The following is a 54,168-nucleotide window of genomic DNA, read 5'->3' as shown; positions in this document are numbered from 1 at the left end:
CGCGCCTTGCCTTTGGATGCTTTACCAATAGGCATCCTTTCAGAGCCTCATAAGCATAGTCGGTCCTTATCGCGCCAAGCGCCTTTGCTGCTTCGGCGGCCACTCCCCAGAACTTGTCGTGCAGAACCGCGTCTTTCAGAGCGTCAATGACTGCATCGGATGATTTGTCCTTGAGGGCGCGGGCCGCCTCGACTCGCTCTATGACAGTGTCGCCGTCGCGGAGCTGCCTGACAAGCATCTCCTTTGGCGCCCTGATCGATATTGTTTTCAAGATCTTGAACTCGGGGTCGACAGAAAACCATTCGACTTCGCTGTCCACTGGGATCTGGAACACGCTCTCTTTTTCAGATATTTTGAAAGTGTAGCGGGTCTTTTTGCCCCTTGCAAACGCAAGATTGACGTCCAGCGCAAACTCAAAGGGATCCCCGGCTTGCACTTGCTCCACCTTTATCTTGGCAATATCACCGTCTTGGGAAAAATCGACCTTGAGCTCCGGGTGGCCTTCCCTAAAGATCCACTGGTCAAAGAATTGCTGCAGGCTCTTGCCCGTTTCAAGCTCAAAGATCTTGCGAAGGTCGTCAGTCTCTGCAGTGCTGTTGGCAAAGCGCTGGAGGTAGGTCTTGAGCGATCTTCTAAAGTACTTGTCGCCCACGTGATGCCTGAGCATGTGGAGCACGCAGCCACCTTTTTCGTACGTGTGCCTGTCAAAGAGGTCATCAGGGTGCTTGTAGACTTTTGTGACGATGGGCCGGGTGTACCTTGTCCCGGCCTCCTCGAAATAGTCGTCGGCAGTCTGCATCACGTAATATTGAAATTCGTCGTTGCCCCTGCTCGCCTCCCAGTACAGAGCCTCGCAGTAGGTCGCAAAGCCTTCGTTGAGCCAGATGTGTTGCCAGTCCCTGCACGTCACAAGGTCGCCAAACCACTGATGCGCCAGCTCGTGCGATATCAGATAGTCACTCGTAAAATCAACATGCGCCTTTTTGTCATGCAGCGTGTCAAGCGTCAGTGTCGTGCAGCTGGAATTTTCCATGCCGCCATATATAAAGTCCTGCACGGCCACCTGCGCGTATTTTTCGTACGGGTATTTGGTGCCGAGGTACTCTTCAAAGAACTTAATCATCTTGGGCGTCTGGTCAAACGTCCTTGGCGCGTCCGCCTTTCTCTCTGGTGGTACATAGTACTGCAAGCTGCCGTCCTTTATCTCGGCGTACTTGCCGACTACCACCGATGCAAGGTATGCCGGATGAGGGTTCGATTCTAACCAGTGGAAGACCTGCTTTTTGTTGCCCCGCTGCTCCACTCTTTGCAGCCTGCCGTTAGAGATCGCGGTAAACCCTGACTGGACGGTGACTGAAATCTCGCTTGAAAATTTCACCTGCGGGTGGTCTATGCAGGGGAACCAGTGCTTTGCTTGGGTGGTTTCGCCCTGCGTCCACGCCTCCAAGTGCTTGTCAGGGTAATGCTTGTCTGGCGCGACGAAATAGAACCCTTGGCGCGGCTTGGCGCTGTATGCGATCGCAAGCTCGATCTTGCTCCCCTCCTTTATTATCCTTCCAAGCTTGACTGCCAATTTATCGTCAAGGCTGCGGAATTCCAGCTTGCTTGCGGCAGAAACCGACTTGATCTGCAGCTCTGCCGCGTCAAGCTCTATCGTGTCCGTGTCGTGCAGGATCGTGATCGATAACTTCTGCTCGCAGCTGATCGAGCGCTCCTGCAGGTCAGGCTCTATTGCAAGGCGCATGTGGGTGATGGTAAACAGAAGCGACGGGGGGTAATGCGGCCTGCTGCCGGGCAGCTCGAACTTTTTGCGGGCATCGTCCTCGCCGTGAGTGGTGTGCATTGTGGGGTAAGCGCTACTCGCAGCGCTTGACAAAATAAAGGTATCCCGACACCTCATGAGACGGGTTTTCAGTTCTTATATCGCTAGCGATAGGGATATAAGCTAATGGATCGAGTTCTGTTGCGGAAACGGGAGGTTTCCTGACGTGTTGCAACGCGGGAGTTTTTGTTGCACGTCGGGAGGCAATCTCGTTTCTGCAATAGAACCATGAGAGGAGGGAGCTTTTGGCTTGAGCAAAGCCAAGCTCAAATCTTCTTTTACATATTTCTTGCAAACTGGATAGCCTCTATTTTTGCAGGTTATGTCTACATGAATATGATAAACCTTATAGTTCCAAGATGTACGAGTGATTCACTACTAATAGACCTGTGCTACACAAACAGTACACCACTTCAAAAGATATGACCGTATGGGGCGCATCGTCTTGGATAAGCTGGACGCCTGCACTAATCTTCTTTATCAAGATGAGAAAAGCCGAAGCTAAAGAGGCTTCTGGAAGCGTTTCTTGACTATAGCCCAATCAAGCACAGTCGCACCAAATGCACTGATGATTTGCGTATAGTAAATAACAGATGACTCTATGCCCCATTCAACATCGTTGGAATAAAACGCAAGCATCTGGACAAATGGTACTTCTCCAACGGATACTTCAAACAATGCTTCAGCGGCAAATATTGCAATAATGAATAGTCCAATGTTCGTATCTGCCAATATTCCACCGAACTTTGAGAGAAATCTCGATACCAACAGGACTATAACAGTCAGCCAAATGGTATATAGTCGAAAGGCAAGAGGATCAAAAAAATCGCCAGTACCTGATGATAGAGAAGCAACAGAAGCGTTCGGTATCAATGGATCAAAGACGAGGATAAGAAGAAAATATCCCACAAATAGCTGCCAGATCGGTCTATCTGCTTCTTCCTTATTCAAATTTTGTAATGCGCCATTGCGCTTAGTGGCACTTGATCTATTGTGTTTCACAAAAAGTAATGTCGTATCACCAACTATGACCGCCAGAGTTATTCCAAAGCGAGCCAGAAAATTACTAACGACTGACAAAACAGACCATCGCAACAACCGATCAGATGCTTCGATTATCGCATTTCCAATATGGTCAGGATTGAGCAAGCCATTCTTTATCCAGACACCGATTAACCAAAGCATCATTGACGCAAAGAAGCTCGGCAAGATAGTATGCCAAAGATGTGGAAGTGAGAATTATGAGAGAAGTGGCATTAGGCACAACAAGAAAGCAGGAGATATCCAGCGTTATATCTGCAAGGATTGTCACTACAGATTTACATTCAATCCAGCTTTTGAAAATGCGAAAGCGTCTGCTAGAGTAATCAGCGCAGCCATTGACCTCTATTTTAAAGGCATGTCATTTCGCAAGATATCTGAGCATTTGCAATCAGAGGGAACAGAAATCAATTATGCCAGTGTTTGCCGCTGGATAAGGAAATTCAACAAAGTGGTTCAACCTTATGTTGACAGCTTTGTTCCTAGCCAATTAAGCGGTGTTTATCACGTCAATGAATGCTTTTGCACGTCAGAAACGAAAAGAACGATGCCAATATGACGCTTGAGAACAAAGAAAATCACACCAACCGCAAATTCGATAATCATTGTTCTTGGCTATGGAACTTGATGGACAGTACAACTAGATTCTGGATATGCTCCCGAATTACACAAAAGAGGTCAATCAATGATGCTAGGTCAGTCTTTGTAGAAATGAAGCAGCGTGCCCCATTACCAAAAGCGATAATTCATGATGGTTTGGGTTCGTACAATGAAGCAATCTTCAGAGAATACTTCACTTTGAAGAATCCGCGTGTTAAGGATATTCGCAGCATATCAGTTAGAAATGAAGGTTTGAACTCTAGAGCGCCTTAACGGCACTATGAGAGATAGGGAAAAGGTCATGCGCGATATGCACTCTAAGGAATCTGCACAGAAAATAATTGAAGCTATACGGATTCATTACAACTACTGCCGCGAGCATTCCGTACTGAAGAAGACACCCGCAGAGCAAGCTGGTATCAAGTTAGATTTATCAGGCAACAGAGTCGAGTCACTTATGCGTCTTGCAGCCAAAGCAAATAACGAATCGGCCATGCTATCTATTTGATGTGTTATGATTGCATATCATCAAATCAGAAGTTCGCCTTGCTTGATGCCTCTTGGCAATGAGAGCCTGTTCGAATGCACTTGAAGTAGGCGGAATGTCTGCCCTGATACCTCTGAGCAACTGTTCAATTGTTAGTATCTGGATTTTTGGATATTTATGATTCCAAGTTTTCATTACATAAGGATCAGTTGCTTTGACTTCCTTTATCATTTCGCTTGTTGGTTCTGAAAGTGTGATGAATATTCCGATTGCTGCTCTTTGCTTTGCAACAACGGCTGTTAGCTCTCTAATGTCCTTCACGCTAACATGACCGCTTTTGACTTGAACAACTATGCTTTCTATTTTTTCATCATCTCTAAGCCATCCATCAATGCTCCCATCCGCACCTTTCTTACCTTCTCTAGGATTGTCGGCTTTTGCGCCTACCGGTCGAGCTCCAATTAATGATAGTGCCCATCACTGGAATTGATATCGATTCTTTGCTAGTTCTTTTGCTGCGCCAATATCTTTCGGTTCTCCTTCAAGATCAAACTTTGCATCAGGAAACATCGCTTTAATTCGGTTCTTGACTAGATTGATTGCAAGCCATGTGATGTCTATCCCAATCCAATGCCTTCCAAGTTTTTCTGCTGCCGTTGTTGCGGTTCCGCAGCCACAAAACGGATCTAAAACCCAATCTCCTTTATACGTTGATGTGTTTATGATTCTCTCAACTAGCTCCAATAGTTTTTGTGTCGGATAGCCAAGTCGTTCTGAGCCTTTCACGTAATCGATATCATCCCATATGTCATCTACTGGTACTCCTTCTTGCTCGTCAAGATAATGCTTGTGCCTTGGTACTCCTCCACCTTTTGGAACGACTATTCTCCCTCTTGCATCCTCTTCCATCATTCGCTCTTTTGTCTATCGCCAAACTCTCTTTATTCCCTTGAACTCATAAGTGAGGTTAGGTCTATTGATGTTCGGATTCAGTAGATTATCAAGAGTGTACAAACGACCATCAGGGTCTTTATGAGAATAGATTTTCGCCACCTTTTCAGGATCATAGTCTTTGTATATCATCTTGAATTTGGTTCTCTTTACATCCTTGGCATATACTAGTGTAGTGTGTCATGATTGCTTGCAAAGCGGGTGAATGCGTGACCCTTTGGATGTGATCTTCTCCAGATTATCTCATTGCGGAAGTTATGAGGTTCAAAGATTCCATCTAACATCAATTTCAGGTAGTGACTGGAATTTGGATCACAGTGTAGCCAGAGAGAGCCTGTAGGCTTGAGAACACAATGGAGTTCAATCAGCCTCGTTGCCATCATGATAAGCAGTCATGTCATTCTTGCCCAAGAGTCTATACATTGCTTCAGCAAGATTAGCAACCTTGACATCCACCTCGTTGCCTGTCAGGTAATCGTAGGATTGACGCGCAGCTTCATCCCAATGCCAGAAATCTGAGCCGTTGAGAGTTCGCCTGTAGTTTCCTTGAATAGGATGTTGTAATCTGCCTTGCTGTTAAAGGGTGGATCGAGGTAGATCAGGTCAACGGATTCGGCCGGTATGCGATCTCTCAATATCTGGAGATTGTCGCCATGGAATAGCTTGTTGGTATTGAATCCGCTGCTCAAGGGTCAATCGTCGAAAAATCGATTTAGCATCTTTTCTCCAAAAATCTTTGACAAAGAACTAAAAAATGGGTTCATTTTGAGATATTCACCATTTTTCGCCATCAGCCGATTTGCAACACACCCCGAAATCAGTCGCTTTTGCAACAGAATCTGCTAGATGCCGTCTAGCGACCACGGGTTCTCTACAGTTGACAAATCTTGGCTGGCGATATTCTCGCCGGCAACCTTTGCCCTGACCAGCCGCCTCACAAGCTTGCCGGTTCTGGTCTTTGGTAGCTCGGCCACTATCCTCACTTCTTCAGGCCGGGCGAACTTTCCTATCGATCCTTCCACACACCTGATGATCTCTTGCTTCAAGTTGTTGTTATTGTTGCCATTCGTGCTATGGCTGCCGTCGTCCTTTACCACGACGCACACCACTATCGCCTCGCCTTTGAGCTCGTCGGGCCTGCCGACAGCCACCGCCTCTGCGACCGCCGGATGCGACGCGGCTGCCGCCTCAACCTCTGCAGTCCCGATCCTGTGGCCCGCCACCTTTATGACGTCGTCGGCGCGCCCCCGCATGTACCACAGCCCGTCTGGATCGACAAGCACAATGTCGCCGTGATACCAGACGTCCTTGTACTTTGACCAGTAGGTGTCTATGAACCTGCCAGGGTTGTTCAAGAGCCCCCGCGTCATGGAGGGCCACGGCTTTTTGATGACTAGGTAGCCTTCGCTTGCCCTCTTGCCCGAGTCGTCAAAAACGTCTGCATCAAAGCCGGGTATCTGGCACCCGACCGTGCACTCTTTGAGCGGCATCACAGGCAGCGCGCTCAGTATCGCACCGCCGATTTCCGTGCCGCCGGACAGGTTTATGACAGGACATCGCTTCTTCCCCACGTTTTCAAAGTACCACTGCCATGCCTCGGCGTTTATCGGCTCGCCTGTCGCCGCCAGAACGCGGAGCGACGAAAAATCGTAGTTGCCGGCCTGCACGTTTTTTTTCATAAACAGCCTGATCGCCGTAGGCGCCGCGCCAAAGATGCTTACCTTGTGGTCTTCGATGAGCCTGCACCACGCATCTGCTGTGGGGTAGTCCAGCGTGTTGTCATAGACAAGCGCGGTCCCGCCAATTATCGGGCTGCCATAGACCACCCAGACCTGACCCGTTATCCAGCCAATGTCTGCATACCAGAACAGCACGTCGTCAGGCTTCATGTCAATAAGGTACGCGGTCTGCTGCGCCGCGACCACAGTAAAGCCGCCGTGCACCTGCAGCGTGCCCTTGGGCTCGCCGGTGGTGCCGGACGTATAGAGGATGAAAAGCGGATCTTCTGCGTCCATCACCTCTGTCTTGGCCCTTGGCGCACTCTTCACAAAGTCCTGGTAGTCGCGGCCGACCGTGATTATCCTTCTAACTTTTGTGCCCTGCACGGCTTTTTGCCACTGGCCTGCGAGATGGATTTCTTTGCCCCGCCGACTGACAGTGTCTGCAGTTATCAGCAATTTCGCATTTGAATCAATGAGCCTGGAGCGGAGCGCCTGCGCAGAGAACCCTGAAAAGATTGTAGTGTGGACCGCTCCCATCTTGGAGCAGGCAAAGATGGCGTAGAACGCCTCCGGGATCATTGGCATATAGATCGCGACTACATCGCCCTTTTTGATGCCCGCTCCTGCCAGCGCTCCCGCAAGCCTGCTCACCTGCTCGTCAAGCTCGCCATACGTGATCTTTTTAGATCCATGCTCGTCTGCAAAAATGTACGCCACCTTGTCAGGCTGGCTCTTTGCGTGCTTGTCGACCGCATTGGCTACAATGTTGCACTTGCCGTTTACGAACCACTTTGTCCAAGGAATGCCTGCAGACGAATCAAACGTCTTGTCGTATCTCTGGAACCAATCGATGCTGAGATCCTCATTGACTGCGTCCCAGTACCAGCCAATGTCGCTGTTGGCTTTCTCTACCAGCTGGCGCCAGCCCGAAATGCCGTGCCTGTTCATAAAGCGCGCAATGTTGCTTTTAGCCATGAGCTCTGGCAATGGGGTGAACACATACTTTTCCTCGGCAGGCAACGTGTTATTACTTGTTTGAAATGTCTTGGTTTAAAAGATGTAGGCAAGAGGCAGCTTTATAACTAAACAATAAACAGTATTGCGCCACCCAAAATCAAGCTTGTATTAGGACAATTCATCCGCTTGATTAAATAGCGTCGCATGTCAAAAGTAGATGACAGGCATTTGGGCAGCAATGGGCGGTACGCCTTGATCAGAAAAGAGCTGTTCAGAAAGGCGATACACATCTTTGGGTTCTCCATACCATTCATATCGCTTGTAGCGGGGGTTTACTATGCCGCGGCGATCATAATAGCCCTCGCCGCGGTATATTCTGTCTCTGAATACTTCCGCCTCAAGGGGCGCAGCTTTCCAGTGTTGACCGCTGTCACAAAGGCAGCGATGCGCAATGCGGCAGAAGGAGAAGAAGAAAAGCAGGACACCTTTGTCAAGGCTCCATTGTATTTTGCTGCCGGGATACTGGCGTCCCTTTTGATGTTCCCCGCGCCTTTCAACTACGCCACCATAGCGGTCATTACGCTGGGAGACGGCTTTGCGTCAATAGCCGGCAGGCTGTATGGAAAGAACAAGATCCCCTATACCTGCGGCAAGACCGTTGAAGGCAGCCTCGCGGGTTTCGTCTGCGCGTTTGCTGGCGCTGCAATTTTCATCTCTCCCGCAACGGCGCTAATAGCAGCGACAATCGGCATGGTGATCGAGCTTCTTCCGCTGCGCGTCACTGACAATCTGACAGTTCCCTTGCTGTCCGGACTGACCATATCAATAATCGGGAACCTGTGAGGTTTTTTGAGCTATCTGGCAGATATCAATATGACGATAAACATATTTTGCAAACTGCACCATTTTCGTGCGTGAAATGAGTCACAGTGCACCATTTTTCCACTGGAAGCGCAGTTCGTAAAATGTAGCATTTTTTGTGCGTAAAATGCTACACAATGTATCATTTTTTCTCCACACGCGCTCTGCTGGAAACGCGCGCACGCAGGGTACAGTCAGACAGGATGACTTGGTAAATCATTAAATGTTCGTGCCCGGTTAGCATGCTATACCTTGGTAGTGGAGGAAGTGCGCTATGACTTTGAAGAGTTTCCGCGCTATGCGGACGACTTTATCAGGGATCTTCTCAAGCTCATGATAATCTCGAAAATGAATGCGGCGGTCAAGAACCCGACATCGGCCAACCACTTCCTGCACTTGGTCTCCCAGATAGAGGGCTGCGACGCCTATGTCGTGAAATACGGCCAGCCGCTGCTCTACGCCAAGTACCACGGCATGGAGTTCACCGACCAGAAGGTGACATCGCAGTTTGTCAGGTCAAAGAACCACGTGATAGATGTCACGATGGAATCGGTGTTTGGCGACTTTGTAAAGAGGTTCGACAGCCTCGCGTCGGCCACAAAGAGCAAGGTCAAGTGGGGAGTGGTACCAAAGGAAAAGAAGGAGGACAAGCCTGATCCGCTCTTTGCACTGCTCGATTCATTTGTGGGCACGGTCGTCAGGCTCACGTCGCTTGACCCGGTCAGCGAGGACAGCCTTGTGGGCAAGAGGTTCGGGATAAGGAACGCTAGCATGGCCAGAAAGTCGCTCCATATCGAATTCCTGATAAACGGCCATCTGAACATCTTGGAGATAAACCCGGAGAAAAAGCGGAAAGAGGACAAGGCAAAGCTGCTCTTTGCCAAATCAGAGGCCGCAAAGGCTATAGTGGCTCTTATGAAACAGATTTAAATACTTAAATAATTGCTTAATTATTAAAGCTAGCATGGGTTCGCCATGGAAAGCCATTGCTGACGACAACCGCCGGCAGGTACTTTTGCTTTTGAAGGACAAAGAAAGGACACCAAGCGAGATTGCAACACATTTTGACTTTACGCTGCCCGCCCTGTCCACACACCTCAAGGTGCTCAGGGACGCCGGGCTTGTCAACGAGCGCAGGGAAGGCCAGAACAGGTACTACTCTGTCAACAGGGACGCAATGTCGGAGATGATGCGGTTCTTTGACCTCTTCTGGGACGATCGGCTAAAGAGCCTCAAAGAATACGTCGAGAACAAGGAGAGGAAAAAGAGGAAATGAGCGATATGGAACTTAGAAAAATAATCGAGATCGACGCGCCGGTCCATATAGTAGCCTTTAGTGCATTAACGGATCCAAAAGAGCTTACGCAATGATTCCCTGACACCGGGACCTTTGAACCCCGAGTAGGAGGAAAGATGCACTCTACATTTCTGGCAGAGCGCCATAAAGAAATGGGGGATAAAGACAATCATCTTTACGGCGAAGTGCTAGAGATTATTCCAAATAAAAAGCTCGTTTACACCTTCATACCTGATGAAGAATACAGGCCAGATGGCGTACGCCTCAAGCCTACTCTAGTGACCTGAAGCCTTGAAGAGGTGGGAAAAATAAGACAAAGGCCACTCTTGTCCATTCCGGATTTACCAAAGAAATGGACAAGCACTTTAAAGATGTCACGGCTGGCTGGTCTTACTTCACAGGAAGGCTTGTAGAGTATTGTAAAAATAAGAAGTGATGATGTGCACCTAAAGACACACATTTTAGTAATGTGTCTCAGTCGAGGTGCATTTCCTCATCTCGCTGAATGGGCGATCGGCGCAGGTTAGTGTCATCACTGCCTTGCAGGCAGCATAACGCAATTAAAAAGATTACTTGATCTCCCTGACCTGCTTGCCCCTTGCAGCCGGCACTATCTTCAGCCGGCCGCCGGCGAGCTCTTTCTTCAGCTGCTTGCCCTTGAACATCCTGTCAAGAAAGATCGCAAGCGCCGCGATTTCAGAATGGGGCTGGTTGCCGATAGCGATGTTATAGTCAGCAAGCTCGTACGCTTCCCGCGGCACCTTCTCCGCTCCTATTATGACCAGAATCCTCTCCTCCTTGCGCAGGCGCTCGGCAGCCTCGTCGATGTTGATGCCATACATCGTGAGATGAGCCACCTTGCCGCCCTCCTTTTTCCACGCCTTTGCAAGCCCCTTCCAGTCCTGTATGACTTGAACCTCAAACTTGCCGCCCCACCTCTTGGTGACGCCTGCAACTGTGTCGCTGACTGACTGGTCGACACCTGTCATGTATATCCTGTCTGCGCCAAACGCCCTTGCGACGAGTGCAGCGTGCGTCGTAACCCTGTCGTCGCGGACAAGCCGATGACCGATCCTCAGCACCGAGACTTTCATCCCTGCTCTTCCTTCTCCACGCGCTCTTCCTTTACTTCCGCATCCTCTCCCTTCTCCATTTCAAACAGCACCGTCCTTATCAGATTCTTTAACTGGTTGATGTTGTAGCCGGTCTTGGCCGACACCGGGATCACGCGCTTGGTGTCCAGAATGCCCAGCTGTCCGGCCTTGTCAAACGCGTCCTCGATAGTAGTCAGGTCTACTTTGTTGAGGACATGGATTATCTTTGTTGCAGGTACCTTGAACTCATTTATCACATCAAGCGAGCTATCGTATTTTCTGGCAACCTCTTCTATGGGCTCGCTGATATCTATCACCAAAAGCACTAGGCTTGCATAGGTGAGCTCGTCAAGCGTTGACTTGAAAGCGTCGATCATGTACGCGGGCAGCTTGCTGATAAAGCCAACCGTGTCATTGAGCAGTACCTTGTCGCCATGCAGGTCGATTGCGCGGGTAAACGTGGACAGCGTGATAAAGATCTGCTTATCGGTGGCCTTGGCCTCGCCCGTGAGCTTGTTGAAAAGCGTGGTCTTGCCTGCAGACGTATAGCCGGCAAGCGAAACAGTTGGCAGGCCCGCCCTTGTCCTCTGGTTCCTGTGCAGCTGGCGCCTGGTCTCCTCCTTTTCCAGCTTTTTCTTCAGAACTGCCGCCCGCTTCCTGATGTCAAGAAAATAGATGTCCGCCTCGTACTTGCCAAGCCCATAGAAACCGGGCTGCTCGCCCGCCCTTGCAAGCCTGACCTTTTCCCTTGCCCTTGCCATGTCGTAGCGCAGCTGTGCAAGCTTGATCTGGATCTGTGACTCGGTTGTGCTTGCGCGCCGCTCAAAAATCTCCAGAATAAGCCGCTCCCTGTCCACTATTTCCACCTTGCAAAGGCTGGCTAGGTTGTACATCTGGGTAGGCTTGATCACTTCGTCAAATATGATGACGTCCGGCCTGAGTTCTTCAACGAGCTCTTTGACTTCCTCTGCTTTGCCGCGCCCGATGCCAAACCTCGATCTTGTGATCTGGCGCTGAGTCACGGTGTCAACGATCTCGTAGCCAGCCGCGTCTGCAAGCGATATTGCCTCTTTTATCGCCTGATCGACAGGATACGTTATGAGGATGGCCTTTCTCTGGAATGCCATCATCTACTCCTCATTATCATCGCCGCTGCCCTCTGCGCTAACATACAGCTTGATCCCAAGGTAGCGCTCCAGCTTTTTTGCAAATAGCTCGTCCGGCTTGAGCGCACCTGTCTCGAACTTTCTCAGCAGCTGCGCCTTTTCGTTCATCTTCATACCTAGCTGCTCATGTGTGAGGCCCATCTTCATCCGGGCTTCCCTGATAAGCCTTGCAAAATCCGGGGTGAGTACTGTCGCGTCCGCAAGCCCAATCTTTTTCTGCTGCCTTATAACAGCCATCGGCTTTTTCTTCTTGGCCGCTGCCACCTGAGCAGGCGCGTATGGCTTGCCGTGCTTTGAGCACGCAATGCAAACGTTGAACACAGTGCCGTCAACTATTACCATTTTCTTCTCCATGGTTTGGCGTCCACAAAGCTCGCAATACGACATTGGGATTCACAATCACGCGTGGCCGATTTAGCCTTTTCTCAGCGTCTGCTGCACTGTCATGTTGAGCACAATCTCTGCGATGTCGCTTGCGTACTCGGCCACCCTGCGGATATTCTCTGTTATCAGCTTGATCCTGTAAAGCTCGCTGACGTCGCGGGGCTCGGACACCGCCTTCAGTATGATCTTTTCCACCTCGTCTATCTTGCGCGCCTTTTCAATCGCCCTGTCAGCCGCTTCATAGTCGCGCTTGAACATCGACAGGCAGGCGTCGTCTAGCACTTCCAGTGCAAAATAGCTCATGCCAGCTATCTTTTCCACAATGTCCTTGTTGAGCGGATGCGGGTTCTCCATGATGTCCTTGGCAATAATGACTGCGTGGTCCGCTACGCGCTCGACTGACTTGGCTATCAGCCTGTAGCCAAGGCAATTGCGCGGCTCTTCAAGCCCTATCTCCTTAAGCAGGTGCTCGTTCTTGATCGCTATCTTTAACTGCCTTACGATGTAAAAGCTGAACCTGTCAACTTCGTCGTCGGACTTGACCACTTCCTCTGCAAGCTCTACATTGTTTTCCTTGAGTGCAAGGAGCGTGTCGCGGTACATCGACTTTGCAATAAGCAGCATGCGCTTGAACGCGGCGTCCACAGACAGATCGAGTAGGTTTATCAGCACTTGAAGCGTAATGCCGGTGGCCGAGTCTGCGATTATCTCGGTACCCATGAGGACACGCCGGACAATGCTCTTGATAACCTCTCTCTGCTCCACAAGCAACCTGTCTTCTTTTGGCACGATCGTGATTACGTTAAAGCCTAGAAAATACAGCGCGATCAGCTTGCGTGCGATAAAATATGGGTTGTTATCCTTGCCTACCTCAATTGTGGCCTCCTTTTGCTCCTTTGCCATCCTCTTTGAAGCCGGCGCTATCTGCAGAACAGAGTTGCCCTGCCTTAAAATGACGACATGGTCCCCCTGCTTGAGGCCAAGGTCCTGAATCCATTTCTTTGGTAAAGACACAATGTAAGAAGAGCCGCCGGTGTATTGCAATTTTCTTGTCTCTTCGCCCTGCAACAGATTTTCGCCGTTGCTGTTGCCTTCGCTATTGTTGTTTTCCATTCAAGATGGGTTTTCCAGCTGTTCTATATATGCCTAGCCTTGACTATATAGTTGTTGGCTGCAACTGCCATTATATTTATGTGGCATATAAAACAGCAACTTTCTACTTGAATCCACTGCCTATTGACGCTAGGGAGAAGGTGTGCAGGCATATTGACGCGCTGTTTGGCGTAGGAGTTTCCGAAGCACTGCCGGCAGATGTGTCGTTCGAGTTTTCAAAGCGCACTGGTCGCATAAAGAATTTTAGCATAGGCGGCAGGCTTGCCGGCACGCTCCGCACGGACGGCGGCATTGCACTGACAATAGCCGGCGCCCAGCACTTTTTTGACAACAGCAGGAGGCAGTTCCGGGAGAGCTGCGTTGCGCCTGTGCAAGAAGCCGTGCCATTTGTAAGTGGAGGCCGGTCACTTTTCTGCAGGCACGTAGAGTGGTGCGGCTCGAACGTGCAGGTAGGCTCTGACGTGGCAGTAGTTGATGACCGCAGCAGGGTGATAGCGGTGGGAGTCGCCATCCTGCCGTCCGACCTAATGAAGTGGTACAGCAGGGGAGTGGCAGTCAAGATTCGAGAAGGATTAAAAGGTAGAATGGAGTAACCGATTGCATATGATGCGTGGCGGCAACCGCGAAATGAGGCGCATGCTGGACAAGATGGGTCTGGACATGTCGACGCTGGACAACGTCGAGGAAGTGATAATCAAAACCGACAAGAAGGAGCTCTACCTGATCAAGCCGCAGGTTATTGAAATGAAGGGCAAGGACAGCACTATCTTCCAGGTCGTTGCAAGCGATATTGAAGAAAAGCAGCGGGAGGTCCCGTCGTTCAAAGAAGAGGATGTCATCCTTGTCATGCAGCAGGCCAGCGTATCAAGAGAAAAGGCGATACAGGCCCTGACGGAGAGCAAGGGCGACATGGCCCAAGCCATTCTCAGCCTTACAACGTAGCACTTAGTTTTAATATCCCTCTACTTTTCATTTCAATGGCTTGGCAAAGGAAAAAACCGCACACGCTCAAGTTCCTCCACCAACCTCGCACTCTGCAGTTGAAGCTATTGTAAGTGCTTTATCGGAGCTTGAAGGCGACATTGACGGGCTGTATAGCCGCGTTGAAGAGATGAAGAAGCGCATAATGGCCCACTCTAACGAAGAGGTGGAGAAGCTAAAGCAGCAGGTAATTGCCATGGCAAATGAAGAGGCCAAGCAAATAGTAGACAGCGCCAGAGCAGAGGCCGAGGCCGAGTCGGAAAAGATAGGAGAAATGGGAAGGGCAAATGTTGCCAACCTGAAAAAGAACATCAATTCCTCGTTTGACGAGGCGGTCGACAGCATCGTCAGGACGGTCCTTGGCGACACAACGCCGGTAAAGGCGGCGCAACCGGCCAAGGCAAAGAAGCTTACCTCAGACGGCAAGCCTGCAGCCTAATCCACAAGCTTTAAAAGCGATTTTTGTCCACACTTTATTGTTGAAGAAACGCCCCTGACAGAGGAGCTTTTACACCGCAATATTGCAGTAGCAACCGTCCACGGCCGGTCATACTATAATATCATTTGCGCATTAAAGCTGATGGAGCTGCAATTCGACTCGTTGTCGCCAGAAGAAGCCGCTGTGTCAAAAGCCAAGGTCATCATTACGACTAGAGACGAGGCTGGCATCGTCAATAGGAAGGGCGTAGTGATGATGCTTGACACCGAGCTTGAAAAATATCCTGCAATAGCAAAAGCAAAGATCCTGCGGAGCATCATCGGCGACCAGGCAGCAGACGACCAGCTTGTCATAGGCATAGACCCAGGAAGCAGGATAGGGATATCTGCAATGTATCTCCACCAAGAAATTGCAAGCACAGTCGAGTCCTCGCCGCAGGACGCAATCGATCAGGTGTCAGCGATGCTTGGCGGCATAGAATCGCACAAGAAGGTCGTAAAAATAGGCGATGGCAACATCACGATGGCAAGGAACATAGCCCGCATGCTGAAAATGAAATTCCGCGACCACGTAAACATCGAGATTGTGGACGAGCACGGCACATCACAAAATGCCGATGCGAACAAGCGAGGAGCTCGGGACAGGTCGTCGGCACGAACAATCGCGTTCAGGTCAGGCAAGAGCTTTATTCTGAAATAACAAAGGCTTTTATCTTCATCTCTTGCGATTTTTAGTTGTGCGAAGTTAGCCCAGCCTGGTTAAGGTACGAGCTTCCCAAGCTCGGGATCGCGGGTTCAAATCCCGCACTTCGCACTCAAGTAAATCGCGACTGATATAGAGTAAGTCTATCCAAAGGTTTGCTTCTTTTTGTAGTAAAAGCTGGGCTTCTCAAGCCTTTTTATAGCTTCTGCCCAGTCTATTGAATTACTTGGGCTTGTCCATTCTACAAAAGCAGAACCGTCGCCTGCCACTCTTCAAACTTTTTCATTGCAGTTGCATGCGGCTTTGCCATAACAAAGCGTCTCATCGAATCCCGATCTTTCCAGATGAAAAGCGTCCAAAAGTGCTTCTTTGGAAAATCGGCCTTGACGGCATAATTGATCATCCCTCACTTTGCTTTGCCTGCTTTATCACCTTCGATGTCATTGACTGGAATGGAATCATGTAACGCCAGCTCTTCAATGGGAGAAAAGTAGCAGAGTGAACAAAAAACTCTTTTGCTGATCTTTGTTGGTGGAATCATCGCGCTCTTGCATCATTATCAAGTGTTTCTATATGCCAGCTTTTCTTAAATCGAAACTTGCAACCAGCTTTATGAGCCCTTGGAAGTAGCCGGCTCCAAATACCAATGTGGAGATCATCTTTTGCTCGACTCTCTATGATCAGAATCCTTGCGAAGAGTTGTTGCATGCCTCTCATTCTCTGTTTTTGTCTTTATAGCTGACAGCCCTAATGCGATTCCAAGTATTGCAAAAATTACGCCCAATGAAACCTCGATCGGTATCTTGTACAAGTCGGACATCAGCATCTTTGCCCCTATGAAGATAAGCAAAGCGACAAGGGCCGGCTTCAGGTAGTAGAACTTTTCCATCATCCCGGCGAGCAGGAAATAGAGGCTGCGGAGCCCAAGTATCGCAAAGATGTTCGATGTGATCACTATGAACGGATCGGTAGTAATAGCCAGAACTGCAGGTATCGAGTCTATGGCAAATACAAGATCAGTCATTTCTACTATTACAAGAGCTACGAGCATCGGGGTGGCATAGAGAGCACCGTTTGCCAGCCGGATCAGAAATTTATTTTCATGCAGCTGGGGCGTCAGCGGAACGAACCTCCTCAACAGCCTTACTGCAATGTTCTTTTCGATGTCGATCTTTTCCCTTTCTTTTCTCTGGAGCGCCATCCGTATCGCCGTAACAAACAGAAACGCACCAAAGACATACATCATCCAGTGAAAGCTTTCAAGGAGTGCTGCCCCAGCAATTATCAGGGGAATCCTCATGGCTATTGCGCTAATGATCCCAACAGAAAGTACCTTGTGCTGGAATTGGTGGGGGATTCCAAGGGAAGAGAAAATGATGATAAACACAAACATGTTGTCAACGCTGAGGGACTTTTCAAGCGTGTATCCAGTTACAAATTCAAGAAAGCTGCCATATCCTGACGTCGAATAAATAATCACTGCAAAAATTATGGCAAGCGATATCCATACAATAGTCCATGCCAGTGCTTGTTTGAATGTGCTCTTTTTCTTGTCTTTGCCACTCTGGTTGTTATCGCTTGCGGGCTGAGAACTTGCCTTGGCGCGCAGCATCTTTCTCAATGCACCTATAGCGCCGAGGTCTATTGCCATAGCAATGCCGACAAACAGCCCAAAGACTATCCAGAGAATGTAGCCTTCCGATATAATGCCGAATTCCAATTCTGATTACAAGGCAGCCTGCTCAAGCAAGTATTTGACTAGGATGTATACTTTGTCTTGCAAGGTAAACGCTTTTGCTAAATACTCAGAACAATATTATACGTTAGTAGATATGGTCAACAATAGTAATAATAACAGCCGCGGCGCATCATGTCCCTACTGTGCATCCAAGTTCAAAGACAACGAAGAGCTTTCAAAGCACATTGACAGGATTCACCACGGCTCTGGGCTGCTTGAAGGCGACTCAAGGAAATGGTGAGAGCTGTCATCTGCTGCTTGCTCGGCCTCCACCTAATAATGCGGTCTTGAGCTGCAAGTCAGCCCAAAGAGAAGCTTTTAATCCAATCAAAAGGTAACGGAACCTGATCTATTGTGCCGAGAGATAATAATAATGATGATTCTGACATTGGCAGGAAGGCCAAGACTGAAACTGTTACCTTTAGACTCCCATCATCCCTTATTGATGAGCTCAGGATGGACGCTGAGCTAGAAGGCGTCAGCCTTAACAGTTATGCCGCAAAGATATTCTCAAACCATGTACAGTGGGAAAGGTACGAGCGAAAAGTAGGGCTTCTCCCTATGACAGAAGCCTTTTTGAGCGAAGTCTTAAGCCAGCTCACTGACCAGCAGATAGTAAACCTTGCTCAAAAGCTAGAAAAACAAAAGTTCAGAAATATACTTGCATTTATGAAGAACAGTAACAGCGTAGAGGACTTTGTAGAGGTTATGCGTGCATGGCTAACAGTGTCGTGGATGCAGCAAAACCTCGAAGTGCGTAGCGGAAGATATCACTTCAAGATCCAGCACAGCCTTGGAGCAAAGTGGTCGCTTTATGTGAAGACCCTCATCTCTGAACTTTCACAAGATATCCTTGGCAAAAAGGCAGACATCAGCATAGTGGGCGATACCATATCATTTGTTTTTGCAAAATGATGACGGCGCCGTGCTGCTATATCATGAAAAACTATTGTTGCCGGCATTGCTAGCCCTGCAAGAGGTAGTACAATGCAAGACAAAGTGGACTTCTTTCTTAAATAAGATACTAGCTGCCCTAATTTTATGAGTGAAAACATCAAAGTAACTGAAAGCCCCCGGCATTTTATGGTGCTTGACGCGATTTCGAGGGACATTGAAGATGCTGGCAAGATTGCAAAAGTGACAAAGATCGATAAGGTAGAGGTTGAAATGATCCTGAACGACCTTGCAGTCCAGAGGCTGGTTGTTGCAGAGCAAAAGAAAGGTCTTTTTGGTAAAAAGGTCCAGGCGCGTATAACCGACACTGGAAGAAGGCTCCTTTCTTCAAAGAAGCAGGAACTGGAAGAGAAAGCTGCAGAGCTCAAGGGCATGTACAGGAACGGGGACAGGAGAGGCATGGAGTCGTTCATGGATGACAATAGGGCATGGTTGCCTATGATGCTATTCTCAGGAATAATAAGTGCAATGATTTTTGCCTCAATGATGTCGTTTATGGGAATGACAATGAACCCTGCAGAAGCGGCGATGGCTGGAGATGCTGCAAATGCAGATGCGCAAGGCGCGGCTGATGCCGGAGCAGACAGCGGAAGTGCAGACTCTGCTGGCTTTGATGCTGGCGGCGGGGGCGACTTTGGCGGAGACTTTGAATTCTAAAAGCTGGAAGCTCTAAAAGGCTTCGCACCAGCTTGACGGGCTTGAATCCTGCCCATCATTTCTATAGGTTACTTCAGGAACATGAAGGCGCACAGCCAGCCACCCATTTTGAATAGTCTGGGACTCAGCATAGCGCGGCAATAGGGAGAACGCCATTGCTATTGCATTTTTTACTGTGGCACAAATTTTTCGCAAACGATAGGTTCTCCGCCCATCTGGCAGCATTGTCTGCAGCTGCATATGCCCTCCTCATCTACATGATAAGACTCGTGGTGACCGCAATTTTGGCAGATGTAGGCGCTTGATTCATGGTGTTGAAAGGTTATGTCCTTGTTCTCTCCGTTGTATCCTTTGGTCATTTTTTGAAGTATCTTTTCCAACATTTTCACTTTAGTTCTGCGTCTGTACGAATCTTAGGTAGTTAAATGGACAGGCATAATCATCTAAATGACAAATTAGAATTGTAAATCTGAATTAAGTATCTGAAAAGCAGTACAAGATAGCTAAAAAGAAGACTACAGGATATTGCATATTTATCATACTGTCCTTATCGTTTTTCCTCTGTCTGCGCACAACAGAAAAAACAGTTGTCCTAGTGACAAGGCTGGCATGCAGGCCGGCTCACCTTTTACAAGTTTGCTAGCAGCTAACGCTCAAATACTGTTAAGCTTGCTATAAAAGCAGATGGAATCGCCGACAGCAAAAATCAGCCCCGAAGAAATAATCTATCTTGACTGGAACAATGCCCTTGAAATACTTGAAAAGGCCCACAAATCAGGCCTCTTTGTCCTGATAATCGGCCCCAAGGGCACAGGCAAGACTACTCTTGTGAGAAAGTTTGCATCTAGAATGAAAAAAGACCTCGATTCCGTCAATTTTTCGCTCCGCACAAGGGAGTCACACCTAGTAGGATCTAGGACCCTAGACAAGGGAGAGATAAGCTTTGTCGAAGGCGTGCTGGTAAAGTCGATGCGCAGTGGCACCATATTGTACCTTGACGAGCTCAATGCTGCAGAAGCAGATGTGCTTCTCCGGCTCGACGAAGCGCTCGACGACAGGCGCCAGCTCGTGCTCAAAGAAGCTGAAGGACAGGTCATAAAGGCAACCGACGACTGGTTCGTGATAGCCACCATCAACCCGTTGTCGCATGTAGGCACAAAAGAACTGCCACCGCAGCTGTTGAGCAGGTTCCCAGTCAGGATGAGGCTTGAATATCCACCGGAGGAGGTCGAGCTTGAGATAGTGCGGCGGCACGTGACAATAGACGAATCAAAGGTCAAGGACGTCAAGCACGCAATCCAGCTGGCCAAGAACCTGCGCGAAGCAGCGGCAGTTGAAGAGCTGTACTACAGCCCATCGCTGCGTGAAACGATAGCGTTTGCCAAGATGCTCAATGCCGGTCTTTCAGGCCGCAGCGCAGCCGAAGTAGTCTATGCAAACGCGTACGATCAGTGGGGGCAGGTAGAGTACCAGAAAGTGATGGATATGATAACTTCGATCTTTGGCGATAGGTAAATGGCAGCAGCCACCAAGATTGCCAGCTCTGCAATGCGAAACGATGTCCTGCTTGACATCGCAACTTTTCTATCCCGAAGGTGGTCCGGCAACGACAGGGTAGTCATTATCTTGATGCCGGACAAGGTCCCAATGGCCAAGCCGGACAAGAACCAGATAACGCTTCCGCTGCTCAACTATTACCCGGGCACCGACTTTCAGAAGTACCGACAGTGGCGCGTCGCCCTCTGGTACGAGTCAATGAGAATGAAGCATTCTACAAAGGTGCTGAGCTACGAGCATGCCTTTGGCTTTCTGCTCAACACGCTTGAGACAAAGAGGATAGAAATCTTGGGCCTGCGGGAATGGGAGGGGATGGCCGGCGAGCTGTTCTTCAATGAAGGCATTTCCTGGATGTCTCGCCAGCTGCTCAACTCGATCTATGGCCGGTACAAGATAGCGGAGGCGTTTTCACAATACTTCCTGACCGGCTACATAAAGGGTGAGCTTTTCGGAGGCGAGTTTGACAAGGTGAAAAGAGCAACTGACTATGCAAACGAGATCGTAAAGGAAGCAATAGATAACAACTATGGCACCGAATGGGTAGAGCAACACATTCCAAAGTTGATCAAGATGCTTGAGCTCGATCCGCTTGTTTCAATCCCCGTTCTGGCTCCAAGGACCCGTGTCGGCGCGTCGCTCAACCAGACAGACCTGCTCAAGCAGGTAGAAAAGGTGGTGAAGATGCGGCACAAAAAAGAAAACGTGGAGGAAAAGACCAAAGAGATCTACGAAGGCCACGATGTCCTGCACGAGTTTGAGACCCTTGTCAAGGAAAGCAAAAAGACAGAGAACAAGGGCTACGAATCCTTGGAAGATTTTGGGCTGAGCGTGCCAGACAAGATGGACGTTGACGAGACCCAGATCTATGATATCGACCTGATACAAAAGGTCAAGGCAGCCTTTAGGGAGTGGAAGACTGGGTGGGTTGAGCGGCACGATGAGACCGGCGACGAGTTTGACACGGAGAGCTATGTCGAGGCGCTGCCCAAGACCTTCATCAGTGATTTCAAATTGTCGATCAAGACCAAGGTCGCGATCCTGCTCGATCACTCTAGCAGCATCGCAGACGTCGAGCTGGAATACAAGCAGGCGACTACCGCGCTCTGCGAAGCGCTGCATTACCTTGGGATCAAGTTTGCAGTCTATGCGTTCAGCACTGACAAGCGTCAGGTGAAATGCTGGGTCATCAAGCCGCCAAATATCAAGTGGTCTGTGGTAAGCGCCCGGCGTCTAGCGCAAATAAGGGCAAGCGGCGGCACACCCTTGGCAGAAGTCTACGGCCTGCTGGAGCCTGTCTTAAAATCGTTCAAGCCTGACATCTTTGTCACGCTGACAGACGGAGAACCTTCAGACTTTGATGCAGTGAGGACGATGGTGCTATCATACAGGAAGATGGGCATTCGGATGGTGGCGATAGGGGTGGGCCGGAACATCAATGACTCTGTAGGCATCGGCCAAAACCTAAAGTACCTCAACTACGAAAAGGCGGTATCCGTCAGCAGACTGCAGGACATCCCTAAAAGAGTGATCAAGCTTCTCAGATCGTAAGGTTCGGGTTTTCCCTCTTGACCTTTTCCCAATCGCTCAGGAATGCAGAAAGCCCCTTGTCAGTCAGCGGGTGCGCAAGCATCTTGCCCAGTATGTCTGGCGGTAGGGTGACCACCTGGGCCCCGATCTTGCCTGCTTCAATCACATGCAGCGGGTGCCTGACGCTTGCGACAAGCACGTTTGTGTCAAACTGGTAGTTCTTGAATATCTGCACGATCTCCCTGATGATTGCCATGCCTTCCTGACCCGCATCATCCAGCCTCCCGATGAACGGGCTGACATATGCTGCGCCGGCCTTTGCAGCCAGGATCGCCTGGTTTGCAGAAAATATCAGGGTAACGTTTGTCTCGATGCCTTCTTCTTTCAACTTTTTCACAGCCTTCAGGCCGTCAGGGATCATGGGGATCTTGACCACGACATTCTGCCCGTACTTTTTAAGCCTATGGGCCTCTTCGATCATTTCAGCCGTGGTGGTGCCGACTACCTCGAGGCTCACCGGTCCCTTGACTATTTTCACTACCTGCCGCATGATTTCAGCAGGGTTGCCCTTCTCCTTTGACAACAGAGTGGGGTTGGTCGTGATGCCGTCTACTAGGCCCATGTCGTTGTATTTCTTGATCGATTCAATGTTTGCAGTGTCGAGGAAGATCTTCATTTTATTATTTCCTACTCCTACTCCTTGCTTCAAGTACTGCCTTTGCTATTTCTGTTGCGGTCAGCCCGTACTGTTCCAGCAGCATGTCTATCTCTTCATCGCGGGCAGACTCACCAAACGTATCGCGCACGCCCACGCGCTTGACCGGCACGGGGTAGGTTTCGGCAACTACTTCAGACACGGCCCCTCCAAGGCCGCCGACGATATTGTGTTCCTCTACAGTGGCGATCGCGCCGGTCTCCTTGGCGCACTTTGCCACAAGCTCGCTGTCAATCGGCTTTATCGAGAACATGTCAACTACTCTGCAGGAAACGCCCTTTCTTTTGAGCTCCTTTGCCGCTTCAAGCGACCTTCCAACCATCAGGCCGCACGCAATTATGGTCGCGTCAGAGCCGTCCTCAAGGACATTGCCCTTACCGATCTCAAATGACCCGGCATTGTCGGCGTATATCACTTCGCTTGAGGGCCTTGCAAGTCGCATGTAGAACGGGCCGGGGGTATGCGCTATTATCTTTACCAGATGCTTGACTGCGATTGCATCTGCCGGCACGATCACCCTCATGTTCGGGATCACCCTCATACTTGCAATATCCTCTATCTGCTGGTGGGAAGCGCCATCAGGCCCGACGGTGAGGCCGCCGTGAGAAACGACCAGCTTGACGTTAAGCCTTGGATAGCATATCGTGTTTCGGATCTGGTCTACGCACCTGCCGGGGATGAAAGCGGCGTACGTGCTGGCAAACGCGATCTTGCCGGCTATCGAGAGGCCGGCCGCCACCGAGACAAGGTTGGCCTCTGCGATCCCAACGTTGAACATCCGCTCAGGATACTTGTCGCCAAACTTTTTTGTCTTAAGAGAATCGGTCGTGTCGCCGCCGACGCAGACTATGCGGGGGTCGTCCCTTCCAAGCTCTACTAGGGTGTCGCCATAGGCACCCCTCATGTCCGCGGTCTTTTTCTCGCTACTTAATAGCATGAAGCTCTTCCTCTATCCCAAGCTCATTGGCGTACGGAATCAATATATGTTTACGGGCTTTCATCCAGTCGGGCCTTATGTTGAGCTGAGTCGCATGATTGAGAAGCCTTTTCTCAAGGGCCACAGCCGCTTTGTGCCTTAGCTGTATGACGGCGCTGTGTATATCCCCTCCACCATAAACCGCTGCACCGGCCACAAAGATCCGGGCACCGGCATCGTATGCATACTGGAGTGTCGTAGCATCGATGCCTCCGTCGGCCTCGATGTAGCCTCTAAAGCCGTGCTCTCTGAGCTCCTTGTTGACCGCAACCATCTTGGGCAGCACCTCTGGTATGAATTTCTGGCCAGCAAATCCGGGGTTGACCGACATCACGATAATGACATCAAGATCATGCAGACAGCCGTAAAGCCACTTTGGCACGGCGGTTCCGGGGTTGATTGCGATGCCGGGGCTAATGCCGGCGTCGATAAGCCGCTCCTGAATTTCCCTGAATTCGTTTTCAGTGCAGGCTTCGGCGTGCACCGTGATAATGTCGCACCTAGCGTCGATGTATTCCTGTATCTGTTCCAATGGCCGCTCGATCATCAGATGAGCGTCAAATGGCAGGCTTGTAGAAGTTCTTAATTTTTTGATAGTGTCGGCAAAGAACGTGGTGTTTGGAACAAACCGGCCATCCATCACGTCAAGGTGGATCATGTCCACCCCCTCTCGCTCGACCTTCCTTATCTTGTCTTCATAGTTCTCCCGCTCGCCGGCGATTATAGAGGGCGCGATAAGGCACTCGCTGTCAAGCTCTTCTAGCAGCACTTCTGTGTGCCTCTTGGGCGGCGCTTTGCCATGCCACTGGGGGTTGTTTGCCATGTGGCGTATGCCATTACCCTTGATGGTGTTGGCGATTATCATGACTGGCTTGTCATGCACCCTGGCCGCCTTGTTCAGCGCGTCGACTAGCTGCTCGACCTTGTGACCGTCGACTTCAAAGACCTGCCAGTTAAATGCAGCCCACTTGTCCTTTGTAGGGTCAAGGGGCATGATGTCCTCGGTAAAGCCGTCCTGCTGGATGCGATTGCGGTCAAGTATTGCAACCAGGTTGTCGAGTTTGAATTTGCCGGCGGCCATCGAGGCCTCCCATATCTGTCCCTCGTTTGACTCGCCATCGCCTATGAGCACAAACACCTTGTTCTTCTTGCCGTCCAGCTTGTTTGCAAGCGCGATGCCGATCCCGACTGAAAGCCCGATGCCTTCTGAGCCTCCTGAGTATTCGACGCCCGGCACGCTGTGGTGCTTTTGGTGATCCGAGTACCTGACAGGGTGGCCCTGCAGACGGGAGCCCAGCTTGCGAAGCGTCTTTACTTCTTCAGGCGCAAAGTACCCGGCTACTGCAAGTGTTGAATAAAACCCAGGTGCTGAATGCGCTTTTGAATTTATGAAATAGTCGCGCTCTTCCCAGCTTGGGTTTGAAGGGTCGTGCCTCATCTTCCGGAAATACAGAGTGCCCATTATCTCTGCGGCAGAGAACGATGCTCCGGGGTGGCCCGAGCCGGCCTCTGCGATGCCCTGTATTGCCCACATGCGCACGTCTCTGATCCTTCTCTTGAGGTCAAGATAACGCATGTTAAAGCCCATGTATCTCATCCCGCATAAATTGCAAGATAGGAAAAAGCTCTTTGGAGGAAAATAAAAAGATAGCTCTGTAATTTCTCCGCTCAAGCTTTAAAAGATCGGCAAGGCAATGTTACATACGTGTCGCTATCGTCAACGTTCCAGCGGCCACTTCTTATTTACGACGACAAGTGCTATTCTTGTACCAAGTTTGCAAAGGCGGCAAGCATGCTTTCGCGGGGCTGGATAAGGGTCGCCGGGCACTATTATTCGCAGGAGGCAAAGGAAGCAAAGGAGATGATCTTTCCGCCCGGCTACGACGCGACAAAAATGTTCTGGCTCGTCAACAAGGATGGGGCGTACGGCGCGCGATCAGGGCTGCTGCCAGTTGTCCGCGAAATTATTGTCGGCTTGTTCAGGGGCGGCAAGGCAAGCGATGACGACATTGCTGCCGCAGCATGCGAATACGACGGCACTTCAATGTCATGCTACACGCCGACCAACGTATTCAAAAGGCTGGCCACGATGCTCCGCCACGGCGCCAAGTTCAGGTTTGAATAGTTTAAAATAAAGTTGCTCGTTCTGTCTTATGTCATATCATATATGGTGCAGGTCAAAGTCGAAAAAGCCAAGATAGATCAGAAGCAGACTTCGCTTCTGGTGATGGGTGTATTTGAAGGCGAGCAGGACTTTATGCAGTCAAAGGAGCTTGACCCCACTGTCTTTGCTTCAATAAAGGAGACTCTGGAGAACAAGGAATTTCGCGGTACTTTTGGCTCGTCGATTCTAGTCTACACTCTGGGCAGGGGGCCGATGAAAAAGATAATGCTGCTTGGCCTTGGCAAAAAGGACAAGTTCACAGACGAGAGCGCCCGCATATGCGCAGGCAAGGCAGCCCAGAAGGCAAAGGAGCTGGGCGTTAAAGAGTTCTCGATCCTGCAGTTTTCAAACCTTGACGAAGGGCTCATTGAAGCCATGACAGAGGGGGTGACACTTGCACTCTATTCCTTTGACAAATACAAAGAGGCAAAAGAGCCGGCGACAAAGATCGAGGAAGTCACGATACTGATCAATTCAGATTCTCCCAAGTTCCAGTCAATAGCCGACAAGGCGAGCCTTATCATAGAGGCTGTCAACTTTGCCCGCGACATTGGCAACCTGCCGCCAAACGACTGCCCGCCGGCCCAGCTGGCAAGCATCGCCCTCTCGCTTGCACAGGAGCACGGCATGAAAGCCAAGGTCATCGACCGCTATGAGTTAGAGAACATGGGAATGGGGGGCATTGTGGCAGTCGGCAAGGGGAGCAACAGCCCACCAAAATTGATAATTCTAGAATACAATGGCAGCAGCGACCCGCAGCAAAAGCCGTACTTGCTCGTGGGAAAGGCAGTCACATTTGACACCGGCGGCATTTCGATAAAACCCGGCGAAAAGATGGATGAAATGAAGTTTGACAAGTGCGGCGGCTGCACAGTCCTTGCAGTGATGCGCGCAGTTGCGTCAATGAAGCTCGCTGTCAACGTGGTGGGCATCGTGCCGTCAGTTGAAAACATGCCTTCTTCCACTTCGTACCGGCCTGGCGACATCATCAGGATGTACAACGGCAAGACCGTCGAAGTACTCAACACTGACGCCGAGGGGCGCATGATACTTGCCGATGCCCTCGCCTATGGCATAGCAACTTACAATCCCAAGGCAGTGTTTGACGTTGCGACGCTCACCGGCGCTGCCGTAATCGCGCTTGGCGCCAACGTTGCAGCGATCGTCGGCACCAACAAGCAGCTGACCGACAGGCTGCGCAAGCTTGCAGACAAGACTGGTGAGAGGATGTGGGAGCTTCCGCTCTACGATGAGTTCCACGAGCAGATCAAGAGCACCTACGCGGACATCAAGAACGTCGGGGGCAGGCCGGGTGGCGCGATAACGGCCGCCGCGTTCCTCTCCAATTTCGTCAACGGCGTACCGTGGGTGCATATCGACATCGCCGGGACCGCTTGGACGCAGGACGGGACATACGAGAAGAGCTACAACCCGCGCGGCGCGACAGGCTTTGGCGTGAGGACGCTTGTAAAGCTCTTGATGGAGGACGAAAAGCAGCAGCCAGCATGAGGAGATGATCGATGCAGCATGCCTGTGTTCCAGCTGAGCGCCCTCATTGATGCCCTTGAAGAGCAGGGCTTTAGCTGCAGGGTAGGCAGCATGGAGCTGGACGTCCACCCGATGAAGCGGCCGTACTTTGAGCGCTGGCTTTCGAACAGGGACGGCTTCCTTAGAATGGCAAGCGGCAGCGTCGACTTTATCGGCATAGAGGACGTGGTGCGCATGGGGCCGTTTTACAACGTCTACTGTCTTGTAGAAAACGACTTTATCGTCGACACCGACGACAACGCCCATAAGCTGCTCGATGCTGCACCCTACTTCCAGCTGCATAACGGCAAGGTTACCAGCATGGGGTGGAGCGGGGGCGTGATAGCAAACATGTTGGCCAAGGACACAGCGCTGTCGGAGGAGTTTGCGTGCAACATCATGAAGGAGGAAGTGAAGATGATAACGGTCAAGGCTGCAAACTATTGCTGCATCATTGAGACCAGGGCGTGGGAGCCAGTCGGCCTTGCGTCGGCGTTTGCGACAATAGATAGGATAGCGCATAACATCAGGCGGCTGGTAAAGACGATACACTTGGGCGAGTATATTGATAAGTAAAAGATGCCAGCACTGCTGCTTCCCGACCGCTCACGCAGATCAGTAACACAGCAGCGACGGCAGGTTTGACTTCCGGGTTCGGAATGGGACCGGGTCGCACCCTGCCGCTATGACCGGCTTACCCAAACATTTGCCAAAGGGCTAATTTAACCTTGCTATGCACCGCGTTTCCATTGGAGTATGTATGTGTGTAGAAAAAACGGTGCAATTTAGTTCCAGTGGAAACCTGCCATGTACATGATAATGCTGTCTTGGTGTTGCCAGATTATGCAGTTTGGGATTGTCCCCTAACAATAATTTAAAAAGCTGATACAGTAAATATAAATGAGAAAGTTGCCGTCTAATCTGTGGCAAAGAGATAGGTACTGAATTTCATACCTGTGAGGACTGCTACAAGAAGATATCTGCAAAAAAGAAAGGCAATGCAGAGATTTGGTGGAACGGCGGGAGCATCTGGGGCACTTGCCGAACTATTCTCGTACATATTTAGCAAGTAACGAGTGTGTACTTGTAGGCGTGCGTGTTTCCAGTAATAGCAGAAATTAATTCCTCTATACCACTAGAGCGGTTCTCCAGTCGCCTTTAAAGCAAGAGGCGCTGCGTCTATAGATGTATTGGCTAACGAGCTCTGGTCTGCCATCGTATTTGTAGTAGGGCTTCTCATATCGACGGTCATCATTTACATCGCGGCAAAACTGCTCGGACAAAAGGAAGGCATAGGCAGAGCGTTTGTCACCGCCATTATCGGCACTATTGTATATTCGATAATGTATTTCATATTTGGCACCGGCTGGATTGCCGCAATAGTTGGCGGCTTTGTATGGCTGATAGCCCTGAGGGGACTCTACGACATCGGGTGGCTCAAGGCATTCGTGATAGCCGTAATTGTATGGATAGCGGCGACGATCGTGGGACTGTTGTTGCCGACGGCGCCCGGGCCGCTATAGTTTTTTACCCGAGCGCCTAACGGTGGGATAGGCAAAAAAGAAGGAATATGTTTATCAAAGTCAGATGCAAGGTCTGCGGGGACGAGGTGAGGCTCACGCTCAAGCATTTCTCGGACAAGCACAGGGATATCTATGAGGCAGAAGTGGCCGGCAAGTTAAGGATGGCCGACTTTATGAAGAAATACTTTGACTGACTAACTAGGCAAGAGCGTAGCTATATAATATCATGTAGATGTTAAACCGCAATATAGGAAGTACGAACATTGCCTCAAAGCTAATGCAGCAGATGCACAAGCAAGCAAAGGTTCAGATTTAGCCGAAGAAGAGCTTTAGATACTGGAAAATATTATTAGTATTCGATTAGAAAGCCAAATTGGAAATAAAGAGGCCTTTGAGTTATGCATCTCTGCATGCTTTCATCACAAGTTACTGCCACTATGCAAAGTATGCTTGACACGAGATAGAGTAGTGCACTTTAAGCAGAACATTATCGTGGTTCTCTATTTTCAGTGATGCCCAGTGATCTCCTACACCATAGCCGTTCTTTGCGGTATGGATATGTTCCTCAGGCTCTATTCATCGTTCCCAAAAGTATCGATTTCCTCACCGTCAAATAAGATGCCTAAATCAGGGATGCCTTTTGCAATGGGCAGCCTCTTCTGCCACGGTATGCTCACAGTCTCGCCAAGTTCTATATCCTCACGGATATCGACACCTTCATGCCAGTCGTATACATTACTCCAAGCGTCTGCATATATCTCTAGGTCTATTTCTAGGGTGAAGTCATTGAAAGGTTCAAGCCCTTCACTTATGAGCGGAACTGTTTGCTCTAGAGTCATGCTCTTTACATATATACGAACTTGGTAGGATCAGAGGTGGCGGGGCTGGCGGTGATTCCTTGGTTCCTTGTATCGACCACTCAAACTTTGCTGGTGAAGAGTCCAGTACGGATTAAATTGGATTACCAAATTTGTCTATCGTTCCCTTCTTGACGGAATTGTCTATTGCTACTACTTCAAATGTATGGGGAACAAAGGTCCCTTTGTAGTGGTCAGTTGCCAGGCCACTGTATGTAATTGGACTTGTGCAAGGTTCAAACACGGCTCCTCTATCTAGTCTGCACTTGAATGACACCTGTCCAGACTTATCCTCGTCTAGCTGCTCTCCTTCAAATGTGAAAGTTATTGAGTCCGAGATAGTAGAAGGTGTAGAGCTACCATCAACTGGCAGATGGGTTCCGTTTCTATCCTTTACAGAAGTGATTCGTGTCTCAGGCAGAATGAAATTGTTTGTAAGGCGGCATGCAGGCGGTTGAGGAATCCTTTTGCATAGATCTTGCTCTTCTGCTCCTTCTTCAACGCCTTCACCAGCCGATAGACGTGTGTTAAGTCCAGAGGCAGAATTAGTATTGACGCCATCCTCGCCACTATTATCTCCACCATTATCAACATTTTTTACTGTCACACTTGCTGTATCAGTACTTGTTGCTCCACTTTCATCTTGTACTGTTAGTTCAAATGTTAAGTGATAACATCTAACCATCCACTGCTGGAGCTTGAAACGTAGCTGTGTCTGCATTACTACCATCTAGGCTGATAGTTGGCTCTCCAACTGTTTGCTTCCATGAGAATCGTAATGAATCATTATCTGGGTCAGTGCTACCGACACCACTTAAGGTAACTGTCTCTCTTTCATTGACTGTCAGGTCATCTCCTGCATTAGCAATTGGTGGTTGATTTTCTTCAGCACCGCTACTGCTGCTATCGCTGCCATTGTCATCATTGCTTTTAGTGTTGTTATCTGTGCTAGGTATTTCTGCGTCAGAAGAAAATGATGACATTGAGTTAGAAGACTGCTGTTCATCTTGCTGCTCTTCTATCTCATCTTGTGCTGTTTGGTTATCATCAGTGGAAGCTAAAGCCGCATTGTTTTGGGAAAAACCTTGCTGCTTCCTACTACCCCTAAAAAAGCGCAAGAAAGAAAGGCAAAGACTAATAGACTAAGCGCACTGCTCCAAGGCAGGGTTCTCCCCCTTTGGAACATGCTCAGTGGTTTTCAGTATTATTTTTATCGATTTCGAAATTTTTTCAGATTGGCTATTTTATTGCGGATGAATGAATTTTTGTTCTTTTCTGCTATTTCAAAACATGAGAATATCTTAAACAGATAAAGAAACTAACTAACTGTATATGGTTCGGCAGAAGTGTCTGATGCGTCAGAAGAGTTTGCTTTAACAGTTAGTGCCAACGACGAAGATAAGTCAGTTACGAATGCACATCTAAACAGGGTGGGATAAAATGAGTCAAAACCTGAAAGCTTCATGTTATTGCAACCTCATGCAGCGGATTATTCCTATTCATTGGGGGACTCATGCTCATTCGCTTTGTTTCCAGCTGAAGTTTAGGCTGATTAGGGTTGAACAGACAGAACAGGAAGTAATAGTGGTTCCGCCTCCCACAGAAAAAGGGACTAAATACAAGCTTATGGTAATTAGTCTAAGCCCGCTTTCTGCCTAGGAAGTCTTGTGCAACATTACAGGGTTTGAAGCAGTACCTATATAACGCATTATTGCAAAAATTACACGTAATTGGGCAATTATGAAGCAGAAAATACGCACAGAGTAGCGGTACTTGATGAAGAGCTCTGCCAGCCAAAGAAATGCGGGCTGGAGTGCATCATCTACTGTCCAGTGAACAAGACCGGCGGCGCATGCATCGTCCAGCGGCCAGAGGACAACAAGGCGCTCATTTCCGAGGACCTGTGCACGGGCTGCGGCATCTGCATAAAGAAGTGCCCCTTTGACGCTATCGTGATTGTCAACCTTGCCAAAGAGCTTTCCACGGACAAGGTCCACCAGTACGGCATCAATTCTTTCCGGTTCTACCGTCTGCCAACTCCAAAGAAAGGCGCGGTGGTGGGGCTGGTCGGCAGAAACGGCATAGGCAAGTCCACTATCGTCAGCGTCCTATCTGGCACCATGAAGCCTAACCTCGGCAAGTATGATCAGGATGTCTCGTGGGACGAAATTTTAAAGTATTACCAGGGCACTGAAATGAAATCGCATTTTGAAAAGATTGCAAACGGCACAATGCGCGCAAGCATCAAGCCGCAGCTCGTCTACCTTATCCCAAAAGCGTTCAAGGGGACGCCAAAAGAGCTGCTAAAGAAATACGACGAGCGCAAGGTGACAGACAAGCTAGTACAGCAGCTGGGCCTGCAGAATATACTTGATCGCGACGTCGCCCAGCTGAGCGGGGGCGAGCTCCAGAGGCTCGCAGTAGCTGTCGCTGCCGCAAAGGACGCCGAATATTACTTCTTTGACGAGCCGTCCTCCTATAACGACGTCTACCAGAGGCTCGCAGTTGCCAAAGTAATGAGGGAGCTAGCCGAGGCCGGCAAGAGCGTGATGGTGGTAGAGCACGACATGACGCTGCTCGATTATTTGTCTGACTATGTCCACATCATCTATGGCGAGCCGGGCGCATATGGCATCGTTTCAGGCATGCAGAGCACAAAGGTGGGCATCAACAACTTTCTTGAAGGGTTCCTGCCGGCGGAAAATGTGCGCTTCCGGGACAAGGCCTTCAAGTTCGACGTCAGCGCGATAAACGAAGATGTCATTCTGGACATCCCGGCGGCCAGCTACTCTGACCTTGCAAAGTCGTTCCCATCTTTCAACCTGAAAGTTGCGGCAGGCAAAGTGAGAAAGGGCGAGATAGTCGGGATCGTGGGCGCAAACGCGCTGGGCAAGACCACGTTCATGCGCATACTGGCCGGAGTAGACAAGCCGGATTCAGGCGCAATAGATGTCGGAGCCAAGATATCGTACAAGCCTCAGTACCTGAGCCAAGATTACGAAGGTGACGTGAGGTCGCTGATGTATACCGCCTACCAGAGCCCGATAGAGAGCTCGCCGGTAGAAGAGCAGATAATCGTCCCAATGGGCGTCAAAAAGCTGTACGAAAAGAGTGTCAAGAACCTGAGCGGTGGCGAATTGCAAAAGGTAGCGGTGGCCGCGTCGCTCTTGCGCGAAGCAGACATTTACGCGCTGGATGAGCCGTCTGCATTCCTTGACGCAGAGGACAGGATAGCGATCGCCAAGTTCCTCCAGCGCTTTGTAAGGGCGCGTGGCAAGTCTGCAATAATAATCGACCACGACATGCAGCTCATCGATCTGGTGGCAGACACGCTGGTGATCTTTGAGGGCAAGCCGGGCTTGGAGGGCTTTGCAACTGCGCCCATGAGAAAGGAGGAGGGCATGAACCGCTTCCTGCAGGTGCTTTCAATAACATACAGGCGCGACGAAACGACGGGCAGGCCGCGCGTGAACAAGGAAGGCGGTAGGCTTGATCGTGAGCAGAAACAATCTGGCAACTATTACTACGTGAAGAATGTCTAATGCCGCACATGCTAAAACAGGTCCTTGGCAGCGTCCTGACCCCAGAAGAAACAGCGCAAGTCTACTCAGCATTTGACCAGATAGGCGACATTGTAATTATCAAGATCCCGGACGAGCTGATGCCAAAAAAGAAGCTGATAGCCGACGCGATACTGGCCAACGTCAAGACTGCCAAGGCGGTGTTTGCGCAGGTTTCGCCAGTGAGGGGCGATTTCAGGGTGCGCGATCTAGAATTTATTGCAGGCGAAAACAGGACTGTGACAGAGTACAAGGAGCATGGCTGCCGGTTCAAAGTCGACGTCGCCAAGACGTATTTTTCGCCTCGGTTGTCGACCGAAAGGCAGAGGATCGCCGACATGGTGGGGGACAACGAGACAATCATCAACATGTTTGCCGGCGTCGGCACGTATTCAGTCGTCATTGCCAAGGCGAACAAGACGTGCAAGGTCTACAGCATTGACTCCAATTCGGCCGCAAGCGAGCTTGATGGTATAAATGCAAAGCTGAACAAGGTGCAGGACAGGGTTGTCACAATATGCGGCGATGCCGCTGAAGTGATAAAGGACAGGCTTGCCGGGCGGGCCGACAGGGTTCTTATGCCGCTGCCGGAAAGGGCCAAAGAGTTTGTCGATTCTGCCGTGCTTGCACTGAAGGAAAAAGGCATCGTGCATTATTTTGCACACATCAAGGCAGACAGCAAAAAGGCAGGCCAAGAGCTGGGATTGCAAGACGCGCACGACGCTTTTGCAAAATATGACCATCAGGTTCTGGCAATCAGGGTCATCAGAGAAGTAGGCCCGAGGATATATCAGATCGTGGCCGACGTTTTAGTCAGTAGCCGCCACCACTAGGTCTTTCCTTTTTTTCTTCCCTTGGCGCAGTCAGCATCGTGTAGCCGATCCACCCAAGCACCAGCAAAAGAACTGCGACCGCGCCTAGGACGGTGAATTGCAGCACCAGCATGCCCCACTCGCTCGCAAGCAGGAAATACGCATAGGCGATAAACGCGAGAATGGCAATGACAAGAAGGGCAGCGCCGGTTCCCCTGTTCCCCCTTCTTTTAATGTTCATATCGAAAAGGCGTTTACAGCATCTTAATAATCTTTTTAGCTCAATTCCAGCGCCATCAGGTAGGCGTCCTCGCCGTCCCTGTAGTACGAGCGCAGCCTTGACTTTATCTCAAAGTTCAGCTTCTCGTACATCTTGATCGCGCCAGTGTTGCTGATCCTCACTTCAAGGTAAATCTCGTCGCTCTTTCTCTGCATCACGCCGTTGATGCCTTCTAGCATCAGAGCCTTGCCAAGCCCCTTGCCCCTGTGTTCTTCAAGCACGGCCACAGAAACCACGTGCCCCTTTTTGACAAAGCCCAGCTTGCGGAAGTTAGAGAACCCAAACTCGATCTTGCACATGATGTAGCCGACTATCTTGCCGTCCAGCTCTGCTACAATAAAGGCCTCTGGCAGCTCGCGAAGGATGGACTCGAAAAAGTAGTCCGAGTAGTGTTCCGGCAGCGCGGCCATGTTGATGTTGATGACCGATTCAAGGTCGCTCTCGTCGCAGCGGCGTATGATATAGTCGCCCACTTTTCGCAGAGCAGTTTGCAAGGCAGCAACTAAAAGTAGAAACACACTATTTAACTTTACAGGTCTCTGCAGGGACACAATACTTTAATTGCATTGGTGCACAATCAATACCTGGTGGCTACCACTTTCCTGAACGGCGGCTATTCTCGCGTCGTTCCTATAGTTTCATCGTTCTTTACGGTAAAGGATGTCCAGCTTAACGTTAGGGAAGACTATGTCGAGTTCCTCATAGCCGACACCGAGGTCAAGGACAAGTTCCCCTCCCTCCTGAAGGAGCTGGCCAAGGTTGGCATGGTTGCGACCGCCAAGCGGTCAAATTACTTCTGGAAGCTGATGCCTACCCTGTCTTCTGCAATAAGGCTTCCAATAGAGAACGGCGGCATAGTCATAAGCGTATTCAAGCTGCAGAAGCAAAAACCTAAAAGCGGGTACCAGCGGTCAATACCGTTCCTGCTTTTCGTCGCTGCCATCTGCCTTGTATTTGTCGACGGCATATTCAGGTCTGACTCGCCGCTTGCCAGAACGCAACTGCAAGACCCGATCTTGCTGGCAGCCATTTACACCGTATCTTTGATGGGAATCTTGGGTATACATGAGCTTGGGCACGTGCTGGCGAACAGAAAGTATGGCATCAAGGCGTCGTGGCCCTACTTTATACCCGGCATCCCCGGCATCCTGCCAACATTTGGAGCGCTGATAGTGCTGAGGGCCAACATGACCAACAGAAACGTCATGTTCGACGTGGGCGTCACCGGCCCAATAGCCGGTCTAATAGTGACGGTGATAGTGTCGATCTATGGCTCTGCGATATCCACTCTCATAACTACCGCCGAAGCTGAAAGGCTGTTTGACGAAAACCAGCTGGCCCCGCTCCCGTTTGGGGAGAGCTTGCTGATGGTGGCTACGCTGCACCTGACAGGCATGGTGGTGGATGGCACAGTGCTTGTAGTGTCGCCGGTGCTGTTTGCAGCATGGCTGGGCTTTCTGATCACGTTCCTGAACCTGATGCCGGCGTGGCAGCTCGATGGCGGTCACCTCACTCGATCGGCCCTTGGCGTTCGCTGGCACAAGGTCCTGACCTATGTCAGCATAGTGATACTGTTTGCGCTCAGGTTCTACCCCATGGCTCTCTTGGTGTTGTTCTTCAGCCTCAGAGCTCCAGAGAGTGCACCACTTGACGACGTCACTCCGCTTTCGTCAAAGCGCAAGGCGTTCTTTTTCTTGGCGCTTGGGCTAGCAGTGGTATGTGCGCCAATCCCGACGTCGCTCATGCCTTGGACTTGAGAAGCACAATATCTGCGTCTGACAGGACAAGCGCCCTAAAGTTCTTGCCATGCTTTTCTGGCAGCTTGTCAAGGATGTCCTTCATGCTGGCATAGGTGGAAAAGCCGAGCTTTGTCCGGGCGTAATAGTGGGGCAGAGTCGAGACGAGCCCCAGCTCGCACTTTTGCCGCAGCTCTTCAATGAAGAGCAGGTGCTCTAGGCCATCAATGTAGGGGCTCTCCCGCAGCTGCTCAGGCTTGAGCCGGCCCTCTATGAACATCTGGAGCGCGCCGCCGCCCACCCCTTCGCGGTTTTCCGCAAGCAGTATCGCCGAGCCGCCCTCCTTGACAATGTGGACAGAGTTCCAGAGCGAGTTGAGCGAGCCAGCAAGAGTCGAGTGCGTGCCCGCCTCGCTGCTTGCGCTTATCACGGCGCACTTGACAGGGTCTGTTTCTACCGCCGAGATCGACTGGAGCTGGGAGACGGCCTTTTCAAATGCCTCGTTGATGCTACCAGTATGGATCCCAGCTATCCCTTCGCTGCTCGCCACAAGCTCGACAGATGTCGCCGGGATTCCTGTAGCTGCAGAGATAGCCACCTTGAGCGGCTCTCCTTGCACTCCTGGTGTCGGCCTGTTGTCCTTCCTCGCCTTGAATGCTTCTGCCATAATCGGGCCTGCAAGCAGCAGGTTGCGCAAAAGCATGGTGGGCGCGCCGGCGAACCCAAAGAGGGGGTCGTACGCCACGCTTGAAATAACCACGGTGCTCTGGAACTTGCCCATCCTCTCTTGCAGAGACGACTGGTAGTCGATTCGGTTTATCGAGATCATCTCATTGCCTGCCAGGCTGGCGCGGAGCGCTCCGGCCATCTTTTGCGGCACGTCGACTGTAAAATTGAACCCCTTTGCGCGGGCTTCTTCAGCAAGCATTGTAATGGTCTTGGCCGCGGCTTTAGAGCCGGATAGCGCAAGGATCAGCATGTTGTCAGTCAGGGGAACGCCGGCGACTGTAGCCCTGACTTGATCCTCCGGCAGCAGCTGGAAACCGGCAGAAATCTGGTTTGCAAGGTTTTCAAACTTGATGTCAAGCACCACATCGGTAGTACCGTACCTAAGCCATATCTCCGGCATCCAGTCTGTGTAATAAGGGTTAAAATAAATCCTTTTTTTACATGTATATGTCATATGGCGCCGCCTGCTGCTGTCCCTGACTTTATGCTCGAGTTCGCATCGTTTCTGCTCAAGAGCAATTCGCTGAGGTTTGGCGTGTTCACACTTGCAAGCGGCAAGCAGAGCTCGTACTACATCGACCTGCGGGTCCTGCCAAGCTTCCCGGCGTATTTCCGGCTTGCTATAAACGCGCTGAAAGGCACCGTGACAAAAAATGTAGGCCAGTTTGACACGCTTGCCTCTGTGCCGACTTCGGGGCTCGTGTTCGGCTCGGCACTCGCCTACGAAATGTCCAAGCCCTTCATCTACGCAAGAAAAGAGTCCAAGGGCTACGGCACCGGCAAAACTATTGAGGGCTTTCTCAAGGCAGGATCAAAGGTGGTAGTTGTCGACGATGTTGCAACCACCGGCACGTCTGTAAGCAGCGCAGTCGATATAATACGCGCCAACGGCGCGATAGTGGAAGACGTTGTGGCGCTTGTTGATCGGCACGAGGGGGCAAATGAACGGCTGAAAAAGATAGGGGTAAGGCTCCACGCCGTGGCAGGGATCAATGACATCGTAAGCGCGCTGTACAAGGCCGGGCTGATAGACGAAAACGCGCTCGAGTCGGTCATGAAGCAGATGGCTGCCAAAGGCGAGTACGAAACAGACTGACTAGCTAACCTTCGTATATCATCAGGTTCTTTTCTTCAAGGAGCGTGTGCAGGTTGCCAACGGCCCTGTAGACTTCGCTCTCCTTCTTTGCGCCGGTGCACACTAGCTTGCCGCTGGCAAAGAGTAGGATCACGGTCTTGGGATCAAGCATCCTGTGGATAAGGCCGGGGAACTGCTCTGGCTCGTACATGCTGCGTGGCAGCACCCTTGCGGCCAGCTCTAGGTGTATCTTGCCACCGAGGCTTGCCGATGCCACAATATTCTGAATCTCGATCTGAGGCTCGTGCTCTAGCGGTATGCCTCCCTTTTTCAGCTTGAGCACCACGTTCTTGACTGCCTGTATAGCCATCTTTTCTGATTTTGCGCCGGTGCACACCATCTTGCCTGAGCTGAATATCAGGGTCGCGGTCTTGGGCGACCTGAGCCTGAACACCAAGCCGGGGAACTGGTCTGGATGGTATTCTACATCGGGGAAAATTTGAGTGATGAGATTAAGGTTGACCGTCTGGTTTACAGTGGCAGAAGCCACCACGTTTTCAATGCTGACGATGGGCTTGGTCTGCGGCATACATGCCGCTTTATAAAGGCGCTATATATATACCTGCTTGCTACCATTTTATAGTAGAATTAACTGTCCTGCCGAAATCTTGCGCAAATTATGCTGGACAAGTTGCAATAAATACAAACCCGCAGCCAGCGCCTATTCACCTATTACCTTTACAAGCACCCGCTTTTGCCGCCTACCGTCAAACTCGCCGTAAAAGATCTGCTCCCACGGCCCAAAGTCAAGCCTGCCGTTTGTTATCGCGACCACCACTTCTCTTCCCATCACCTGCCGCTTCAGGTGGGCATCTGCGTTGTCCTCGCCTGTCCTGTTATGCAGGTAGCTATCAGGGGAGTAGGGCGCCAGCTTTTCAAGCCACCTATCAAAATCTTGGTGCAGGCCGCTTTCGTCGTCGTTGATAAACACACTGGCAGAGATGTGCATCGCATTCACAAGACATAGGCCCTCCTTCACTCCACTTTCAGCAACTATCTTTGCCACCTGCGGCGTGATGTTGATAAACGCGCGCCTGGTCGAAGTGTTGAATGTAAGATATTCAGTCTTGGATTTCATCATCGTCATGTCGTCGGCGGCTGGCCTGGATTATTGTTATTATTGTTGCCGGTTCCTCCTGCTGGAGCCGCACCCTTGTTGCTGCTATTGTCATCCTTTTTGCCAAGTCTGTTGAAGAATAGGATTGCCAGAATAATCGCTATTATGATGTAATTGACAGGCGGGCTGATTATCTTGGTGATGACGCCGACGCCGGGCACTACATAAATGACCTTGCCGATATAATCGTCCTCTCTGATTGGAAAGTCAGTCCCCGGTATCGACGCCGGATTTGCATCACCCTTTGTCCTGATGACTCTGTCGCCGTCACTGTCCACGTCGATCTCGGCGATACGGTGGACGATGACTCTGTCCTCTCCCTCAGGCTTGTTGAACACAATGATGTCACCCACCCTAAGATCGTCCCACGACCCGCCGTCCCTCACCACAAGCACGTCGTTTATCTGCAGCACAGGAACCATGCTGCCGCTTGACACGACGTAGAACGGGTTGGAGCCAAAGCTGGCCCAGATGACGAGCCAGATCACAACGACGCCGACGCCAATGATCAAGACATCCTTTATCGCGACAGGCAGCTTGGATTTGTCCTTATCAAGCAACGCGGAAAGTAATCGTGCTGTTCGTTAGATAAACGTTTACTCGTACCTACTGAACTAGCGCAGGTCAAGCGCCTTCATTATCGACATGCGGAGGCGCGGCATCCGGATCATCATTATAGATAAAATGTCTGCGGTTTCATCCCTATCAGGCTGCCTACCATTCCTGTTCTGAAACTGTGCAATGAAATTTCCGATCACCATGCCGGAGACAAGGCCGTAGGCGAAATCCTCGATATCGCCCTGCGTGGGCACCATTTTTCGCGCAAGCCCTATCGGCACCTTCGGGTCGTTGGCCGCAGCCTTGATGAGCGACTCAAGCTCCTTCCTGTCACCATCCGAAAGTCCCATCCTCCTCTATGGTAATCACCATTGAGGTAATAATGCTAGCTTTTTTAATGGCTGTATTGTAGGTGTTCTCTGAATGGCAAACAACCCCTGCTCAGTAGTCCTTTTGGAGCTTGGCGTGGCCGCATTTGACCAGAGCGGCGGCCTCGTAGCATCAAAAAAGTTCGACAATGCAATCAGATCATACAGGCTGCTAAAGAGCGGCGCAACTCCAGATGAAATCCGGTCGTTTATCGAAAAGCTGCGCTCATTTGATCCTGTTACAACCAATGATGCAAGCGTCGCAGCCGCGCTGCGGCAGGCAGGGCTGAACAGCCAGTCCATGCCGGAGGACCAGCAGCAGTGGATACAGAGCAGCAAGCCCAGCTTCCTTGTCAAGGCTGGCTTTGTCAACAACGAGCAGGATGCCATGCAGGCATTGAGGGAATTTGCGATAAACCTGTCGTCGTCAAGGGTAAAGGAGGCCTCGGAGCGGCTCGACCTTCACATCATCCAATCGATAAACGCACTGGACGAGCTGGACAAGGTAATCAACACCGTGGGCGCAAGGATGCGCGAATGGTATGGCCTGCACTTTCCTGAGCTTGACAACCTCGTGCAGAGCCTTGTCGCGTATGCCGAGATCGTGAGCAGGGCGGGGTTGCGGGAAAACATTACCGCTGAGATACTGCAGAGCGCCGGCATGCAGGGCAAAAAGGTCGAGATAATACTTGATGGGGCAAGGCGAAGCAAGGGAGGCGACATGACGCCAGAGAACCTTGCAATCGTCAAGAGGCTTGCAGATCAGGTCATTGCGCAGTCGGATCTGCGAAGGGTGCTTGCAGACCACATCGAAGTGGCGATGGATACAGTGGCTCCAAACGTCAAAGAGCTGCTGACGGCGTCAGTAGGCGCAAGGATAATCGCCAAGGCCGGCAGCCTGGCTAGACTTGCGACGCTGCCTGCAAGCACGATCCAAGTGCTTGGAGCCGAAAAGGCACTCTTCCGCGCTCTCAAGACGGGGGCGCGCCCGCCAAAACATGGCATCCTGTTCCAGCACCCTCTTATTCACTCTGCGCCAAAGTGGCAGCGCGGCAAGATAGCAAGGGCGGTCGCGTCCAAGGTGGCTATAGCGGCCAGGATCGATTATTACCGGCACGCCGGCAAGGATAGCTCGATCCAGGATCGCCTCAACACCCGCCTGACCGAGATCCGGGAAAAATACAAAGAGCCAATTCCAGAGAAGGAGCGAGAAAGAAAGTACAGGGAGCACGCGCAGCGCCAGCAGGAATATGGCGGTGGCGGCGGCAGGGGAAGAGGAGATGGGGATAGAGATAAACGTGATGTGAGAAAGAAGAAGGACAGAAGAAAGCGATTTGGAAAGCGACGCTATTAGGTGGATCTCGGTAAACGGCGAGAAAAACGCTGCCACCCTCAACCTTGTCAAGGGAGACAGCGTCTATGGGGAAAAGCTGGTCAAACACGAAGGTGAAGAGTACCGGCTGTGGGACCCGTTTAGAAGCAAGCTTGCAGCGGCGCTGAAAAAGGGCATGAAGAACATGCCGATAAAAAACGGGAGCAAGGTGTTGTATCTGGGCGCGTCCACCGGCACCACGGTCAGCCACGTCTCTGACATTGTCGGGCCGTCTGGCATCGTGTTCGCAGTCGAGCCTGCCACGAGGGTCGCAAGGGAGCTTATCGAAAACGTGGCCTCAAAGCGCAAGAACGTCCTCCCGATACTTGAAGACGCAAGAAAGCCCCAGTCATATTTTGCAGTGTTTGGCAAGGTCGACGTTGTGTACTGCGACATTGCGCAGCCAGACCAGACAGACATTGCGATAGCAAACTGCGCAGCCTACCTAAAGCAGGGAGGAGTGATGCTCTTGGTGGTCAAGACCAGAAGCATCGACGTTACAATGGACCCAAGAGCAGTCGTGACTCAGGAAGCAAGCAAGCTGGAAAAGAACGGCTTTGCGATAGAGCAAATAATCAACCTAGAGCCCTTTGACAGGGATCACGGCATGATATACTGCATATTCAGGTCGTGAGCTTGCATTGCGCCGTTTGCTCAAGCAAGAGCCGGAGCGGCTTCCATGACTTTCTTGCAAATTCCGGTGCGCTTCCGTTCTTGGCCACGTAGCGCCGGATAAAGCGCATGGTGCGATCATCCGACGGGTAGCCGCTGCCGATGCCGCGGTACTTGCTTCGGATGCGCTTGATCTCCTCGTCCCTCGTTATCTTGGCAATTATCGATGCCGCCGACACGACGACATTGGTCACGTCTGCGTGGTGTATCGAGTGCACCTTTGGGCTGCACTTTAGATGCTGCCCAATGTAGTCCTTGTATCGATCAGGGTTGATGTCGCAGCAATCCACATAGACCTCGTCGGCACCAATGTCGTTAATGACCGCAGCCATCACCCTTGCCTCGAGCCTGTTGAGCGCCCGGAGCGAAACGCTATCATCAACTTCGACAGGGTTCACCTTGCGGATGCACACAGAGTCGGCGATCTTCATTATCTGTCCAAAAAGCCGCGCCCGCGCCCTTGGCGTCAGTGCTTTAGAGTCCCTGACGCCCATCTCAGTAAGCAATGCAACTTTTGATTCCTTGATGCTGACGCCTGCAACAACAAGAGGGCCGATTATAGAGCCGCGGCCTGCCTCGTCAACGCCGCCAACCAAAACGCCGTCGTGCAATGACCGCAAATTATTCACTATATGCTGCTGATTTACAGGGTATTTATTATCACTTGCGCTTGTAAAACAAGAATACGTGTTTCTGCTATAAATATCGCATCCATGCAGAGTTCTCTGGCGTGGCGGCGGAAGAAAAAGAAAAGAAAGATTTCGTCAGGACGGTGGAGGGCAGGACGACGTTTCTGGTCCCGCAATCGTCACTTACCGAAAGGGTCCCGCCCAAGACGCCTGCATTCTTTAACCCTGCTGCAAGGCTCAACCGCGACCTCTCGGTTCTGGCGTACAGGGCGTTTGCACCCTCTCTTACGCGCAAGACATTTGCCGACTCTTTCACCGGCATCGGCGCAAGGGCGCTCAGGGTCGCAGTCGAGGTGCCAGAGATAGAGAAGGTCTACGGGAACGACATCAACCCCGTCGCGATAGAGGCAGCCAGAAAAGCAGCCAAGATCAACTCTGTAGATAGCAAATGCCATTTTTCTATTGATGAAGTGTGCAAATTTCTCTTACACGGCGACAGCGAAGGTGAGCGCTTTGGCATAGTAGATCTGGATCCTTTTGGCACGCCGGCAAAGCACATCGACTGTGTGCTGCGGGCTGTTCTGGACGGCGGGCTGGTCTCCATAACTGCGACTGACACGGCAGTCCTCTGCGGTGTCTACCCCGAAGTCTGTCTGCGCCGCTACTACGGCAGGCCGCTCAACAACAGCTATGGTAACGAAACCGCTATCAGATTGCTCCTGTCGCTTATAGCGCTCACGGCCTCAAGACTTGAGCTGTCGATCAGGCCGCTGTTCGTCCACGCCGCGATGCACTATCTGCGCATCTACGCCTCAGTCTCGGTGAGCAGCAGCGAGGCAAACGACGTCTATGCCAGCATCGGCTACGTGATGCACTGCCTTCAGTGCGGCCACCGGTTCAAGACAGAAGAATACAACAACGCAAAAAAATGCGAGCTGTGCGGGAGCGTGATGCGAACCGGAGGGCAGCTGTGGACTGGGCCGTTCCACGACAGGGAATTTGTGAAAAAGATGATGCTTGAACAAAGCCCTGACAGGCAATCCAAAAAAGTGCTCGACGCCGCGGCCGAGGAAGAAAGTGGCATCCCGTATTACTTCAGGGCAGATGAAATCTCGGCCAAGCTCAGGACAAACCCTCATTCTGTGCAAAATATAATCGAAAGGCTGCAGTCGGCTGGATTTGTCGCGTCTAAGACTGTGCTCAACCCAAGTGCGTTCAAGACAGACGCAAGGATCGACCAGATTCTGGAAGCCTTGAAGTAAAAGAAAAGTAGTATTCAAATTTTTGTCTCAAGCCGCTTCATCTTGAGCATTGCAATACCTGTTGTCATTGCTGTTGCCATTAATGCGGCAAGAATTGACAAATTAAATTCTGGAACTACTACGATGTCAAATTATTGAACTTTTGTCCAAAGGGTAGCATATTATTATGATTAAACGACGACAAATTGTTTCTACCTACACTAAATGGGCATAGCTTCGACAGATTGGTCAACAAGGTCGCGCCACCGTTGATCCAGCGTCTGGTCGGGGTCGGTCTTGTCACCACTATCTACCTTCAGTTCAAGTGCATCAAGGTATACTGCATACGAATCAAGCGCCTGCATGTAAATGTCGTAACTCTCCTGCCATTCTTGAGCCGGCTGGTGGTTGTCAAGATCCCGGCGCATCTGCTCTATCTGAGACTTGGCAGAGGCGAGCTGTGCAGGCATGTCGCCGGCTACCGCAGTGTCATTGTTGTTCTTCCATTGCTCGAACCTAAGCTCGATGCTGGTGGCAAGGTCGTTGTGCCGGGCATAAACGTCCCCAATTACCTCGCTGTCGGTGCGCGGGGCGTCAATGAATCCGCCGGGGCTGCTCTGGGGTATGTACCATATGAGAAAGCTTGATCCGATAATTGCGGCAGCGATGCCGATAGTGAGCGCTATGCCTTTCTTGCTTGCCAAACCAGCATAGCTCTTTTGCGCCCTCCAATAAAAGGATAATCAAATACAACTAGCGCTAAAATAAATGGATGGATATATGGATAACGACCAATTCCGACATTATTATAGTAATATCCATAATTCTTGCTCTTTATGGACAAAGTTATACGCATCAAAAAGAAAATGAGGGTAGTAAGGCGATTTTATTTGCCATTAGTGTTGATGACGATCTTTCGTAATTTGCCATCAATATTTTCAAGTAACCGGTTCGTCTGTTCTAGCAACCTTACTATTGGCTCAAGATCGGTGTAACGTTGGTTAACTTGTTGATGGTTAGCCAACATCAAACACCTCTTTTGGATAGTAAAAATTTACAAAAGAAAATAATAAATTTTTTCTGACAATGCCAAACATGTAGTAGAACATTATCCTATAAAAATGATTTTTAACTTGCAATTCGGATCTAATGCTGTGGTTTTTTGGACTGGCAAGCTATATCAAGTAAATCCATAGTCGTCTATGATACGACGCGATAATCAAATATAGCCAAGTGATTCCAGTGGTGTTAATAAGAATGAGCTCTGGACAGGCACCGCCCAATATTGGCATGATAACGTATCGCGAGAACCTGACGCCGGATCTTGCAATAATCCGGATGCAGCCTGCAGATGGAAGCGCGGTGCCGGATTTCAAGGCCGGCCAATTCGTAGCGCTTGGGCTAAAGCTTGACGGCGACGACAAGATCACGTACAGGGCGTATTCGCTGTCCTCGCCGCCAGAAGAAAAAAGACATTTTGAATTCTACGTCAAGTGGGCGACAGAGCCAGTGATGGGCAAATTTACAAGCGCGCTTTTCAAGATGAGGGAAGGCGATCCGCTTTACTGGCGCAAGCCTGCCGGCGCATTTACCATTGAAGACAAAAAGGCAGACGGGACGCCGGACACCCGGCGCATCGTGCTGGTGGCCTCGGGCACCGGCCTTGCCCCGTTCATCAGCTATGTCCTGCACTTGAAAAGCAGCAGGTCAAAGAGGGAGGTCGTGTTGCTGCATGGGGCAAAATACGCGCAGGAGCTTGGCTACCGGGATATGCTTGAAAAGATGGCTGCCAGCGACCCTAACTTCAAGTACATGCCGACTGTGAGCAGGTCCGACCACCCACTCTCGCAAGGGTGGCGTGGTAACACTGGCCGGGTGGAGAAGCTGCTTGTCAGCAATGGCGGTGAGTCGCAGCTTGAAAAATTGGTGGGCGAAAAGGTGACGCCGGCAAACTCGTTCTTTTACATCTGCGGCTACCAGGGGACCATTGACTCTGTTGTTGCGCTCCTGAGCCCGCAGGGCTTTGTCACAAACAGAAACAAGCGCAAGGACGGGTCGTTTGATATAAAGATCGAAACGTACGGCTAGTAGCAGCAACCCTCATTATACTGTTCTTTTACAGAACATTCGTTGCCACAGTATGCCACGAGGACCACGCAGTACCAGGGTTCAATCATGGTAGACATTTGCGATCTCGACCTCATAGGGAGCAAGCTAGAGCAGAACGGCCTTGTAATCAACCTTACAAAAGAGTACTACCAGCAGCAGGTCATCGAGCAGCAGGAGGCACAGGAGCTACTCCAAAAGTGTGACATCGCAAACTTGGTGGGCGACAGGATAGTGAAGCAGGCTCTGGAAATGCGGCTTGCCAAAGAGATCAGCGTAAAGAGGATAGCTGGTGTGCCATTTTTGATGATCTACAAGTTCCAGCATAGGTAAAAAGGATAATAATGATAAGATGCACCTTTTTCATGTTGTCAGATCCTGACGAGCAGCTGCCAAGAGAGGAGAGGCAAAAGGCGATTGACAGGGCCGACAGGCGGCTGTCGCGCCGGGAGCGGGAGAGCAGACTGCTTGTCAAGCGTTCCGAAGATTACGAGGTTTTTGACAATGTCTTTGACGTGCCGACCCTCATGATCATCAATGACCTGAGAAGCGACGGCGTGATACAGCAGGTGAGAGGCTCGCTTGCAGCCGGCAAAGAGTCCAAGGTCTATACCGCCACTGCGCCCGACGGATCGCTTCGCATACTAAAGATATACCTCACAGTGAGTGCTGAGTTTAAAAAGCGCATGCAGTACATCGCCGGCGACCCGCGGTTCTCTGACATAAAGCGAGGGTCGCGCAGCCTGATAGCGGCGTGGGCCAGAAAGGAGTTTAAGAACATGCAGGCCGCGTACGCGGCCGGCGTGCGAGTCCCGGCACCAATAGCAGTGAAAAAGAACGTCCTTGTGATGGAGTTCGTAGGGGACAGCGAGGGCAACTCTGCGCCGCCGCTGGTAGAGTCCGAAGTCACGTCCAGTGACTACAAACAGGTGATCGAGCAAATGACTATGTTGTACCAAAAGGCAAGGCTGGTGCACGCCGACCTATCGGAGTACAATATCTTCAAAACCGACCGGGGAATAATGCTGTTTGACTTTGGCTCGGCGGTCGATATCCAACACCCAAATTCCAAACAATTTTTAGTCCGCGACGTGATGAATGTAAACAGGTTCTTTGAAAAGCGCGGGATCGAGGTTCTCGACACCGCGCTGGCAGTAGAAAAAATCCGAGGCGGAAACAAATAATGAGCTTCCAGCACACGATGAAGATCCCAAAAGACAGGATAGGTGCCATAATAGGCAAGGGCGGCAAGGTAAAGCAGCAGATTGAAAAGAGGTGCGGCGTTGAAATAGAGATCGACAGCGAAAGCGGCGATGCGACAATCTCCAGCACCAAGCCCGTGGAGCAGATGGAAGCTTTCCGGGCCGTCGAGGTGATATCCGCGATTTCAAGAGGCTTTTCGCCAGAGAGGGCGTACAGGCTCTTTGAAAACGATGAGATAATGTTCCAGCAGATGGACCTGCATGACTATGCCGGCAAGTCGCCAAACGCGCTTGAGCGCATCAAGGGCAGGATAATTGGCGAAGGAGGCAAGGCGCGCCGGATGATAGAGGAGCTGAGCGGCGCCTACATCTCTGTCTACGGTCACATGGTAGGCTTTATCGGTAACTTCAAGGAGGTCAAGCTTGCAAGCGACGCGATCACCCTGCTTGCAAAAGGCAGCATGCACAAGAGCGTCTACAACATGCTGCAGGATGCAAGGAGGAGGGACAAGATGGACAGGATGCGGCTGTGGGAAGACACCTACGACAACGACAAAGAGGAAATCAAACCTTCTGAATTTTGATTGTGAGCACGCCGTTTCGATACTTGTAGTCTGCTATGCCCATCTCCTGTGTTAGCTCCAGCGGGACATCCCTTGCAAAGTTCTGCCCTCCCTTGATGCGTAACAGGTCTCCTATCAGCCTGACGTTTATCTGGTCCTCGGGGCCGGGCACTTCTGCGACGAAAACCACCTCGTCGTTACCCTTTATCAGGTCGTAGACCCAGTCCTTCTGCTGCTCGATCTCTTTTGCCATCTTTCTCTCTTCAGACCTTGCCATCATCCTCACTTCGCGCACCCAGTAGATCATGAGGCCGGACGCAGCTGCCAGAAAGATAAAACCAAAGCCTCCCTGCGAGCGTGCAAGAAGCACGAACATTATCCCAATGAACAGTAACGCAATGAGCGGGACTATAAAGTCGACCGACCGGCTTGCGTACTTGGGCTTGTATCGAGCTATCGGTGATCACCTCGCGCCGGCATTTCTATAAATGTAAGTAGCACAGCAAGATTATAAATCCTTATACGCTCTGGCCGCCCCACCGCCTGAAAAGGCCGTGGTCGATGTTGAATTGGTCAAGGAGCTTGCCCACCACGTGGTTGATCAGGTCATCCATGGTCTTTGGCCTGTGGTAGAACCCCGGCATCGCTGGCAGGATAACCGCGCCGGCATCGGCAAGCTTGCTCATGTTTTCAAGGTGTATCTTTGACAGCGGAGCCTCCCTTGGCACCAGCACAAGCTTGCGCTGCTCCTTGATGCACACGCCTGCAGCCCTTGACACAAGGCTGTCGTCAAACGCGTTTGCGATGCTTGCCAAGGTCTTCATGCTGCAGGGGATGACAACCATGCCATCGGTCCTGAATGAGCCGCTTGACATGGGCGCGGCCATATTGTCGTCTTCGTAGCATTTGGTGGCAAGCGACCTGACATAGTCGGCTGTCTTGTCGGTCTCTATCTTGATGTTCTTGGCGCCCCACTCGCTCATGATGAGGTGCGTCTCGACCCTGAGCTCTCTGAGCACCTCAAGCGTCCTTATGCCATAAATGACTCCAGAGGCGCCGGTGATAGCCACTACTAGCCGCAACTGTGTGTGGATTATCTGCCTGTTCGCTATTTAAAATAATGGTGGTGGCAAGCATTTAATTACGAAAGGGCGCTTGTTCATGGGCGTTGCTGACGGTCTTTGGCACGGTGGCCCTTGACACCACTCGCACGCCATTTAGGACAGAGACCCGGATACTTGGAGGCGCAGCCACATTTGCTTCTCTATCTTCAAGCATGTTCGCGCAGACGTCAATAGTCGCAGTCGTGGGCTCGGACATGCCTGCCGACCACATCAGAGCGATCAGGTCAAAAGGCATCGACACAAAGGGCATCGTCACCGTGCAGGGCGGCAAGACGTTCCACTATGATTCTTCATTTGATTACGACTTGTCAAACAGGACTACCAACAAGACCGAGCTTGGAGTCATTGCAGGCTTTGACCCGGTGATCCCAGAAGAGTATGCAAAATCTGATTATGTCTATCTGGCAAATAACGACCCGAAGCAGAATATCAAGATTCTCCAACACTTCCAGAACCCCAAGCTGGTGGTGTGCGACACTATAGAGTTCTGGATAAACGGGAGCCGCGACGATGTGATCAAGATGGTGGGGATGGCAGACGGCGTAGTGATAAATGACAACGAGGCGCGGCTCTTGTGCAAGGAAGCCAACATCGCAAAGTGCGCCAAAAAGATAATGTCGTGGGGGTCGAAATTTGCGATCATCAAAAAGGGTGAGCACGGTGCCATCCTTTTCACAAGTGACAACCAGGTGTTCCCAGCAGCCGCCTTCTTCTTGGACGAGATAGTAGACCCGACAGGCGCCGGCGACTCGTTTGCCGGCGGATTTCTGGGCCACATTGCGCGCAGGAACAGGTCTGATTTTGCGACCATGAAGGAGGCAGTGATATATGGCAACGTCATGGGCTCGTTTGCAGTCGAGGACTTTGGAGTGAAGCGCCTGCTGTCTATAACAAAGGACGACGTCGAGGAGCGCTACAAAAAGTACCGCAACCTTGTGCAATTCTAACAAACATAGAATAAATAGTTGCCCGATTAACTACTGTCTGGCATATGGGCAGAACAGAGAAAAGGATCCTTGGCAAAAATGCAGCCAAGATAATCGAGATTCTAAAGAGCGCGTACTGCGACGAAATGCGCATCTTCCACTACTTTTGGTACGTGGGGATAAACATGGAAGGCATAGGCCTTGTGACGTACGCTGCCGCGCTCAAGACGCAGGCAACGGGCGAGCTGGCGCATGCAGAGCTGCTTGCAGACAGGATTGCAGAGCTTGGCGACTTGGCACCAAGCAACCCATCAGAATGGGCAAAGTATAGCACGATAGGTCTGCTTGACCCGGCAAAGCACCTTACGCTCCGGGCCGCGCTAGAGCGCGCGCTCCAGTTTGAAGGCAAGGCAGTCGAGAACTATAACAACTTGGCGAAAAAGGCGCTTACGCTGGGCGACTATGTCACGTACAACCTTGCAACCACGATATTGGCAGACGAGGTAAAGGACGAGCAGCACACAGAGGACATCCTCAAGTCGCTAGAAGTAAAATAGCATAGTATAGCACATGGCAGTCAACCTCTCAAACGTGGAACAGGCCATCGTTTCGGAGCTCAAGGTAAGCGAGGACGAGGCCAAGGCCTTCTTGGCAATAGTCAAGAAAGGCAAGATGGACGCAGCTAAACTATCAAGTGCGCTTGGCTGGAACGACGAGCAGCGCGCCCTTACGGCTGCCAAGTCGCTTGTGGGCAGGGGCATGGTCATCGAAATAACTGCGACAGAATTTGAGTCGCTTCACCCAAGGTTTGCAATAACAAACCGCTACCGGAGGTGCTGCGAAGAGGACGGCATTCCGTTCAAGAAGAACCTCAAAGTTGACAACATCGGGATCGTGCTTGAAAAGCCATACGAGGATGCAAGAACTAAATAGGTGGTACCCTGCAACAAGGATATCGCAATGACAACTTCAGACCCGACTGGTGGCGACAAGGTGGTCTACTTTGGAGTGATCAACATCAACGAGAACGGCAGGACTATGGGCTCGGTTGATGTCTGGCGCAGCCTGCTTACAAAGGAACTGTTCTGCGAGGAAAAGCGTCTGGGCATCGATCAGATCGTCGACTATATCGGCATGCCAAAGATAGAGAAGGACAAAAAGTGGGCAGTGGCGATAAGCAGGAACAGGAAAGGCCACTTGCGCTGGCGGCTGGTCAAGATGATAAAAGAGGGCAAGCTTGAATTCACTGACGCCGACGACAAGGCGATCGAGGTCAACGTCAAGGACTATAAAATAGCCGACCCTGAGTGGTGGAGCTTTTTGGTCGAAGAGAACGTGAACCGCAACATGGAAGTGGCGGACGGGCCAAAGAAATGATGCGAAAAGATGATGATGAAAATGAAATTCCGGTCACGGTATTTGTGAAAAGTGCCAGCGGAAGCGAGATAGCAAGCAAGCTGGCCGGGTATTTTGTGATAAAGGGTCAGGAATTTCGCTTTACTGCGATCGCGTTTGGCAGGATCGGAGGCCACAACGCAAGCGTCAAGATCGCCAAGACCACGCTGGACAAGATCGCCAAGATGGGCATCGACCCGGAGCAGTTGCAGCTGACTATTCAACGCAAGCTGATCGAAGGGGACATTATACTGCCAGAAGGCATCAAGCCGCCATCGTCGTCAGAGTAGGGCGCTTTCAAGCGCGCTGCCGCAGGCGCATTTCTTCCTTACAGCCGGGATCGCAGGCACCAGCTCTGCTATCAGTTTCTTTGTCTTTTCTACGTTCTTGGCAAGCGTCTCAATTATCTCGGCAGAGCTGACCGGCTTGTCGGCCCACACGTCATAGTCAGTCACAGTCGCTATCGACATGTAGCAGATTTCAGCCTCCCTTGCAAGGTTGACTTCGGGCACGAGCGTCATGCCTATGATGTCTGCCTTCATCACATCGCGGAAGAACTTTGACTCTGCCCTTGTGGAAAACCGTGGCCCCTCGATGCAGACGTACGTCGCCCTGTCGTGCATCGGGAATTTCAGCTTCTTCGTCTTGTCGATTGCGATGCTAGAGAGCTCGGGGCAGAACGGGTCTGCGACAGAAACGTGGCACACCTGCCCGCCGTCGTAGAACGTGTACTGTCTCTTCTTTGTAAAGTCGATAAACTGATCAGGGATTGCAATGTCGCCGGGTCTGTAGCTTTCCTGCAGGCTGCCAACGGCAGACGGTGCAATAATGCGCTTGACGCCAAGCTCCTTGAGAGTCCAGATGTTGGCCCTGCTGTTTATGCTGTGGGGAGGTATCCTGTGCCCCCTGCCATGGCGGGGGATGAAGGCGACCTTGACTCCTGCATACTCGCCGATCGTCACGAGGTCGGAGGGCTCGCCATAGGGCGTGTGCACCTTGATCTCGCGCTTGCTGCTAAAAAGCCCGGGGTCATAGACGCCCGTGCCACCAATGATCCCAATGTCCGCGCTATTCGCCATGGTAGGTCACTAGCGACTGGACCTTGTAGCCCATCTTGCGCAGCCTGTCTGCGCCGTGCAGGTCGGACAATTCGATAATGAACGCAAAGCCGGCCACCTTACCGCCAATCTCTTCTACCAGTTGCGCAGCGGCCACCGCTGTTCCGCCTGTTGCTATCAGGTCGTCTGCGATCAGCACGCTCTCGCCCTTGCTTATTGCGTTCTGCTGAAGCTCCATTACTGCGCTGCCATATTCAATGTCATAGGACTTTTTCAGGGTCTTGCCCGGCAGCTTGCCTGCCTTGCGGATCATCACCACGCCCTTGCCAAACTTTAGTGCAAGCGCGGTCGCCAGAACAAAACCTCTCGATTCGATGCCGGCCACTGCATCCACCTTTGCCTTGCCATAGGCGCGGTAAAACTCATCAATGATATAGTTGAGGGCATCGTTTCTCCTGAAGACAGGGTTGATGTCGCGGAACAGTATGCCGGGCTTTGGAAAATCAGGATAGCTTGCCACAATATCGCGCAGGTCGAACTGCTTGGCTTTGGTGGTCCCCACGACTGTAAAGCCATATTCTGGCTGTAAAAAAGATTACGAAGCTACGCATACACGCTTATACGGCCGTGCTGCGAAATAATGTAGGTAGCAGCAGTGCCGACAGAACAGCAATTGCAGTTCAGAGAGAGAATAGCAAACCTAAAGGACTTTAATGAGGCGTTTGAGCTGGTCAAGTCAGTCGTCCTGCAAAAGTTCAGGATGCACAGGGCGGGGCTGAGCCTGATACTGCAAATGATGCCGAGCAACCTTGGCGCGTACCACATGCTGGGCTCTAACGCCATAGTGATGAACAGCTACCTCCTGGCTGCTGTCAAAAAGATCGCTTGCTCGACTGAAGAGTACAACTCGTACATGTTCATGGTGCTTGCCCACGAATACCTCCACAGCCTTGGAATAGTCGATGAAAACACCGTCCGGCAGATGACCTTTGAGCTCTGCAAATGGATGCTTGGCGACGACCACACGGCTACAAAAATGGCAAAAGAAGACCCCTCGACCATATACCCTGAGCTCAGATCGCTTGTGCAGTCGCAGTTCAGCAGTGACTTTCAGGTTGTCAGGAACTTTGATAGGAGCAACCAGACGTACATACAGTAGTCAGATCTTGTAAAAAGTGTAGAAAATGACACTAGTTTTTTACTAGCTCGTATCTAAGAAAATATAAATAACATTCGGGCAGTAGTACTTTCACAGATGCCAATAAAGAACGGGGCGGAGTACATCCAGAGCCTCAGGGGCAGAAAGCTCAAAGTCTACCTTTTTGGAGAGCTCGTAAAAGAGCCAGTTGACCATCCGATGATCAGGCCTTCGATAAACGCGGTCGCAGAGACTTATGACCTTGCTGTCGAAGAGCCCGAGCTTGCGTCAGCCAAGTCTTCGCTGAGCGGCATTCAGGTCAACAGGTTCTTACACATTGCAGAGAGCGCGCAGGATCTGGTCAACCAGAACAGGATGCAGAGGAAGCTTGGCCAGCTCACAGGCACATGCTTCCAGCGCTGCGTAGGCATGGACGCCCTCAACTCGTTATATTCAACGACTTTTGAAATTGACCAAAAGCATGGCACGCAGTATCACAAGCGCCTGATAGAATTCATCAAGATGGTCCAGCGCGAAAACCTGGTGATCGGCGGCGCCATGACGGACGTCAAGGGCGACCGCAGCCTGTCGCCGTCCCAGCAGGAGGACCCGGACATGTTTGTACACATTACAAAG

The 54,168-nt window shown here is 50.9% G+C and carries 69 protein-coding genes, 1 tRNA gene, 1 rRNA gene and 2 pseudogenes (2 of these 73 running past the window's edge); 40 read left to right on the top strand and 33 right to left on the bottom strand.

Features of this window, described 5'->3' with window-relative positions; genetic code table 11:
- Positions 1-1,876, bottom strand: the 5' portion of a protein-coding gene (locus NGAR_RS16450; RefSeq protein ID WP_187147582.1) for a M1 family aminopeptidase. The gene continues 632 nt to the left of window position 1, outside the view; 1,876 of the gene's 2,508 nt are visible here — the first part of the coding sequence; the start codon lies at positions 1,874-1,876; the stop codon falls past the left edge of the window.
- Positions 1,877-2,323: 447 nt separating this feature from the next.
- Entirely contained in the window at positions 2,324-3,010 is a 687-nt protein-coding gene (locus NGAR_RS16445; protein ID WP_148681654.1) for a hypothetical protein, read from the bottom strand.
- Here NGAR_RS16445 and NGAR_RS18100 point away from each other — a divergent pair.
- From NGAR_RS18100 to NGAR_RS19490, 3 genes and pseudogenes are all read left to right on the top strand, one after another.
- Positions 2,964-3,422 (top strand): IS1 family transposase, encoded by a 459-nt coding sequence (locus tag NGAR_RS18100; RefSeq protein WP_187147580.1) that lies wholly within the window; start codon positions 2,964-2,966, stop codon positions 3,420-3,422. The genes NGAR_RS16445 and NGAR_RS18100 overlap by 47 nt on opposite strands.
- Complete coding sequence (locus NGAR_RS19495) at positions 3,380-3,736, top strand: DDE-type integrase/transposase/recombinase (RefSeq protein ID WP_148681653.1); 357 nt, start codon at positions 3,380-3,382, stop codon at positions 3,734-3,736. The genes NGAR_RS18100 and NGAR_RS19495 overlap by 43 nt, the downstream gene beginning before the upstream one ends.
- A pseudogene (locus NGAR_RS19490) lies at positions 3,735-3,971 on the top strand (hypothetical protein); the annotation flags it as partial. The gene NGAR_RS19495 and the pseudogene NGAR_RS19490, both read left to right, overlap by 2 nt.
- On the opposite strand, the gene NGAR_RS16430 reads toward NGAR_RS19490, so the two are convergent.
- The 5 genes from NGAR_RS16430 to NGAR_RS16410 all read right to left on the bottom strand — a co-directional run bounded on the left by NGAR_RS16430 (position 3,960) and on the right by NGAR_RS16410 (position 7,642).
- On the bottom strand, positions 3,960-4,412 hold the full coding sequence (locus NGAR_RS16430; protein WP_148681652.1) for a restriction endonuclease: 453 nt from the start codon (positions 4,410-4,412) through the stop codon (positions 3,960-3,962). The pseudogene NGAR_RS19490 and the gene NGAR_RS16430 sit on opposite strands and share 12 nt — an antisense overlap.
- 15 nt (positions 4,413-4,427) lie before the next feature.
- Positions 4,428-4,862, bottom strand: coding sequence for a site-specific DNA-methyltransferase (locus NGAR_RS16425; protein ID WP_015020947.1), 435 nt, complete (start codon positions 4,860-4,862; stop codon positions 4,428-4,430).
- A gap of 206 nt (positions 4,863-5,068) precedes the next feature.
- On the bottom strand, positions 5,069-5,281 hold the full coding sequence (locus NGAR_RS19485) for a DNA methyltransferase (protein ID WP_407637211.1): 213 nt from the start codon (positions 5,279-5,281) through the stop codon (positions 5,069-5,071).
- Between the two features lie 87 nt (positions 5,282-5,368).
- Positions 5,369-5,536 carry a hypothetical protein gene (locus NGAR_RS16415; RefSeq protein WP_228369222.1) on the bottom strand — a complete coding sequence of 56 codons (168 nt, stop codon included), beginning with the start codon at positions 5,534-5,536 and terminating at the stop codon, positions 5,369-5,371.
- A gap of 207 nt (positions 5,537-5,743) precedes the next feature.
- A complete protein-coding gene (locus tag NGAR_RS16410; protein ID WP_015020944.1) occupies positions 5,744-7,642 on the bottom strand; it encodes an AMP-binding protein in 1,899 nt (632 codons plus the stop codon).
- Positions 7,643-7,783: 141 nt separating this feature from the next.
- On the opposite strand from NGAR_RS16410, the gene NGAR_RS16405 reads away from it, so the two are divergent.
- From NGAR_RS16405 to NGAR_RS18095, 4 genes and pseudogenes are all read left to right on the top strand, one after another.
- Positions 7,784-8,422 (top strand): diacylglycerol/polyprenol kinase family protein, encoded by a 639-nt coding sequence (locus NGAR_RS16405; protein WP_148681650.1) that lies wholly within the window; start codon positions 7,784-7,786, stop codon positions 8,420-8,422.
- A gap of 270 nt (positions 8,423-8,692) precedes the next feature.
- Positions 8,693-9,370, top strand: a complete 678-nt coding sequence (locus tag NGAR_RS16400) for a hypothetical protein (RefSeq protein ID WP_015020942.1) — start codon at positions 8,693-8,695, stop codon at positions 9,368-9,370.
- A 34-nt stretch (positions 9,371-9,404) separates the two neighbouring features.
- Complete coding sequence (locus tag NGAR_RS16395) at positions 9,405-9,716, top strand: metalloregulator ArsR/SmtB family transcription factor (protein ID WP_015020941.1); 312 nt, start codon at positions 9,405-9,407, stop codon at positions 9,714-9,716.
- 116 nt (positions 9,717-9,832) lie between these two features.
- Positions 9,833-10,024: pseudogene (locus NGAR_RS18095) on the top strand (hypothetical protein); the annotation flags it as partial.
- Positions 10,025-10,306: 282 nt separating this feature from the next.
- On the opposite strand, the gene NGAR_RS16390 reads toward NGAR_RS18095, so the two are convergent.
- The 4 genes from NGAR_RS16390 to NGAR_RS16375 are packed head-to-tail and all read right to left on the bottom strand — an operon-like array spanning position 10,307 to position 13,494.
- Complete coding sequence (locus NGAR_RS16390; RefSeq protein ID WP_015020940.1) at positions 10,307-10,831, bottom strand: tRNA (cytidine(56)-2'-O)-methyltransferase; 525 nt, start codon at positions 10,829-10,831, stop codon at positions 10,307-10,309.
- A complete protein-coding gene (gene hflX / locus NGAR_RS16385) occupies positions 10,828-11,961 on the bottom strand; it encodes a GTPase HflX (protein WP_015020939.1) in 1,134 nt (377 codons plus the stop codon). The genes NGAR_RS16390 and hflX overlap by 4 nt, the downstream gene beginning before the upstream one ends.
- Entirely contained in the window at positions 11,962-12,384 is a 423-nt protein-coding gene (locus NGAR_RS16380; RefSeq protein WP_015020938.1) for a multiprotein bridging factor aMBF1, read from the bottom strand.
- A 27-nt stretch (positions 12,385-12,411) separates the two neighbouring features.
- Positions 12,412-13,494, bottom strand: coding sequence for a phosphate uptake regulator PhoU (locus NGAR_RS16375; RefSeq protein ID WP_015020937.1), 1,083 nt, complete (start codon positions 13,492-13,494; stop codon positions 12,412-12,414).
- An 80-nt stretch (positions 13,495-13,574) separates the two neighbouring features.
- Here NGAR_RS16375 and NGAR_RS16370 point away from each other — a divergent pair, with 80 nt between their 5' ends.
- The 5 genes from NGAR_RS16370 to NGAR_RS16350 all read left to right on the top strand — a co-directional run bounded on the left by NGAR_RS16370 (position 13,575) and on the right by NGAR_RS16350 (position 15,727).
- Positions 13,575-14,087 carry a PUA domain-containing protein gene (locus NGAR_RS16370; RefSeq protein WP_228369221.1) on the top strand — a complete coding sequence of 171 codons (513 nt, stop codon included), beginning with the start codon at positions 13,575-13,577 and terminating at the stop codon, positions 14,085-14,087.
- 10 nt (positions 14,088-14,097) lie between these two features.
- Positions 14,098-14,436, top strand: a complete 339-nt coding sequence (locus NGAR_RS16365; RefSeq protein WP_148681649.1) for a nascent polypeptide-associated complex protein — start codon at positions 14,098-14,100, stop codon at positions 14,434-14,436.
- Positions 14,437-14,476: 40 nt separating this feature from the next.
- Positions 14,477-14,914 (top strand): ATP synthase subunit B family protein, encoded by a 438-nt coding sequence (locus NGAR_RS16360; protein ID WP_015020934.1) that lies wholly within the window; start codon positions 14,477-14,479, stop codon positions 14,912-14,914.
- Between the two features lie 162 nt (positions 14,915-15,076).
- Complete coding sequence (locus NGAR_RS16355; RefSeq protein ID WP_148681648.1) at positions 15,077-15,613, top strand: RuvC family protein; 537 nt, start codon at positions 15,077-15,079, stop codon at positions 15,611-15,613.
- A gap of 39 nt (positions 15,614-15,652) precedes the next feature.
- Positions 15,653-15,727 (top strand) — tRNA-Gly (locus NGAR_RS16350).
- Positions 15,728-15,857: 130 nt separating this feature from the next.
- On the opposite strand, the gene NGAR_RS18090 is transcribed toward NGAR_RS16350, so the two are convergent.
- Both NGAR_RS18090 and NGAR_RS16345 read right to left on the bottom strand, forming a co-directional pair.
- Positions 15,858-16,019: a hypothetical protein gene (locus tag NGAR_RS18090; protein ID WP_015020932.1), complete on the bottom strand. Its 162-nt coding sequence runs from the start codon at positions 16,017-16,019 to the stop codon at positions 15,858-15,860.
- A gap of 252 nt (positions 16,020-16,271) precedes the next feature.
- Positions 16,272-17,336 (bottom strand): TerC family protein, encoded by a 1,065-nt coding sequence (locus NGAR_RS16345; RefSeq protein ID WP_015020931.1) that lies wholly within the window; start codon positions 17,334-17,336, stop codon positions 16,272-16,274.
- Between the two features lie 112 nt (positions 17,337-17,448).
- Between NGAR_RS16345 and NGAR_RS18085 the strand changes: the two genes are divergently transcribed.
- The 5 genes from NGAR_RS18085 to NGAR_RS16325 all read left to right on the top strand — a co-directional run bounded on the left by NGAR_RS18085 (position 17,449) and on the right by NGAR_RS16325 (position 22,070).
- Entirely contained in the window at positions 17,449-17,595 is a 147-nt protein-coding gene (locus NGAR_RS18085) for a hypothetical protein (protein WP_187147576.1), read from the top strand.
- A 113-nt stretch (positions 17,596-17,708) separates the two neighbouring features.
- Positions 17,709-18,269 (top strand): hypothetical protein, encoded by a 561-nt coding sequence (locus tag NGAR_RS16340; protein WP_148681647.1) that lies wholly within the window; start codon positions 17,709-17,711, stop codon positions 18,267-18,269.
- A 126-nt stretch (positions 18,270-18,395) separates the two neighbouring features.
- A complete protein-coding gene (locus tag NGAR_RS16335; protein WP_015020929.1) occupies positions 18,396-18,965 on the top strand; it encodes a hypothetical protein in 570 nt (189 codons plus the stop codon).
- 684 nt (positions 18,966-19,649) lie between these two features.
- On the top strand, positions 19,650-20,480 hold the full coding sequence (locus tag NGAR_RS16330; RefSeq protein ID WP_015020927.1) for an AAA family ATPase: 831 nt from the start codon (positions 19,650-19,652) through the stop codon (positions 20,478-20,480).
- On the top strand, positions 20,481-22,070 hold the full coding sequence (locus tag NGAR_RS16325) for a VWA domain-containing protein (protein ID WP_015020926.1): 1,590 nt from the start codon (positions 20,481-20,483) through the stop codon (positions 22,068-22,070).
- Here NGAR_RS16325 and fsa read toward each other — a convergent pair.
- Genes fsa through NGAR_RS18080 form a run of 3 tightly spaced genes read right to left on the bottom strand, consistent with a single transcriptional unit; the run spans position 22,060 to position 25,316 of the window.
- Positions 22,060-22,725 (bottom strand): fructose-6-phosphate aldolase, encoded by a 666-nt coding sequence (gene fsa / locus NGAR_RS16320; RefSeq protein ID WP_148681646.1) that lies wholly within the window; start codon positions 22,723-22,725, stop codon positions 22,060-22,062. The two genes, NGAR_RS16325 and fsa, sit on opposite strands and share 11 nt — an antisense overlap.
- Before the next feature lie 4 nt (positions 22,726-22,729).
- Positions 22,730-23,701, bottom strand: a complete 972-nt coding sequence (locus NGAR_RS16315; protein ID WP_015020924.1) for a transketolase family protein — start codon at positions 23,699-23,701, stop codon at positions 22,730-22,732.
- Positions 23,688-25,316: a ribulose-phosphate 3-epimerase gene (locus NGAR_RS18080; protein ID WP_187147575.1), complete on the bottom strand. Its 1,629-nt coding sequence runs from the start codon at positions 25,314-25,316 to the stop codon at positions 23,688-23,690. Before NGAR_RS18080 ends, NGAR_RS16315 begins: the two co-directional genes overlap by 14 nt.
- A gap of 129 nt (positions 25,317-25,445) precedes the next feature.
- Between NGAR_RS18080 and NGAR_RS16305 the strand changes: the two genes are divergently transcribed.
- The 3 genes from NGAR_RS16305 to NGAR_RS16295 are packed head-to-tail and all read left to right on the top strand — an operon-like array spanning position 25,446 to position 28,007.
- A complete protein-coding gene (locus NGAR_RS16305) occupies positions 25,446-25,865 on the top strand; it encodes a hypothetical protein (protein ID WP_015020922.1) in 420 nt (139 codons plus the stop codon).
- Between the two features lie 42 nt (positions 25,866-25,907).
- On the top strand, positions 25,908-27,413 hold the full coding sequence (locus NGAR_RS16300; RefSeq protein WP_015020921.1) for a leucyl aminopeptidase: 1,506 nt from the start codon (positions 25,908-25,910) through the stop codon (positions 27,411-27,413).
- Positions 27,414-27,431: 18 nt separating this feature from the next.
- Complete coding sequence (locus NGAR_RS16295) at positions 27,432-28,007, top strand: hypothetical protein (RefSeq protein ID WP_015020920.1); 576 nt, start codon at positions 27,432-27,434, stop codon at positions 28,005-28,007.
- A 1-nt stretch (position 28,008) separates the two neighbouring features.
- Here the strand turns inward: NGAR_RS16295 and rrf are convergent.
- Positions 28,009-28,128 (bottom strand): 5S ribosomal RNA (gene rrf, locus NGAR_RS16290).
- 493 nt (positions 28,129-28,621) lie between these two features.
- Between rrf and NGAR_RS16285 the strand changes: the two genes are divergently transcribed.
- Complete coding sequence (locus NGAR_RS16285) at positions 28,622-28,954, top strand: hypothetical protein (protein ID WP_015020919.1); 333 nt, start codon at positions 28,622-28,624, stop codon at positions 28,952-28,954.
- Positions 28,955-29,001: 47 nt separating this feature from the next.
- Positions 29,002-29,148, top strand: a complete 147-nt coding sequence (locus tag NGAR_RS18075; protein ID WP_187147574.1) for a hypothetical protein — start codon at positions 29,002-29,004, stop codon at positions 29,146-29,148.
- Positions 29,149-29,526: 378 nt separating this feature from the next.
- Here the strand turns inward: NGAR_RS18075 and NGAR_RS16280 are convergent, their stop codons facing one another.
- The 3 genes from NGAR_RS16280 to NGAR_RS16270 all read right to left on the bottom strand — a co-directional run bounded on the left by NGAR_RS16280 (position 29,527) and on the right by NGAR_RS16270 (position 30,929).
- Entirely contained in the window at positions 29,527-29,793 is a 267-nt protein-coding gene (locus tag NGAR_RS16280; RefSeq protein ID WP_015020918.1) for a hypothetical protein, read from the bottom strand.
- 112 nt (positions 29,794-29,905) lie between these two features.
- Complete coding sequence (locus NGAR_RS16275; RefSeq protein WP_148681645.1) at positions 29,906-30,532, bottom strand: hypothetical protein; 627 nt, start codon at positions 30,530-30,532, stop codon at positions 29,906-29,908.
- Positions 30,489-30,929, bottom strand: a complete 441-nt coding sequence (locus tag NGAR_RS16270; protein ID WP_015020916.1) for a PKD domain-containing protein — start codon at positions 30,927-30,929, stop codon at positions 30,489-30,491. Before NGAR_RS16270 ends, NGAR_RS16275 begins: the two co-directional genes overlap by 44 nt.
- Before the next feature lie 612 nt (positions 30,930-31,541).
- Here NGAR_RS16270 and NGAR_RS16265 point away from each other — a divergent pair.
- On the top strand, positions 31,542-33,353 hold the full coding sequence (locus NGAR_RS16265) for a ribosome biogenesis/translation initiation ATPase RLI (protein WP_148681644.1): 1,812 nt from the start codon (positions 31,542-31,544) through the stop codon (positions 33,351-33,353).
- Between the two features lie 8 nt (positions 33,354-33,361).
- Positions 33,362-34,204, top strand: coding sequence for a class I SAM-dependent methyltransferase (locus NGAR_RS16260; protein ID WP_148681643.1), 843 nt, complete (start codon positions 33,362-33,364; stop codon positions 34,202-34,204).
- Here NGAR_RS16260 and NGAR_RS16255 read toward each other — a convergent pair.
- Positions 34,185-34,424, bottom strand: coding sequence for a transcriptional regulator (locus NGAR_RS16255; RefSeq protein ID WP_148681642.1), 240 nt, complete (start codon positions 34,422-34,424; stop codon positions 34,185-34,187). The genes NGAR_RS16260 and NGAR_RS16255 overlap by 20 nt on opposite strands.
- 35 nt (positions 34,425-34,459) lie before the next feature.
- Positions 34,460-34,957, bottom strand: a complete 498-nt coding sequence (gene rimI, locus NGAR_RS16250; protein ID WP_148681641.1) for a ribosomal protein S18-alanine N-acetyltransferase — start codon at positions 34,955-34,957, stop codon at positions 34,460-34,462.
- A gap of 93 nt (positions 34,958-35,050) precedes the next feature.
- Here rimI and NGAR_RS16245 point away from each other — a divergent pair, with 93 nt between their 5' ends.
- Positions 35,051-36,220 (top strand): site-2 protease family protein, encoded by a 1,170-nt coding sequence (locus NGAR_RS16245; RefSeq protein ID WP_148681640.1) that lies wholly within the window; start codon positions 35,051-35,053, stop codon positions 36,218-36,220.
- Here the strand turns inward: NGAR_RS16245 and NGAR_RS16240 are convergent.
- A complete protein-coding gene (locus NGAR_RS16240; RefSeq protein WP_015020911.1) occupies positions 36,204-37,382 on the bottom strand; it encodes a nickel-dependent lactate racemase family protein in 1,179 nt (392 codons plus the stop codon). The two genes, NGAR_RS16245 and NGAR_RS16240, sit on opposite strands and share 17 nt — an antisense overlap.
- Between NGAR_RS16240 and pyrE the strand changes: the two genes are divergently transcribed.
- Positions 37,383-38,024, top strand: a complete 642-nt coding sequence (gene pyrE / locus NGAR_RS16235; protein ID WP_015020910.1) for an orotate phosphoribosyltransferase — start codon at positions 37,383-37,385, stop codon at positions 38,022-38,024. It abuts the gene before it with no gap.
- Between the two features lie 4 nt (positions 38,025-38,028).
- On the opposite strand, the gene NGAR_RS16230 is transcribed toward pyrE, so the two are convergent.
- The 4 genes from NGAR_RS16230 to NGAR_RS16215 form a co-directional block, all read right to left on the bottom strand.
- Complete coding sequence (locus NGAR_RS16230) at positions 38,029-38,592, bottom strand: TATA-box-binding protein (RefSeq protein WP_015020909.1); 564 nt, start codon at positions 38,590-38,592, stop codon at positions 38,029-38,031.
- Positions 38,593-38,724: 132 nt separating this feature from the next.
- Complete coding sequence (locus NGAR_RS16225) at positions 38,725-39,141, bottom strand: secondary thiamine-phosphate synthase enzyme YjbQ (protein ID WP_148681900.1); 417 nt, start codon at positions 39,139-39,141, stop codon at positions 38,725-38,727.
- Between the two features lie 5 nt (positions 39,142-39,146).
- A complete protein-coding gene (locus NGAR_RS16220; protein ID WP_015020907.1) occupies positions 39,147-39,740 on the bottom strand; it encodes a signal peptidase I in 594 nt (197 codons plus the stop codon).
- A gap of 54 nt (positions 39,741-39,794) precedes the next feature.
- The gene (locus NGAR_RS16215; RefSeq protein WP_015020906.1) at positions 39,795-40,088 is read right to left on the bottom strand and encodes a hypothetical protein; all 294 of its coding nucleotides are present in this window, start codon (positions 40,086-40,088) and stop codon (positions 39,795-39,797) included.
- Positions 40,089-40,161: 73 nt separating this feature from the next.
- On the opposite strand from NGAR_RS16215, the gene NGAR_RS16210 reads away from it, so the two are divergent.
- Both NGAR_RS16210 and NGAR_RS16205 read left to right on the top strand, forming a co-directional pair.
- Entirely contained in the window at positions 40,162-41,460 is a 1,299-nt protein-coding gene (locus NGAR_RS16210) for an NOP5/NOP56 family protein (protein WP_015020905.1), read from the top strand.
- A complete protein-coding gene (locus NGAR_RS16205) occupies positions 41,441-42,112 on the top strand; it encodes a fibrillarin-like rRNA/tRNA 2'-O-methyltransferase (RefSeq protein WP_015020904.1) in 672 nt (223 codons plus the stop codon). The genes NGAR_RS16210 and NGAR_RS16205 overlap by 20 nt, the downstream gene beginning before the upstream one ends.
- On the opposite strand, the gene rnhB is transcribed toward NGAR_RS16205, so the two are convergent.
- Complete coding sequence (rnhB, locus tag NGAR_RS16200) at positions 42,102-42,761, bottom strand: ribonuclease HII (RefSeq protein ID WP_148681639.1); 660 nt, start codon at positions 42,759-42,761, stop codon at positions 42,102-42,104. The two genes, NGAR_RS16205 and rnhB, sit on opposite strands and share 11 nt — an antisense overlap.
- A 119-nt stretch (positions 42,762-42,880) precedes the next feature.
- On the opposite strand from rnhB, the gene NGAR_RS16195 reads away from it, so the two are divergent.
- On the top strand, positions 42,881-44,041 hold the full coding sequence (locus tag NGAR_RS16195) for a tRNA (guanine(10)-N(2))-dimethyltransferase (protein ID WP_015020902.1): 1,161 nt from the start codon (positions 42,881-42,883) through the stop codon (positions 44,039-44,041).
- Between the two features lie 200 nt (positions 44,042-44,241).
- On the opposite strand, the gene NGAR_RS16190 is transcribed toward NGAR_RS16195, so the two are convergent.
- Positions 44,242-44,724 (bottom strand): hypothetical protein, encoded by a 483-nt coding sequence (locus tag NGAR_RS16190; protein WP_015020901.1) that lies wholly within the window; start codon positions 44,722-44,724, stop codon positions 44,242-44,244.
- A gap of 553 nt (positions 44,725-45,277) precedes the next feature.
- On the opposite strand from NGAR_RS16190, the gene NGAR_RS16185 reads away from it, so the two are divergent.
- Genes NGAR_RS16185 through NGAR_RS16170 form a run of 4 tightly spaced genes read left to right on the top strand, consistent with a single transcriptional unit; the run spans position 45,278 to position 47,912 of the window.
- Positions 45,278-46,108 carry a ferredoxin--NADP reductase gene (locus NGAR_RS16185; protein ID WP_015020900.1) on the top strand — a complete coding sequence of 277 codons (831 nt, stop codon included), beginning with the start codon at positions 45,278-45,280 and terminating at the stop codon, positions 46,106-46,108.
- A gap of 42 nt (positions 46,109-46,150) precedes the next feature.
- Entirely contained in the window at positions 46,151-46,459 is a 309-nt protein-coding gene (locus NGAR_RS16180) for a DUF424 domain-containing protein (RefSeq protein WP_148681637.1), read from the top strand.
- Positions 46,460-46,491: 32 nt separating this feature from the next.
- Entirely contained in the window at positions 46,492-47,310 is an 819-nt protein-coding gene (locus NGAR_RS16175) for a serine protein kinase RIO (protein ID WP_187147573.1), read from the top strand.
- Positions 47,310-47,912: a KH domain-containing protein gene (locus NGAR_RS16170; RefSeq protein ID WP_015020897.1), complete on the top strand. Its 603-nt coding sequence runs from the start codon at positions 47,310-47,312 to the stop codon at positions 47,910-47,912. The genes NGAR_RS16175 and NGAR_RS16170 overlap by 1 nt, the downstream gene beginning before the upstream one ends.
- On the opposite strand, the gene NGAR_RS16165 is transcribed toward NGAR_RS16170, so the two are convergent.
- Both NGAR_RS16165 and NGAR_RS16160 read right to left on the bottom strand, forming a co-directional pair.
- Entirely contained in the window at positions 47,893-48,261 is a 369-nt protein-coding gene (locus NGAR_RS16165) for an Hsp20/alpha crystallin family protein (protein ID WP_187147572.1), read from the bottom strand. The two genes, NGAR_RS16170 and NGAR_RS16165, sit on opposite strands and share 20 nt — an antisense overlap.
- A gap of 148 nt (positions 48,262-48,409) precedes the next feature.
- Positions 48,410-48,973: a UbiX family flavin prenyltransferase gene (locus NGAR_RS16160; protein WP_015020895.1), complete on the bottom strand. Its 564-nt coding sequence runs from the start codon at positions 48,971-48,973 to the stop codon at positions 48,410-48,412.
- Between the two features lie 86 nt (positions 48,974-49,059).
- Between NGAR_RS16160 and NGAR_RS16155 the strand changes: the two genes are divergently transcribed.
- Genes NGAR_RS16155 through NGAR_RS16135 form a run of 5 tightly spaced genes read left to right on the top strand, consistent with a single transcriptional unit; the run spans position 49,060 to position 51,626 of the window.
- On the top strand, positions 49,060-49,962 hold the full coding sequence (locus NGAR_RS16155; protein WP_015020894.1) for a PfkB family carbohydrate kinase: 903 nt from the start codon (positions 49,060-49,062) through the stop codon (positions 49,960-49,962).
- A gap of 44 nt (positions 49,963-50,006) precedes the next feature.
- A complete protein-coding gene (locus NGAR_RS16150; protein ID WP_015020893.1) occupies positions 50,007-50,498 on the top strand; it encodes a ferritin-like domain-containing protein in 492 nt (163 codons plus the stop codon).
- Positions 50,499-50,511: 13 nt separating this feature from the next.
- A complete protein-coding gene (locus NGAR_RS16145; RefSeq protein WP_015020892.1) occupies positions 50,512-50,874 on the top strand; it encodes a helix-turn-helix domain-containing protein in 363 nt (120 codons plus the stop codon).
- On the top strand, positions 50,875-51,318 hold the full coding sequence (locus NGAR_RS16140; protein ID WP_015020891.1) for a hypothetical protein: 444 nt from the start codon (positions 50,875-50,877) through the stop codon (positions 51,316-51,318).
- Complete coding sequence (locus tag NGAR_RS16135) at positions 51,315-51,626, top strand: hypothetical protein (RefSeq protein ID WP_015020890.1); 312 nt, start codon at positions 51,315-51,317, stop codon at positions 51,624-51,626. Before NGAR_RS16140 ends, NGAR_RS16135 begins: the two co-directional genes overlap by 4 nt.
- Here the strand turns inward: NGAR_RS16135 and NGAR_RS16130 are convergent.
- Entirely contained in the window at positions 51,618-52,415 is a 798-nt protein-coding gene (locus NGAR_RS16130; protein WP_015020889.1) for an S-methyl-5'-thioadenosine phosphorylase, read from the bottom strand. The genes NGAR_RS16135 and NGAR_RS16130 overlap by 9 nt on opposite strands.
- Positions 52,405-52,956, bottom strand: coding sequence for an adenine phosphoribosyltransferase (locus NGAR_RS16125; RefSeq protein ID WP_015020888.1), 552 nt, complete (start codon positions 52,954-52,956; stop codon positions 52,405-52,407). Before NGAR_RS16125 ends, NGAR_RS16130 begins: the two co-directional genes overlap by 11 nt.
- A 93-nt stretch (positions 52,957-53,049) precedes the next feature.
- Between NGAR_RS16125 and NGAR_RS16120 the strand changes: the two genes are divergently transcribed.
- Both NGAR_RS16120 and NGAR_RS16115 read left to right on the top strand, forming a co-directional pair.
- Positions 53,050-53,553 (top strand): hypothetical protein, encoded by a 504-nt coding sequence (locus NGAR_RS16120; protein WP_148681636.1) that lies wholly within the window; start codon positions 53,050-53,052, stop codon positions 53,551-53,553.
- Between the two features lie 96 nt (positions 53,554-53,649).
- Positions 53,650-54,168 carry the 5' portion of a 4-hydroxyphenylacetate 3-hydroxylase family protein gene (locus tag NGAR_RS16115; RefSeq protein ID WP_015020886.1) on the top strand. 1,005 nt of this gene lie beyond the right edge of the window, so 519 of the gene's 1,524 nt are visible here — the first part of the coding sequence; it begins with the start codon at positions 53,650-53,652; the stop codon falls past the right edge of the window.

Source organism: Candidatus Nitrososphaera gargensis Ga9.2, assembly GCF_000303155.1.
Classification (GTDB): Archaea; Thermoproteota; Nitrososphaeria; order Nitrososphaerales; family Nitrososphaeraceae; genus Nitrososphaera; species Nitrososphaera gargensis.
The sequence above is the reverse complement of the archived record's forward strand: the minus strand, read 5'-3'. Positions and strand labels throughout refer to the sequence as shown.

Excerpts from the sequence above, each read along its gene's own strand:
- NGAR_RS16145 (WP_015020892.1), top strand. The coding sequence starts at position 50,512 with ATGGCAGTCAACCTCTCAAACGTGGAACAGGCCATCGTTTCGGAGCTC.
- NGAR_RS16130 (WP_015020889.1), bottom strand. The coding sequence starts at position 52,415 with ATGGCGAATAGCGCGGACATTGGGATCATTGGTGGCACGGGCGTCTAT.
- NGAR_RS16425 (WP_015020947.1), bottom strand. The coding sequence starts at position 4,862 with ATGATGGAAGAGGATGCAAGAGGGAGAATAGTCGTTCCAAAAGGTGGA.
- NGAR_RS18090 (WP_015020932.1), bottom strand. The coding sequence starts at position 16,019 with ATGATCAATTATGCCGTCAAGGCCGATTTTCCAAAGAAGCACTTTTGG.
- NGAR_RS16315 (WP_015020924.1), bottom strand. The coding sequence starts at position 23,701 with ATGCTATTAAGTAGCGAGAAAAAGACCGCGGACATGAGGGGTGCCTAT.
- NGAR_RS18075 (WP_187147574.1), top strand. The coding sequence starts at position 29,002 with ATGTTTATCAAAGTCAGATGCAAGGTCTGCGGGGACGAGGTGAGGCTC.
- NGAR_RS16325 (WP_015020926.1), top strand. The coding sequence starts at position 20,481 with ATGGCAGCAGCCACCAAGATTGCCAGCTCTGCAATGCGAAACGATGTC.
- NGAR_RS16330 (WP_015020927.1), top strand. The coding sequence starts at position 19,650 with ATGGAATCGCCGACAGCAAAAATCAGCCCCGAAGAAATAATCTATCTT.
- NGAR_RS16295 (WP_015020920.1), top strand. The coding sequence starts at position 27,432 with ATGCCTGTGTTCCAGCTGAGCGCCCTCATTGATGCCCTTGAAGAGCAG.
- NGAR_RS16335 (WP_015020929.1), top strand. The coding sequence starts at position 18,396 with ATGAGTGAAAACATCAAAGTAACTGAAAGCCCCCGGCATTTTATGGTG.
- NGAR_RS16260 (WP_148681643.1), top strand. The coding sequence starts at position 33,362 with ATGCTAAAACAGGTCCTTGGCAGCGTCCTGACCCCAGAAGAAACAGCG.
- hflX (WP_015020939.1), bottom strand. The coding sequence starts at position 11,961 with ATGATGGCATTCCAGAGAAAGGCCATCCTCATAACGTATCCTGTCGAT.
- NGAR_RS16225 (WP_148681900.1), bottom strand. The coding sequence starts at position 39,141 with ATGAAATCCAAGACTGAATATCTTACATTCAACACTTCGACCAGGCGC.
- NGAR_RS16375 (WP_015020937.1), bottom strand. The coding sequence starts at position 13,494 with ATGGAAAACAACAATAGCGAAGGCAACAGCAACGGCGAAAATCTGTTG.
- NGAR_RS19495 (WP_148681653.1), top strand. The coding sequence starts at position 3,380 with ATGCTTTTGCACGTCAGAAACGAAAAGAACGATGCCAATATGACGCTT.
- NGAR_RS16230 (WP_015020909.1), bottom strand. The coding sequence starts at position 38,592 with ATGCCGCAGACCAAGCCCATCGTCAGCATTGAAAACGTGGTGGCTTCT.
- NGAR_RS16445 (WP_148681654.1), bottom strand. The coding sequence starts at position 3,010 with ATGATGCTTTGGTTAATCGGTGTCTGGATAAAGAATGGCTTGCTCAAT.
- NGAR_RS16390 (WP_015020940.1), bottom strand. The coding sequence starts at position 10,831 with ATGAAAGTCTCGGTGCTGAGGATCGGTCATCGGCTTGTCCGCGACGAC.
- NGAR_RS16405 (WP_148681650.1), top strand. The coding sequence starts at position 7,784 with ATGTCAAAAGTAGATGACAGGCATTTGGGCAGCAATGGGCGGTACGCC.
- NGAR_RS16395 (WP_015020941.1), top strand. The coding sequence starts at position 9,405 with ATGGGTTCGCCATGGAAAGCCATTGCTGACGACAACCGCCGGCAGGTA.
- NGAR_RS16185 (WP_015020900.1), top strand. The coding sequence starts at position 45,278 with ATGAGCTCTGGACAGGCACCGCCCAATATTGGCATGATAACGTATCGC.
- NGAR_RS16170 (WP_015020897.1), top strand. The coding sequence starts at position 47,310 with ATGAGCTTCCAGCACACGATGAAGATCCCAAAAGACAGGATAGGTGCC.
- NGAR_RS16175 (WP_187147573.1), top strand. The coding sequence starts at position 46,492 with ATGTTGTCAGATCCTGACGAGCAGCTGCCAAGAGAGGAGAGGCAAAAG.
- NGAR_RS16135 (WP_015020890.1), top strand. The coding sequence starts at position 51,315 with ATGATGCGAAAAGATGATGATGAAAATGAAATTCCGGTCACGGTATTT.
- NGAR_RS16215 (WP_015020906.1), bottom strand. The coding sequence starts at position 40,088 with ATGGGACTTTCGGATGGTGACAGGAAGGAGCTTGAGTCGCTCATCAAG.
- pyrE (WP_015020910.1), top strand. The coding sequence starts at position 37,383 with ATGGCGCCGCCTGCTGCTGTCCCTGACTTTATGCTCGAGTTCGCATCG.
- NGAR_RS16300 (WP_015020921.1), top strand. The coding sequence starts at position 25,908 with ATGGTGCAGGTCAAAGTCGAAAAAGCCAAGATAGATCAGAAGCAGACT.
- NGAR_RS16365 (WP_148681649.1), top strand. The coding sequence starts at position 14,098 with ATGATGCGTGGCGGCAACCGCGAAATGAGGCGCATGCTGGACAAGATG.
- NGAR_RS16380 (WP_015020938.1), bottom strand. The coding sequence starts at position 12,384 with ATGTCGTATTGCGAGCTTTGTGGACGCCAAACCATGGAGAAGAAAATG.
- NGAR_RS19485 (WP_407637211.1), bottom strand. The coding sequence starts at position 5,281 with ATGGCAACGAGGCTGATTGAACTCCATTGTGTTCTCAAGCCTACAGGC.
- NGAR_RS16280 (WP_015020918.1), bottom strand. The coding sequence starts at position 29,793 with ATGACTCTAGAGCAAACAGTTCCGCTCATAAGTGAAGGGCTTGAACCT.
- NGAR_RS16150 (WP_015020893.1), top strand. The coding sequence starts at position 50,007 with ATGGGCAGAACAGAGAAAAGGATCCTTGGCAAAAATGCAGCCAAGATA.
- fsa (WP_148681646.1), bottom strand. The coding sequence starts at position 22,725 with ATGAAGATCTTCCTCGACACTGCAAACATTGAATCGATCAAGAAATAC.
- NGAR_RS18080 (WP_187147575.1), bottom strand. The coding sequence starts at position 25,316 with ATGCGTTATCTTGACCTCAAGAGAAGGATCAGAGACGTGCGCATGTGG.
- NGAR_RS16240 (WP_015020911.1), bottom strand. The coding sequence starts at position 37,382 with ATGACATATACATGTAAAAAAAGGATTTATTTTAACCCTTATTACACA.
- NGAR_RS16255 (WP_148681642.1), bottom strand. The coding sequence starts at position 34,424 with ATGAACATTAAAAGAAGGGGGAACAGGGGAACCGGCGCTGCCCTTCTT.
- NGAR_RS16275 (WP_148681645.1), bottom strand. The coding sequence starts at position 30,532 with ATGCAGACACAGCTACGTTTCAAGCTCCAGCAGTGGATGGTTAGATGT.
- NGAR_RS18085 (WP_187147576.1), top strand. The coding sequence starts at position 17,449 with ATGGTCAACAATAGTAATAATAACAGCCGCGGCGCATCATGTCCCTAC.
- NGAR_RS16210 (WP_015020905.1), top strand. The coding sequence starts at position 40,162 with ATGGCAAACAACCCCTGCTCAGTAGTCCTTTTGGAGCTTGGCGTGGCC.